At 59.2% G+C, this 56,419-nt stretch carries 56 protein-coding genes and 1 tRNA gene (2 of these 57 cut by a window edge); 40 read left to right on the top strand and 17 right to left on the bottom strand.

All coding sequences use genetic code 11. The annotated features are described in order from the left end of the window. Window positions 1–357 carry the 5' portion of a glycine cleavage system protein R gene (locus GBC55_RS04565; RefSeq protein WP_162439468.1) on the bottom strand. The gene continues 204 nt to the left of window position 1, outside the view, so the window shows 357 of its 561 coding nt (coding positions 1–357); its start codon is at window positions 355–357; its stop codon lies beyond the left edge, outside the window. Window positions 358–685: 328 nt separating this feature from the next. Between GBC55_RS04565 and dapA the strand changes: the two genes are divergently transcribed. From dapA to GBC55_RS04530, 7 genes are all read left to right on the top strand, one after another. Then, entirely contained in the window at window positions 686–1,564 is an 879-nt protein-coding gene (gene dapA, locus GBC55_RS04560; RefSeq protein WP_162439469.1) for a 4-hydroxy-tetrahydrodipicolinate synthase, read from the top strand. Window positions 1,565–1,581: 17 nt separating this feature from the next. Continuing rightward, window positions 1,582–2,697, top strand: coding sequence for an outer membrane protein assembly factor BamC (bamC, locus tag GBC55_RS04555; RefSeq protein WP_162439470.1), 1,116 nt, complete (start codon window positions 1,582–1,584; stop codon window positions 2,695–2,697). A gap of 4 nt (window positions 2,698–2,701) precedes the next feature. Further along, window positions 2,702–3,460, top strand: a complete 759-nt coding sequence (locus GBC55_RS04550; RefSeq protein ID WP_008153089.1) for an MBL fold metallo-hydrolase — start codon at window positions 2,702–2,704, stop codon at window positions 3,458–3,460. Between the two features lie 28 nt (window positions 3,461–3,488). Further along, on the top strand, window positions 3,489–4,202 hold the full coding sequence (purC, locus tag GBC55_RS04545) for a phosphoribosylaminoimidazolesuccinocarboxamide synthase (protein WP_092271820.1): 714 nt from the start codon (window positions 3,489–3,491) through the stop codon (window positions 4,200–4,202). A gap of 83 nt (window positions 4,203–4,285) precedes the next feature. Beyond that, window positions 4,286–4,375: transfer RNA gene (locus tag GBC55_RS04540), tRNA-Ser, on the top strand. 183 nt (window positions 4,376–4,558) lie between these two features. Further along, a complete protein-coding gene (locus GBC55_RS04535) occupies window positions 4,559–5,176 on the top strand; it encodes a hypothetical protein (protein ID WP_162439471.1) in 618 nt (205 codons plus the stop codon). Window positions 5,177–5,386: 210 nt separating this feature from the next. Continuing rightward, window positions 5,387–5,578 (top strand): DUF1508 domain-containing protein, encoded by a 192-nt coding sequence (locus tag GBC55_RS04530; protein WP_162439472.1) that lies wholly within the window; start codon window positions 5,387–5,389, stop codon window positions 5,576–5,578. Window positions 5,579–5,631: 53 nt separating this feature from the next. Here the strand turns inward: GBC55_RS04530 and GBC55_RS04525 are convergent, their stop codons facing one another. The 6 genes from GBC55_RS04525 to GBC55_RS04500 all read right to left on the bottom strand — a co-directional run bounded on the left by GBC55_RS04525 (window position 5,632) and on the right by GBC55_RS04500 (window position 10,889). Further along, window positions 5,632–5,838, bottom strand: coding sequence for a hypothetical protein (locus tag GBC55_RS04525; protein WP_162439473.1), 207 nt, complete (start codon window positions 5,836–5,838; stop codon window positions 5,632–5,634). Window positions 5,839–6,187: 349 nt separating this feature from the next. Beyond that, on the bottom strand, window positions 6,188–6,565 hold the full coding sequence (locus GBC55_RS04520) for a hypothetical protein (RefSeq protein WP_162439474.1): 378 nt from the start codon (window positions 6,563–6,565) through the stop codon (window positions 6,188–6,190). Then, window positions 6,562–7,536: a hypothetical protein gene (locus GBC55_RS04515; protein ID WP_162439475.1), complete on the bottom strand. Its 975-nt coding sequence runs from the start codon at window positions 7,534–7,536 to the stop codon at window positions 6,562–6,564. The genes GBC55_RS04520 and GBC55_RS04515 overlap by 4 nt, the downstream gene beginning before the upstream one ends. An 11-nt stretch (window positions 7,537–7,547) precedes the next feature. Beyond that, window positions 7,548–8,036 (bottom strand): type VI secretion system tube protein Hcp, encoded by a 489-nt coding sequence (locus GBC55_RS04510; RefSeq protein WP_162439476.1) that lies wholly within the window; start codon window positions 8,034–8,036, stop codon window positions 7,548–7,550. A 203-nt stretch (window positions 8,037–8,239) separates the two neighbouring features. Then, the gene (locus tag GBC55_RS04505) at window positions 8,240–8,839 is read right to left on the bottom strand and encodes a cupin domain-containing protein (protein WP_162439485.1); all 600 of its coding nucleotides are present in this window, start codon (window positions 8,837–8,839) and stop codon (window positions 8,240–8,242) included. Window positions 8,840–8,927: 88 nt separating this feature from the next. Further along, window positions 8,928–10,889, bottom strand: a complete 1,962-nt coding sequence (locus GBC55_RS04500) for an FAD-dependent oxidoreductase (protein ID WP_162439477.1) — start codon at window positions 10,887–10,889, stop codon at window positions 8,928–8,930. A 226-nt stretch (window positions 10,890–11,115) separates the two neighbouring features. Here GBC55_RS04500 and GBC55_RS04495 point away from each other — a divergent pair, with 226 nt between their 5' ends. The 24 genes from GBC55_RS04495 to GBC55_RS04380 all read left to right on the top strand — a co-directional run bounded on the left by GBC55_RS04495 (window position 11,116) and on the right by GBC55_RS04380 (window position 39,654). Next, complete coding sequence (locus tag GBC55_RS04495) at window positions 11,116–11,856, top strand: OprD family outer membrane porin (RefSeq protein WP_281508177.1); 741 nt, start codon at window positions 11,116–11,118, stop codon at window positions 11,854–11,856. 117 nt (window positions 11,857–11,973) lie between these two features. Continuing rightward, window positions 11,974–12,759: an amidohydrolase family protein gene (locus tag GBC55_RS04490; protein WP_247266858.1), complete on the top strand. Its 786-nt coding sequence runs from the start codon at window positions 11,974–11,976 to the stop codon at window positions 12,757–12,759. Between the two features lie 103 nt (window positions 12,760–12,862). Then, window positions 12,863–13,510: a TetR family transcriptional regulator C-terminal domain-containing protein gene (locus tag GBC55_RS04485; protein WP_162439479.1), complete on the top strand. Its 648-nt coding sequence runs from the start codon at window positions 12,863–12,865 to the stop codon at window positions 13,508–13,510. A gap of 92 nt (window positions 13,511–13,602) precedes the next feature. Next, entirely contained in the window at window positions 13,603–14,319 is a 717-nt protein-coding gene (locus GBC55_RS04480; protein WP_162439480.1) for a response regulator, read from the top strand. 5 nt (window positions 14,320–14,324) lie between these two features. Continuing rightward, window positions 14,325–15,098, top strand: coding sequence for a transporter substrate-binding domain-containing protein (locus GBC55_RS04475; protein WP_162439481.1), 774 nt, complete (start codon window positions 14,325–14,327; stop codon window positions 15,096–15,098). Further along, window positions 15,095–17,362: an ATP-binding protein gene (locus GBC55_RS04470; RefSeq protein ID WP_162439482.1), complete on the top strand. Its 2,268-nt coding sequence runs from the start codon at window positions 15,095–15,097 to the stop codon at window positions 17,360–17,362. Before GBC55_RS04475 ends, GBC55_RS04470 begins: the two co-directional genes overlap by 4 nt. Before the next feature lie 208 nt (window positions 17,363–17,570). Further along, window positions 17,571–18,983: an amino acid permease gene (locus GBC55_RS04465; protein ID WP_162439483.1), complete on the top strand. Its 1,413-nt coding sequence runs from the start codon at window positions 17,571–17,573 to the stop codon at window positions 18,981–18,983. Window positions 18,984–19,314: 331 nt separating this feature from the next. Further along, window positions 19,315–20,106 carry an enoyl-CoA hydratase-related protein gene (locus GBC55_RS04460; RefSeq protein WP_247266857.1) on the top strand — a complete coding sequence of 264 codons (792 nt, stop codon included), beginning with the start codon at window positions 19,315–19,317 and terminating at the stop codon, window positions 20,104–20,106. A gap of 52 nt (window positions 20,107–20,158) precedes the next feature. Next, window positions 20,159–21,319: an acyl-CoA dehydrogenase family protein gene (locus GBC55_RS04455; RefSeq protein WP_162441122.1), complete on the top strand. Its 1,161-nt coding sequence runs from the start codon at window positions 20,159–20,161 to the stop codon at window positions 21,317–21,319. Between the two features lie 18 nt (window positions 21,320–21,337). Beyond that, window positions 21,338–23,437, top strand: coding sequence for an acetate--CoA ligase family protein (locus GBC55_RS04450; RefSeq protein ID WP_162441121.1), 2,100 nt, complete (start codon window positions 21,338–21,340; stop codon window positions 23,435–23,437). 10 nt (window positions 23,438–23,447) lie between these two features. Next, window positions 23,448–25,055, top strand: coding sequence for a 5-guanidino-2-oxopentanoate decarboxylase (locus GBC55_RS04445; RefSeq protein ID WP_162441123.1), 1,608 nt, complete (start codon window positions 23,448–23,450; stop codon window positions 25,053–25,055). 36 nt (window positions 25,056–25,091) lie between these two features. Continuing rightward, complete coding sequence (locus GBC55_RS04440) at window positions 25,092–26,282, top strand: pyridoxal phosphate-dependent aminotransferase (protein WP_162441120.1); 1,191 nt, start codon at window positions 25,092–25,094, stop codon at window positions 26,280–26,282. After that, a complete protein-coding gene (locus GBC55_RS04435) occupies window positions 26,275–27,690 on the top strand; it encodes an aldehyde dehydrogenase family protein (RefSeq protein WP_247266856.1) in 1,416 nt (471 codons plus the stop codon). The genes GBC55_RS04440 and GBC55_RS04435 overlap by 8 nt, the downstream gene beginning before the upstream one ends. Window positions 27,691–27,797: 107 nt before the next feature. After that, window positions 27,798–29,411 (top strand): ABC transporter substrate-binding protein, encoded by a 1,614-nt coding sequence (locus GBC55_RS04430; RefSeq protein WP_162436950.1) that lies wholly within the window; start codon window positions 27,798–27,800, stop codon window positions 29,409–29,411. A gap of 241 nt (window positions 29,412–29,652) precedes the next feature. Further along, complete coding sequence (locus tag GBC55_RS04425; RefSeq protein WP_162436949.1) at window positions 29,653–30,612, top strand: ABC transporter permease; 960 nt, start codon at window positions 29,653–29,655, stop codon at window positions 30,610–30,612. Between the two features lie 3 nt (window positions 30,613–30,615). Further along, window positions 30,616–31,443 carry an ABC transporter permease gene (locus tag GBC55_RS04420; protein WP_162436948.1) on the top strand — a complete coding sequence of 276 codons (828 nt, stop codon included), beginning with the start codon at window positions 30,616–30,618 and terminating at the stop codon, window positions 31,441–31,443. Window positions 31,444–31,445: 2 nt separating this feature from the next. Then, window positions 31,446–33,116, top strand: coding sequence for an ABC transporter ATP-binding protein (locus GBC55_RS04415; protein WP_162436947.1), 1,671 nt, complete (start codon window positions 31,446–31,448; stop codon window positions 33,114–33,116). A 9-nt stretch (window positions 33,117–33,125) separates the two neighbouring features. Further along, entirely contained in the window at window positions 33,126–33,830 is a 705-nt protein-coding gene (locus tag GBC55_RS04410; RefSeq protein ID WP_162436946.1) for an NAD(P)H-dependent oxidoreductase, read from the top strand. Window positions 33,831–34,044: 214 nt separating this feature from the next. Then, entirely contained in the window at window positions 34,045–35,025 is a 981-nt protein-coding gene (locus tag GBC55_RS04405; RefSeq protein WP_162436954.1) for a glycosyltransferase family 2 protein, read from the top strand. 2 nt (window positions 35,026–35,027) lie between these two features. After that, window positions 35,028–35,738 carry a methyltransferase domain-containing protein gene (locus GBC55_RS04400; protein ID WP_162436945.1) on the top strand — a complete coding sequence of 237 codons (711 nt, stop codon included), beginning with the start codon at window positions 35,028–35,030 and terminating at the stop codon, window positions 35,736–35,738. After that, a complete protein-coding gene (locus GBC55_RS04395) occupies window positions 35,735–36,121 on the top strand; it encodes a GtrA family protein (protein WP_162436944.1) in 387 nt (128 codons plus the stop codon). Before GBC55_RS04400 ends, GBC55_RS04395 begins: the two co-directional genes overlap by 4 nt. Further along, entirely contained in the window at window positions 36,118–38,232 is a 2,115-nt protein-coding gene (locus GBC55_RS04390; RefSeq protein WP_162436943.1) for a DUF6311 domain-containing protein, read from the top strand. Before GBC55_RS04395 ends, GBC55_RS04390 begins: the two co-directional genes overlap by 4 nt. A gap of 72 nt (window positions 38,233–38,304) precedes the next feature. Continuing rightward, on the top strand, window positions 38,305–39,231 hold the full coding sequence (locus tag GBC55_RS04385; protein WP_162436942.1) for a LysR substrate-binding domain-containing protein: 927 nt from the start codon (window positions 38,305–38,307) through the stop codon (window positions 39,229–39,231). 57 nt (window positions 39,232–39,288) lie between these two features. Then, complete coding sequence (locus GBC55_RS04380; protein WP_162436941.1) at window positions 39,289–39,654, top strand: 5-carboxymethyl-2-hydroxymuconate Delta-isomerase; 366 nt, start codon at window positions 39,289–39,291, stop codon at window positions 39,652–39,654. Here the strand turns inward: GBC55_RS04380 and GBC55_RS04375 are convergent. From GBC55_RS04375 to GBC55_RS04365, 3 genes are all read right to left on the bottom strand, one after another. Continuing rightward, on the bottom strand, window positions 39,651–40,583 hold the full coding sequence (locus tag GBC55_RS04375; RefSeq protein WP_162436940.1) for a LysR family transcriptional regulator: 933 nt from the start codon (window positions 40,581–40,583) through the stop codon (window positions 39,651–39,653). The two genes, GBC55_RS04380 and GBC55_RS04375, sit on opposite strands and share 4 nt — an antisense overlap. Window positions 40,584–40,656: 73 nt before the next feature. Continuing rightward, complete coding sequence (locus GBC55_RS04370) at window positions 40,657–41,577, bottom strand: DMT family transporter (RefSeq protein ID WP_162436939.1); 921 nt, start codon at window positions 41,575–41,577, stop codon at window positions 40,657–40,659. Window positions 41,578–41,592: 15 nt separating this feature from the next. Continuing rightward, entirely contained in the window at window positions 41,593–42,777 is a 1,185-nt protein-coding gene (locus GBC55_RS04365) for a cyanate transporter (RefSeq protein WP_162436938.1), read from the bottom strand. A 684-nt stretch (window positions 42,778–43,461) separates the two neighbouring features. Between GBC55_RS04365 and GBC55_RS04360 the strand changes: the two genes are divergently transcribed. The 6 genes from GBC55_RS04360 to GBC55_RS04335 all read left to right on the top strand — a co-directional run bounded on the left by GBC55_RS04360 (window position 43,462) and on the right by GBC55_RS04335 (window position 50,019). Continuing rightward, window positions 43,462–44,844: a glutamine synthetase family protein gene (locus tag GBC55_RS04360; RefSeq protein WP_162436937.1), complete on the top strand. Its 1,383-nt coding sequence runs from the start codon at window positions 43,462–43,464 to the stop codon at window positions 44,842–44,844. Between the two features lie 178 nt (window positions 44,845–45,022). After that, a complete protein-coding gene (locus tag GBC55_RS04355; protein WP_162436936.1) occupies window positions 45,023–46,672 on the top strand; it encodes a phosphoethanolamine--lipid A transferase in 1,650 nt (549 codons plus the stop codon). Window positions 46,673–46,742: 70 nt separating this feature from the next. Next, window positions 46,743–47,405, top strand: coding sequence for a class I SAM-dependent methyltransferase (locus GBC55_RS04350; protein ID WP_162436935.1), 663 nt, complete (start codon window positions 46,743–46,745; stop codon window positions 47,403–47,405). A 123-nt stretch (window positions 47,406–47,528) separates the two neighbouring features. Beyond that, entirely contained in the window at window positions 47,529–48,662 is a 1,134-nt protein-coding gene (gene rnd, locus GBC55_RS04345; protein WP_162436934.1) for a ribonuclease D, read from the top strand. Beyond that, window positions 48,659–48,952, top strand: coding sequence for a YcgL domain-containing protein (locus GBC55_RS04340; protein ID WP_007898694.1), 294 nt, complete (start codon window positions 48,659–48,661; stop codon window positions 48,950–48,952). The genes rnd and GBC55_RS04340 overlap by 4 nt, the downstream gene beginning before the upstream one ends. A 134-nt stretch (window positions 48,953–49,086) precedes the next feature. Further along, complete coding sequence (locus GBC55_RS04335; protein WP_162436933.1) at window positions 49,087–50,019, top strand: D-2-hydroxyacid dehydrogenase; 933 nt, start codon at window positions 49,087–49,089, stop codon at window positions 50,017–50,019. A gap of 134 nt (window positions 50,020–50,153) precedes the next feature. Here GBC55_RS04335 and GBC55_RS04330 read toward each other — a convergent pair whose 3' ends face one another. Then, window positions 50,154–50,747 carry a nitroreductase family protein gene (locus GBC55_RS04330; protein ID WP_162436932.1) on the bottom strand — a complete coding sequence of 198 codons (594 nt, stop codon included), beginning with the start codon at window positions 50,745–50,747 and terminating at the stop codon, window positions 50,154–50,156. A gap of 281 nt (window positions 50,748–51,028) precedes the next feature. Here GBC55_RS04330 and GBC55_RS04325 point away from each other — a divergent pair, with 281 nt between their 5' ends. Both GBC55_RS04325 and GBC55_RS04320 read left to right on the top strand, forming a co-directional pair. Beyond that, window positions 51,029–51,478, top strand: coding sequence for a YcgN family cysteine cluster protein (locus GBC55_RS04325; protein ID WP_162436931.1), 450 nt, complete (start codon window positions 51,029–51,031; stop codon window positions 51,476–51,478). Window positions 51,479–51,619: 141 nt separating this feature from the next. Continuing rightward, a complete protein-coding gene (locus tag GBC55_RS04320) occupies window positions 51,620–52,849 on the top strand; it encodes a hypothetical protein (protein WP_162436930.1) in 1,230 nt (409 codons plus the stop codon). Between the two features lie 113 nt (window positions 52,850–52,962). On the opposite strand, the gene GBC55_RS04315 is transcribed toward GBC55_RS04320, so the two are convergent. The 4 genes from GBC55_RS04315 to GBC55_RS04300 form a co-directional block, all read right to left on the bottom strand. Beyond that, window positions 52,963–53,340 (bottom strand): DUF2892 domain-containing protein, encoded by a 378-nt coding sequence (locus tag GBC55_RS04315; protein ID WP_162436929.1) that lies wholly within the window; start codon window positions 53,338–53,340, stop codon window positions 52,963–52,965. 92 nt (window positions 53,341–53,432) lie between these two features. Continuing rightward, a complete protein-coding gene (locus GBC55_RS04310; RefSeq protein ID WP_007911337.1) occupies window positions 53,433–53,903 on the bottom strand; it encodes an RNA methyltransferase in 471 nt (156 codons plus the stop codon). A gap of 221 nt (window positions 53,904–54,124) precedes the next feature. Further along, entirely contained in the window at window positions 54,125–54,499 is a 375-nt protein-coding gene (locus GBC55_RS04305; RefSeq protein ID WP_162436928.1) for a YajD family HNH nuclease, read from the bottom strand. Between the two features lie 49 nt (window positions 54,500–54,548). Further along, on the bottom strand, window positions 54,549–55,235 hold the full coding sequence (locus tag GBC55_RS04300) for a hypothetical protein (protein WP_162436927.1): 687 nt from the start codon (window positions 55,233–55,235) through the stop codon (window positions 54,549–54,551). A gap of 93 nt (window positions 55,236–55,328) precedes the next feature. Here GBC55_RS04300 and GBC55_RS04295 point away from each other — a divergent pair, with 93 nt between their 5' ends. Then, window positions 55,329–55,619, top strand: a complete 291-nt coding sequence (locus GBC55_RS04295) for a hypothetical protein (RefSeq protein WP_162436926.1) — start codon at window positions 55,329–55,331, stop codon at window positions 55,617–55,619. Here the strand turns inward: GBC55_RS04295 and GBC55_RS04290 are convergent. Together GBC55_RS04290 and GBC55_RS04285 are read right to left on the bottom strand one after the other, a co-directional pair. After that, entirely contained in the window at window positions 55,616–56,089 is a 474-nt protein-coding gene (locus GBC55_RS04290; protein ID WP_162436925.1) for a cyclic nucleotide-binding domain-containing protein, read from the bottom strand. The genes GBC55_RS04295 and GBC55_RS04290 overlap by 4 nt on opposite strands. A 249-nt stretch (window positions 56,090–56,338) precedes the next feature. Continuing rightward, a protein-coding gene (locus GBC55_RS04285) for a S9 family peptidase (protein WP_162436924.1) crosses the window boundary here: on the bottom strand, window positions 56,339–56,419 show its end. The gene runs 1,974 nt beyond the window's last position; the window shows 81 of its 2,055 coding nt (coding positions 1,975–2,055); the start codon falls outside the window, past its right edge; it ends in the stop codon at window positions 56,339–56,341.

The raw sequence follows: 56,419 nt of genomic DNA, 5'->3' as shown, positions 1-56,419 counted from the left end.
CATGAAGAACTGGCACAGCTCGTTGATGATGTCCGAGCGATAGGCCGAGCTGACATAAGCGACGTACGGCAGGGCCTGGGGACGATTCTCCAGGGCCGCACTGCGCACCACGTTGACGGTGAAAGCGTGCTTCTTGGCCAGGCTCGGCAGGCTGCCTTCCAGGCGCGCCAGGGCGTCCCAGCTGCCGGAAATCTCGAGGACCAACGCGCTGCATTCGCCATGACGCGTCAGGCGAGAGGTGACCACGGCGCAGCGATTTTCATGGCTGGCGCGGCACAGGACGTTAGTCAGCTCCATAGGGTTGGCGCCGAGGGCACTGATGACAAGGAATTGTTCGCGAACTGTGGGGGTGGACATGCAGCATTCCTAAAGCGATGAGCGGTCGATACTTCGAAGGGCTCTTGTTACCGGAAACGGGCCTGCGGATGCGAATTCAGAAAACCCGAGTGGCAGGTTGCAACGTGCTCCAGTGTGGCAAGAGCGAAGGGTGGCAACGCTGGATCGGGGCTTGTGATGCCGAAAAAGGAGGCTGAAACACGGCGTACGAGCTTATCAGTACCGATCAAAGTCTGAAGGGTAGCGAAAAGCAGCGCCAAGGGGAATGGCAGCAGCGCAGTACTTCGCTTGTACAAGCATCTTGGCGCCAGTACCATTACCGCTCTCTTTTTCCGGCAGGAGCGGTTGCATGATTGCGGGCAGTATGGTGGCACTGGTCACACCCATGGATGCACAGGGTCGTCTCGACTGGGACAGCCTGAGCAAACTGGTGGACTTTCACCTGCAAAACGGCACCCACGCCATCGTGGCGGTCGGTACTACAGGTGAATCGGCCACCCTCGACGTGAACGAGCACATCGAAGTGATTCGCTTCGTGGTGAAGCAGGTTGCGGGGCGCATCCCGGTGATCGCCGGCACAGGTGCCAACTCCACGCGCGAAGCCATCGAGCTGACCAGCAATGCGAAGTCTGCCGGTGCCGATGCTTGCCTGCTGGTGACGCCGTATTACAACAAGCCGACTCAGGAAGGCCTGTACCAGCACTTCAAAGCCATCGCCGAAGCCGTCGACATTCCGCAGATCCTGTACAACGTGCCAGGCCGCACGGCATGCGACATGCTGACCGAGACGGTGATCCGCCTGTCGACCGTGAAAAACATCATCGGTATCAAGGAAGCCACCGGCGACCTGAAGCGTGCCAAAGCCATCATCGACGGCGTGAGCGACGACTTCCTGGTGATTTCGGGTGACGATCCTACGGCTGTCGAGCTGATCCTGCTGGGCGGCAAGGGCAATATTTCCGTTACCGCCAACGTTGCCCCGCGTGACATGGCCGACCTGTGCAACGCCGCCTTGAAAGGCGATGCCGTCACGGCTCGTGCGATTCACGAAAAGCTGATGCCGCTCAATAAAACCCTGTTTATCGAATCCAACCCTATTCCCGTGAAATGGGCACTGCATGAAATGGGCTTGATGCCGGACGGTATCCGTCTGCCGCTCACCTGGCTCAGCACTGCCTGTCACGAACCGCTGCGGCAGGCCATGCGCCAGTCCGGCGTCCTGGTTTAATTGAGGAAGCACTACGCATGAAGCGATTGGCCGGACTTTCCGCACTTGCCTTGATCATCTCCAGCACCAGTGGCTGCGGATGGGTCTGGGGCCCGGAAGGTTATTTCCGTGACCGTGGTAGCGATTACCTCGAAGCGCAACAGACTGCACCGATGCAATTGCCGCCGGATGTCACCACCGCCAAACGTCTGGATCCGCTCTTGCCGATCCCGCGCAACGTGGCAGATGACACCGTCAAAGGTGAATACATCGTTCCTCGTCCGCAACCGCTGACGGCATCGGCTGATGCCAGCGCCTACTCGCTGCAGAAGAGCGGTGATACGCGCTGGATCGTTGCCCAGAACCCACCGGCCGAAGCTTGGCCAGTGGCGGTGCAATTCTTCCAGGACAACGGTTTCCGTCTGGACGAACAGCGCCCGCAAACCGGTGAATTCACCACCACCTGGCAGCACTCCGACGAACTGTCCGCCGCCATGGCCAAGCGCCTGAGCGCCGCCGGTGTCAGCACTGACAGCGAAACCCGCGTGCGGGTGCGCATCGAGCCAGGCGTGCAGCGCAACACCAGTGAAATCTACGTGGTGAGTGCCGAACGTCCTGCTGGCAGCACCGCAGACGTAGACTTCCCTAACCGTTCGGTCAACACCGGGCTGGACGCTGCTCTGGTAGATGACATGCTCGCGAGCATGAGCCGCATTTCCGAGAAGGGCGGCTCCGTCTCCATGCTGGCCTCCCGTGATTTCGATACCCCTAACCGCGTCAGCCTGAGCGAAGACGGTAGCGGCAACCCGGTACTGAACGTGGGTCCTGACCTGGATCGCGCCTGGTCGAGCGTCGGCCGTGCGCTGGAACAGGGCGAATGGCGCGTTGAAGACATCAACCGCAGCCTGGGCCTGTACTACATCAACTTGTCTGAAAAGGCCGAGAAGAAGGACGACAAGCCTGGCTTCTTCAGCAGCCTGTTTGGCAGTGCGCCGAGCAAGGAAGAAGTTGAAGCCCGTGCCGAGCGTTATCAGGTTCGCCTGAGCAAGGTTGGCGAGAACGTCCAGGTCACCGTCGAGAAGAACATCAACACCGTCGCGCCTGCAGAAGTTGCGCGCAAAGTGTTGAGCGTTATTCAGGACAACTTGGGCTGATCACATGCGCTTTGCCGTTCTCGGCAGCGGTAGCCAAGGGAACGGCACGCTGATCGCCAGCGCTGACACGTATGTGCTGGTGGATTGTGGTTTCTCTCTTCGGGAAACCGAAAAACGCCTGTTGCGCCTGGGTGTAAACCCGGCGCAACTGAGCGCGATACTCGTAACCCACGAACATGCCGACCACGTGCATGGCGTGGGTTTACTGTCTCGGCGTTACAATCTGCCTGTCTACCTCAGTCGCGGCACCCTGCGCGGGATGCGCAAACCGATTGAACCTGCGGGCCTTCTGGCTGGCGGCGAGCAACTGCAGATCGGCGCTCTGAGCATCGGCGTCATTGCCGTGGCCCACGATGCACAGGAGCCGACGCAGTACGTCTTCAGCGATGGTGAGCGGCGCTTCGGCCTGTTGACCGACCTGGGCTCGTACTGCAACAAAGTGCTGGACGGCTATCGGGACCTCGATGCGTTGATGATCGAGTCCAACCATTGCCGTGACATGCTGGCTCGCGGTCACTACCCGTACTTTCTCAAGCAGCGGGTAGGCGGGGAGTTGGGACATTTGAACAACCACCAGGCGGCATTCCTGGTGTCCGAGTTGGGCTGGCAAGGCCTGCAACACCTGGTCCTGGCCCATCTGAGCAGCAAGAACAACCTGCCGCAGCTGGCCCGGCAATGTTTTGTCGACACCCTCGGGTGCGATCCGGACTGGCTGCAACTGGCCGATCAAGATTCAGGGCTCGACTGGCGACATATCGCCTAGCCCACCTACTTAGCAAGCGGAGCCCATCATGGAAAAACGTGAAGAACTCTACCGCGGCAAAGCCAAATCGGTTTTCAAGACCGACGACGCTGACCGCTTGATCCTGCTGTTTCGCAACGACACCTCGGCGTTCGATGGCAAGCGCATCGAACAGCTCGACCGCAAAGGCATGGTGAACAACAAGTTCAACGCCTTCATCATGCAGAAACTCGAAGCCGCCGGCGTGCCGACCCAATTCGACAAACTGCTGGGCGATAACGAATGCCTGGTGAAAAAGCTCGACATGATCCCGGTCGAGTGCGTCGTGCGTAACTACGCCGCTGGCAGCCTGGTCAAGCGCCTGGGCGTCGAAGAAGGCATGAAGCTCAACCCTTACACCTTCGAACTGTTTCTGAAGGACGACGCCAAGGGCGACCCGTTCATCAACGAATCCCACGTCGTGGCATTCGGTTGGGGCACCGCCGAGCAACTGGTTCGCATGAAAGAACTGTCGCTCAAGGTCAACGAAGTCCTGAACAAACTGTTCGACGACGCCGGCCTGCTGCTGGTCGACTTCAAACTCGAATTCGGCGTGTTCAGCGACGGCTCCATCGTCCTGGGCGACGAATTCAGCCCGGACGGCTGCCGCCTGTGGGACAAGGCCACCGGCAAGAAAATGGACAAGGACCGCTTCCGTCAGGGCCTCGGTGACGTCATCGAAGCCTACGAAGAAGTCGCCAACCGTCTGGGCGTACCGCTGTAATCGACGCAAGCATCTGATAGCACAGAAATATTTCGCTTAGGGGGTTCGCTTCCGGCAAAAGTGTTGTTATGATGCGCGCCGTTGGAGAGATGCCAGAGTGGCCGAATGGGACGGATTCGAAATCCGTTGTACCTTCACCGGTACCTAGGGTTCGAATCCCTATCTCTCCGCCATTACATAGAAAAAGCCCCGTAGCTGAAAAGTTACGGGGCTTTTTCGTTTTCCGAGGCTGCAGTTCTAATGCGCGCCTACAAATCAAGGATGATGCTAACGCACAGTGCCTGACGCAAAAAATCAGGCAAGCCCCATACTTGAACACTCACAAAGCTCGCGCAATTAACGGAGTAGTTGTCACGATGATTTTGGTTGTTGAAGGTATCAGCGCCAGCGGGAAAACCACTTGGTGCGCCAAGCATGGAGGGCAGCAGGTTGTTCCTGAAAACGGCCGTTTTGAAGATGTGCCGGATCGAAAAAGGGATCCCGTAGGAACTGCCACTTTTTGGGCCGAACGAAACGTGGAGCGCTGGCAAAAGGCGCTCGCCATGGAACACGTTTCTTCGTGGGCTTTGTGTGACAGCGACCCCCTCAAACTCCACTACATTTGGTGTCTTTGGCAGATCGGCGAGGCGAGCGAGCGCGACTGGCAATTTGAGTTGGATGCCACGAGGGAAACGTTCGCACAAGGGCGTATTGGCTTTGCTGACTGTTACATTGTTGGCAGCATCGATCCTCAGCTCGCGCGCGAGCGAGCCAAAGCCGACACCACACGCCGCCGGAGTGGATTCGAGTTACACGTGCGCCTCCAACAAACGCTGTTGACCTGGTACTCAGCGATGGATGCAGTACTTCCCGGCAGAGTGCAATTCGGTTTTCCTGCAGAAATGCCAGCTTTGAAGAACCTTGATGAACGGTACGCGGTGGCAGTCTTTGATCGAATGATCGCATCACTTCCACGACCCGCTGATATCTCCTGACCGTACGAAAAATCAGCGCGTTCCAAAGGAAAGATTCCTCTTCGCGCTTCCTGATTCAGCCACGCTCGTAGCCCTTGTTCTCCCAAGCAATCAATCCTGGTCTCAAGAAACATCCCCTGACACTGAAACCCGCTACCCGGAAAAATCTTCATCTACTCTGGTTTCGCAGATCACACATCTGTCTTCACCAGCAATCGCAAGGAGCGAGCAATGTATTTTGAGATTTACAGGCAAACCCGGGGCACCGAAAAAACTGGCATGGGTCAGTGGCGGTGGCGTTTGAGGGCGGGTAACCACGAAACGATTGCCAGCGGGGAGTCGTATATCAATAAGGCTGACTGCGTGCATGCCATCAACTTGATCATCGGGACTCACGGTCAGACCCCGGTGAAGGAAATCTAGAATCCACAGGGTGAAGCTGCTCGATCAGAGCAGCTTCACTTGGATCTTAAAGCTTACGGCTGCGAGTGACCCAGTTCCTTTTTGATCAGGTCGTAAACCTCTTTGTGGGTGGAGTTATTCAGGGTTTTTTTCTCGCACGCCGACGCGAGGAAAGTTTTGACCTGTTCTTTCGCATGAGGATAAAGCCCCGCCACGTAATCGGCCTCGTGGTTCTGAGTGCAGTTAAAGTACTTGTCGTCTTTCGCCTTGTCTCTAGCCATGATGAAACTCCTTTCGAGTTCAAATAGATGTTAATGCCAGGGCCGTTCAGCCCCAAACGTTTCTGAGCTTAGAGGCAAATATTAGTTATGTCCGGCTATCAGCAAAATCAGGAAGTGGATGTCAGACGAAACTAGCGTTCGCCATAGAGTTAAACAAAAAAAGCTCAGCAACTAAACAAGTTAATGAGCTTTCGTTCCCCGCGATCGTTGCGATTTCCGCGCCTCGTCACAGCTACACTCACTGGCTTCGCCGGGTTAAAACGGGGGTAGACTGGGCCTGGGTGCTGGCGAAAAATAGATCAGTCCCATTTTTGCGCTGGTAATTCACGGCTCCGTCCCTTTTAGTAGTTTATGTAAGGTTTTTTCCAATATACGGAAACGCAAAAAGAGCGATCGCAAATACTATGCCGACGATCCACGGCAGTAAAAGCTTGTTTCTGAGGTTGATCGGCATGTTCGATAACTCATTTGCGTCGATCATCCCGCGTCTCTCAAAAAATTTAGGTGCTAAAAACATCAGAGCTATCGGACCGTATCTGATGACTTTTCCAAAAATTCCAAAACTTTCAAAGCTTTTTCGATTGATCTCTACGAATATGCTTTTTTTTAAGTGGTTTTCTGCTAGTCCAGTTAATTTGTGCGCAGAGATGATGATCCAGATAACTGAAGAGATTTGTCCAGTCATTATAAATATACCGGCAATAACTAACGTTAAGCTGCTGCTCATTGGGAGTACTCATAGATAATATCGCCGATAAACTCTCCGCTTCTGCCGCCATATTCGCCTCCCGCCCAGCCTCCTAAACCTCCGCCAACCAATGCGCAGACGAAAATGCTACCTCCGAATGTGACGGGACTAAATGCAACGGCGCAACCAGAAATAGCCAATGCGCTTCCGACTGTGCCACCAAGCATTCCAAGACCAATACCTGTCGCCAACTTACCCCCCTCCGTATATTTGGCCTTTCGGCACTCTTGTTCTCGTCCGCTGGAGCAAGCTGCGTAGATTGAAGTTCCAGCCGCTGCGACGTTTAACCCAATCCCCAGGTATGTGCCATTTTTTATCAGGCTGGAAGCTTTCGCCACACCGCTGATGGTGTCCGCGTAACCCGCGATGATTCCCTTATGTAAAAAGCTCTTGGTCGAGATCCCAAGCATATTTTTGATCGGACCTTGGTTCCGCATCCCTGAACCATAGCCCCCAAAACTTTTCAGTTGGCTGTCGAGTTTGTCAAACAGCACCCTGCGCCTTGAGTAGAAATCATCTCGACTTTGTTTTGTGCGACTTCTCAGGTGATCTTTATGCGCTGCTTCAATATCGAGCAGGGTGCTCTGGATGCCCTCAAGGTGTTTGCTCCATGCACCACCTACCGTACCAATACCAAGTGAAGAGTAGCCGAGAATTTTAGTCAAAAATTGGTGGTTTTCAATTAAGAAGCCATCACTCTGCATTCCGTTTGTCATTAGTGCGATATGAGACTCAGAAGCTTTTCGCATATAAAAAGCTTCTTCAGTGGTACAAGACGGGGTCGAGTTATCCCCAATAATTACAATCTCACCCGGCAATACCACGGTATTGAAGATGTGCGCGTTCAGAATATCGAATTTCGCGCGTGTATATTTGTCAAGCTGTAGATTCGATTTCAAATACGAATAGGGTTGCACTCGTGGATTGATAAAGCTGTAAACCTCAGACATAAATTAACGCCTCAGGAATATTTTCTGTTATTGATTCGGTCCCAACCACCTGCGACGTTACCTCCCCCAGCGCCATCCGCTCGTTTTTGCTGAGTGTAAGTCGTTTTGATACGCCCATAGTTCAAGCTGATCGTTTCGGTTGGGACGCCATCGTTCGCAACTTGCGAGTAATTTGAAATAATCACTTCTTCAAGTGTGATCTCAAAATATTTTAATTTATCTCCGCCCGCCCTGTGTAGGGACAAAACTACTTCTTTAAGGTGCTCGCCTGCACAGCTGGCTTCGATCAGCTTGCAGCTGGATTTGTCCAGAAGCTTGGTAATGGTTAAATCGGTGACGGTCGTTCTACCTGAGGAAGCCCCTCCCGCAGAGCTTGCGGTAGCCGAAGTGCTCTGATGGGTGCCAAAGCTGTAACCTGTAGTTTCTATCCAGTCCTTATGCTGCTCATCCAGAGCTTCACCGGGAATCCCCTCTATCTTCAGGTACGCGTCAAATGCCATTTCCTTTTGTCCTTGTCGTGATAATTATTTAACAGTGAATCATTAGGATCTCGTGGGCTATCGCAGATCTTAAGTGTTAAATAAACTCCCGCCAGTAGTTCGGAAAAATCAGGAAGTGACTGTAGGAAAAAACTTCGTTCCCCCATCTAAAAAAAGCCCCGAAACTAACAAAGCTTCGAGGCCTCTCCATTGCATCCACCGCTTCAAAACGTAGGCGGCGTAATCACCCAAATCACCACCGCATCCACCTCCCCAGGATTGCCGTACCGATGGGGCTCCTGACTGGAAAAACTGAAACTATCTCCCTCACTTAACTGAAAATGCCGTTCCCCCACCCACAACTCAAAAATCCCCGACAGCAAATACCCAGCTTCTTCACCTTCATGGCTGTAACTTTGCTGGCTGTAAGTGCCGGGCGGAAAACGTGAGTGCAGCATCTCCAATTGCCGGTTCGGTTGCGGCGTCAGTAACTGATCAACAATCCCGTCTTCGTAATGCACGCTCATTCGCGTGTTCTTGCGCACCACGACGCCGTTGTCCTCGGGTGCGGTGTTGGCCTCGCTGGCGAAGAACCACTGGATGGTCACGCCCAGGCTGCGGGCAATGTTGAACAGGGCAGGGATGGAGGGGTACGCCAGATTGCGTTCAAGCTGGCTGATGTACCCCGCCGTCAGTTCGCTCATCTGCGCCAGTTCGGCCAGGGTCATGCCCCGGCGTTTGCGCAGGCCGCGAATGCGCGTACCCAGGAACTGCGGCTCTGCCGGGGAGCTGTCCTGTGTGGGCGCGCTGCGGGCAGGCGGCATCTTGCTGCTGTTGCTCATGGCGTGCTCCGAACCGGGGTGAGGCTCGCGCGCGAGCCTGCGTGTAAAAGCCCCGGAGTATAAAACAGGCTCAAAGCTCCCAGGCGACTTTCAAACCTTCGTAAATCGCCTCTTCGGCGGTGCGCGGTGCAAGGCAGTCGCCGATGCGCCGAATCTCCGCCAGGCCTTGCAGTTCTGCGCCGAGGGTATCGACGGGTTGATGTCCCTGGCAGAGCACCAGTGTGTCGACGGTTTCGAACAGCATCGGCTCGCCGCTGGCGGTGTGCTGCAGGTAAACGGTGTTGTCGTCGCAACCATACAGTCGGGCGTACGGCGTGATCGGAATGCCCAGTTTGTGCAGTTCTCCTGCCAGTTGATCGCGCACATACAGCGGCAGGTTTTCCCCGCAGTGAGTGCCGTTCACCGCGAGTTGCACCTGATGCCCTGCGCGCACCAATCGTTCGGCAATGCCGGGGCCGATCCAGTCGCAACGCCAATCGACCACCACCACCGAACGCCCGATCTGCACCTCATCGCGCAGCACTTGCCAGGCGTCCACCACCTGCAACTCGCCGCCGCGTTCGAAGGCCGGCCAATACGGCTCGGCGCCTGTCGCGACGATCACCATGTCGGGCCGTTCGCGCTCCACCAATGCCCGGTCGACACGGGTGTTGCGCACGACGCGCACGCCGGCCAATTCCATCTCCCGTTGCAGGTTGGTGCTGGCGCCGCCGAATTCACTGCGCCGGGGTAGAAGCTGCGCGAGCAGAACCTGGCCACCCAGCTGCGAACTGGCCTCGTAGAGGGTGACGTCGTGCCCACGCTGAGCGGCGACGGCAGCGGCTTTCATCCCGGCAGGTCCGCCGCCGGCAATCATGATGCGTTTACGCTGTCCCGTAGGTTGCCGCTGGCCAAAGATCAGCTCGCGCCCGGTCTCCGGGGCTTGAATGCAGGAGATCGGCAGACCTTTATGGAAGTGGCCGATGCACGCCTGATTGCAGGCGATGCACGCCCGTACATCCTCGACATGTCCAGTGTCGGTCTTGTTGGGCATTTGCGGGTCGCAGATGAGTGCGCGGGTCATGCCGCAGACGTCGGCCTGACCGCGCGCCAGGATCAACTCGGCTTCCTGAGGTTGATTGATGCGTCCGGTGACGAACAGCGGGATCGACAGGCCGGCCTTGAACGTCCCCGCCTCCTTGGCCAGGTACGCGGCTTCGATGGCCATGGGCGGCACGATGTGCACCGCACCACCCAGCGACGCCGAGGTTCCCGCGACGATGTGCACGTAATCCAGCAGCGGTTGCAGCGACTGTACGGCGGCCAGGGATTCGTCCTCGGTGAGCCCTTCGGGATCACGCTCATCGGCGGAGATACGCAGGCCGATGATGAACTGTTCGTCGGTGCTGGCGCGCACCGACGCAATCACTTCACGCAGGAAACGCAGGCGCTGTTCCAGCTCGCCGTTGTAGTCGTCGGTGCGACGGTTGACCCGCGGGTTGATGAATTGCGCCGGCAGATAACCATGGCTGGCGACCACTTCCACGCCATCGATCCCGGCCTGATACAGACGTTTTGCCGCTGCACCGTAACCGGCAACGATCTCGTCGATCATCACTTGATCCAGCGCCCGCGGCATCACCCGAAACCGCTCGTTGGGCACTGCTGAAGCGGAGTAGGCCACCGCCAGCAGGCCATCACTGGACTCCATGATTTCACGCCCCGGATGGAACACCTGCGACAGCACCACCGTGCCGTGTTCATGACAGGTTTGTGCCAGTTTGCGGTAACCCTCGATGCAGGCGTCATCGGTGGCCATCAGCACGTGGGAGGTGTAACGGGCGCTGTCATGCACACCGGCCACCTGCAGCACGATCAGCCCGGCACCGCCTTCAGCTCGTGCTTTGTGGTACGCGATCAATTGATCATTCACCAGGTTGTCGGTGGGCATCGAGGTGTCGTGGCCGCTCGACATGATGCGGTTTTTCAGGCGTTTTCCACGCAACTGCAACGGTTCGAAAAGGTGCGCAAAGGCGCTGGACGAGGTCGGCATGGTGCAGGTACTCCAGGCAGGCTGAAGCCGAAAGGCCGTTTTCGGCGATTATTATTTTTCTATAAGAATTTACCGTAAGTAAAAAATCAACAGATTTCTTTACTGATGGTCTTCTGGCAGATCAACGAACAGAAATGTCTGAGAGTGATGTAATAACGCTGTTACATGGCGTTACTTGACTTACACAGGACGATCAAGCTGACGGTGACGATGAAAAAACCGAGTCATCGACACTCAATTCGTCGGTAAAAATGAAAGTGTCGAACACGGTTTTGAAGTATGGCGACCTGCGCCCCATAACCCGGTGTTCGCAACGCCCGACCTGCGACTGATGCCCATGACCACCCGGGGCATACAGTTGTTAAGTGATGATATCGACAAGGTCAACATCGATATTGGGCATTTTTACTCTACGCGAGGCTACACCAGCACTAACCACGACGGTGGTTTCATGGCCGGTTACGCCGCAGTGGAAGCTGGCGATGTGGACTACGCCGGCTTGACTTACACGCCAGTGGAGGAAGGCAGCGTCGGCTTCTACGCCTCCCGCGCGCAAGACCTGTGGCGTCAGTACTACGTCAACGGCAACTACAGCCTGGCGTTGGATGCCGAACAATCCCTGAGCTTCGACTTCAACCTGTATCGCTCTCTGGACGAGGGCCAGGCCCGTGCCGGGGATATCAACGTCACTGCCTGGTCGTTAGCCAATGCCTATGCCAACGGTCCACACACCTTCACGCTGTCCTATCAAAAAATACACGGGAGTCAGCCGTTTGATCATTTGATGGCTTCGGACGGCACCTGCATGGACTCTATTTATTTGGCTAACTCTTCGCAGTACGGGGACTTCAACGGCCCCGGAGAACAATCAGTCGGATTGGCGTATGAATATGATTTTGGCTCAACGGGCGTCTTGCATACGACGTTGTCTTTCAAATACATCTACGGGTTCGATGTCGATAATTAAAAAGTTGATCCTGATGGTTTATATGCCTACTTCGCTCATTCGGATAAGCAAATAGAGCGAGATGTTGACCTTAAAACAGTTGTTGAAAGCGGTCCGTTGAAGGATCTGTCGGTTCGAGTGCGGTATGCCGAACACGCTTTTACCGGAGATAGCGTCAGACAACTAAGAATCACCAATGACGCAAAACTCAAGACCCGCTACCTGTTCCAGCATGGTGTCGACACCATCAAGATGGTCGGGACGGGCGCAGTACTGGCCGAAGGAACCGAACCCGGTCAGATGGAAATGACCGAAGACGAGATGCGTGCGGTGGTGCAGGAAGCCAAGGTTCATAAAAGCTATGCCACTGTTCACGCCCATGGCGCCGACGGCATCAAAGCTGCCATTCGTGCAGGGGTGAAGTCCGTGGAGCATGCTTCGTTACTCGACGACGAAGGCGTCAAGTTGGCCAAGGACAACGGGACCTATCTGGTCATGGACATCTACAACGGTGACTACATCGATAAAGTGGGGCGCGAGGAAGAGTGGCCGGAAGATTACCTGCGCAAAAACACTGAAACCACTGAAGTCCAGCGCGAAGGTTTCCGCAAAGCGGTGAAGGCCGGGGTTAAAATCGCCTACGGCACGGATGCGGGCATTTACCCGCATGGCAAAAATGCCCGACAGTTTGCCTACATGGTGAAGTACGGCATGACCCCCATGCAGGCGATCCAATCCGCTACCTTGGTTGCCGCCGACTTGCTGAATTGGCAGCAGGACGTAGGCGCCGTGAGTGCCGGTCGATTTGCCGACATGATCGCCGTCGATGGCGATCCGATCGCCGACATCTCAATCCTCGAGAAAACACCGGTGGTCATGAAGGGCGGCGCCATTGTTCCTTCCGATATATTCCCCGAGATGTAAACGGGATCTACATCTGGAGTCGGCGAGGGTAGTTGCTGTACAGTCGTTCAGTTCGTGAACGGCTCGCTCAGGGCTCAACTCTCGCCTCCAGGAACGTCCTCCAATGACACAGGAAGTCCGATTCTCCAGAATGGCGCCAGAACTGCGCAAAACCAATCTCATCGAGGCAACGCTCGTTTGCCTCAAGCGCCATGGCTTTCAGGGCGCCTCCATCCGCAAGATTTCCGCCGAGGCCGGTGTCTCCGTCGGCCTCATCAGTCATCACTATTCCGGCAAAGACGAACTGGTCGCAGAAGCCTATCTGGCGGTGACCGGCCGTGTGATGGGCTTGTTACGCGCCGCGATGGAGCAGGCAGCACCCAATGCCCGCGAGCGTTTTTCGGCCTTCTTCCGGGGCTCGTTTTCCGCTGAGCTGCTGGACCCGCAACTGCTAGACGCCTGGCTGGCGTTCTGGGGCGCGGTGAAAACGGCGGAAGCGATCAACCTTGCGCACGAACATTCCTACGGTGAGTACCGCGGCATCCTGCGCAAGGTGCTGAATGAGCTGGCACAGGAGGAGGGCTGGGAAAACTTTGATTCCGACCTGGCGGCCATCAGCCTCAGTGCATTGCTCGACGGCTTGTGGCTGGAATCCGGATTGAACCCCGGCACCTTCACCCCGGAACAGGGCATCCAGATTTGTGAAGCCTGGGTCGATGGATTGCAAGCCGGCGGTCGACAGAGATTTTGCGTCCAGACGACGGGCTGTTGATCGATCGTTCAGCAGTGGATACTCTCTGGCGCCAGTGCAGGAAAAAACTCTAATAAGAAACACGCCTTCGGGCATAAGCAGGACACCTAGCGATGACTCCTCGGGTATTGATCGTCGATGACGATCCGCTGATTCGCGAACTGCTGCAGGCCTACCTGTCCCAGGAAGGTTATGAAGTGCATTGCGCCGCCACCGCGGAACTGGCCGAAACCTTTCTGGCGAGCCATTCCGTCGATCTGGTGATGCTCGATATCCGCTTGCCGGGCAAGGACGGCCTGACCTTGACCCGAGAACTGCGGGTCCGCTCGGAGGTCGGGATCATTCTGATCACCGGCCGCAACGATGAAATCGATCGTATCGTCGGCCTCGAGTGCGGCGCCGATGATTACGTGATCAAACCCCTCAATCCACGCGAACTGGTCTCCCGGGCGAAGAACCTCATCCGCCGGGTTCGCCATGCCCATACACCGCAACCGGTTGCGAGTATTTCCCGGCCCGTCAAACAGTTCGCGGCCTGGGCGCTGGACACCGATCGTCGGCGGTTGATCGACCAGAGTGGCTGCGAAACCCTGCTGACCCACGGCGAGTACCAGCTGCTCAGCGTATTCCTGCGCAACAGCGGCCATACCCTGAGTCGCGATCAGTTGATGGACCAGATCCGCAACCGTGAATGGGTGCCTAACGACCGTTCCATCGACGTGCTGGTCGGGCGCTTGCGTCGCAAGTTGCACGACGATCCGGCCGAGCCGCAATTGATCATTACCATCCATGGTGCCGGCTATCTGTTCACCGCCAGCGCGGCGGCCTGAGCACGATGCGGCAGTGGCTCGTTTGTATTTTGATGCTGTTGGCCACGGGTGTGATGGCTGCGGAAAAGGTCCGCTACTGCGACTATCCGGTCTACCCACCCATCTCCTGGAGCGACGGCAAACACATGCGTGGCCTGGCCCCCAGTGTGGTGAATGAACTGTTTGCGCGATTGGGCTATGAAGTCGAAATGGTCGAGTTGGACAACTGGAATCGCTGCGTTCTGGACGCCGCCGAGGGTCGGGTAGATGTGGTACTGGCTTACCGGACCGCGGAGCGTGAACACGGTCTGGTGTTCTCGACGGTGCCGGTGTTGCGCGAAGAGGTGGCCGTGTTCATCAACCGTCAGCACCCGGTAAAAATCGATCGTCTCGAAGACCTGGCCAATTACCGGGGCGGCTTTTTGTTCGGCGAAAGTTACGGCGAAGTGTTCGACCGCTTCGTCGCCGAACATCAGAACTTTGAAAGGGTATCGGACAGCCGTCAGAACTTCGGAAAACTGATGCGTGGACGCATCGATTTCATCGTCTCGGAACGGCGCACAGGACAAATGCAAGTCGATACGCTGGCGGGTGCACAGGACATCGTCGCCTTGCGCAATTCTTTTGGCGTGGACTCTCTGCGCGTGGCCGTCTCTCGGCGTTCGTCCCTGGCCAGGCGGATGCCGGAGATCAATGAACAGTTGCAGCACATGATTGACTCGGGACAGGTCGACCGCCTGCTGGCTGAAAGTGAAGCCATTTACCGCGACCTCCTGAAACCGCCCACGAGTTCACCATGATTCATGCGCGCCCGGTCGGGCTGCTGCGTCGGCTCCTGTTGTTCATTCTGTTCTTCAGTCTGTGCTTCACGGTGCTGGCGAGCAGCGTGCAGTTGTACTTCGAATACCAACGCGAAATGCGCGACATCGACTCGCGCATGGAGCTGATTCGCGCCGGCTATCTCGCGAGTCTGGAACGCAGTCTCTGGGACTTGAACCAGGACCAGCTCAATGTGCAACTCCGCGGCCTGGTGGACTTCTCAGACGTGGCGCGTGTTCGTTTGATCAGCCCCGATTTCAATCTGCTGCAAGGTAATCCCGACCCGGCAGGGGCATTGCGCATCGAGCGTTTTGAACTGGACTATCAACCGCCGTCAGGACCGTTGCGGCATCTGGGTCAATTGGAAGTCAGCACCGATCTCGGCGCGGTGCATGAACGTCTATACACCACGGGATTGACCAGCCTGTTGTGGATGAGTGTGTTCCTGTGCGGGTTGGCGGTCGTGCTCTCGGCGTTGTTTTACCGTTTGGTCACGCGTCATCTGCAAGTGATGGCCGACTTTGCCCGACGCATCGCTGCGGGCGACTGGCACGAGCCGCTGCACCTGGACAAAAAATCGCACCCTGACGAAGACGAAATCGACACCGTGGCCTACGCGCTGGACGACATGCGTCGAGCGATACTCAGCGACATTGCCCGGCGCGAAACCGATCGATTGGCCCTGCAGACCAACCGCGATGAACTGCAGCGCAGGGTCGAGCGCCGCACCGCCAGCCTGATGCGCGCCAAGGACGAAGCGGAAGCGGCCAACCTCGCCAAGTCGCGTTTCCTCGCGACCATGAGCCACGAACTGCGCACACCGCTCAACGGCATTCTTGGCATGGCCGAATTGCTGCGCGACGCCCGTCTGGATGAGCGCGACGGCAAACGTCTGGATGCGTTGTACAAGGCTGGCGAAGGGTTGCTGTCGATCCTCAACGAGGTGCTGTATTTCGCCCGGCTGGAAGAGGGTGAAAGCCATCCCGAGCCGGTCAATTTTTCCCTGCGACAATTGCTCGATGAAGTGTTGACGCTGCTTGAGCCACGGGCATCGAGCAACGACACGATGCTGCAATGCCGGGTCGATCCACAGGTGGCGGACCGACATCTTGGGGCCGAGCAATTCTTGCGTCAGGTGCTCAGTAACTTGCTGGCGAATGCGATCAAGTTCACCGAAGGCGGCGAGGTCACGGTGGAGGTCATCCTGCTGCCTGCCGTTTCTGATCACGCTGCTCAGTGGCTACGCGTGAGCGTGACCGACAACGGCATTGGCATCGCGCCGGCGATGCAGGAAAAGATCTTCGAACGCTTCACCCAGGCCAGTGAAGAAGTCGCGCAACGCTTCGGCGGCACCGGGCTCGGGTTGGCGATCAGCAAGCACCTGGTGGAGCAGTTGGGCGGGCGGATCGGCGTTGACAGCGAAGTCGGGCGGGGCAGCTGTTTCTGGTTTGAACTGGCGTTGCAACCGACCGCTGCGATGGCCAGTGTGAAGTTGAGCAGCGTCCCGGGCCGCGCGCTGAACATTCTGGTGGTCGAGGACGTGGCGCTGAACCGCGAAGTGGTCAACGGATTGTTGCAGCGAGACGGGCATCAGGTCTGGTTCGCCGAAGAAGCCCGGCAGGCACTGACGCTATGCACCGCGCAGAGGTTCGATTTGATCCTGCTCGACGTGCATTTGCCTGGCATCAGTGGCGTCGAGTTGTGCAAACAGCTGCGCAGTGAAGACGGGCCCAATCGTCACAGCCGAATCTTCGCCCTGACCGCCAGCGTGCAGCCGGCCCTGGTGCGCGGCTACCTGGATGCCGGCATGGACGCCATCCTCGCCAAACCGCTGAAGCTCGACAATCTGCGTCAGGCATTGTCCGGTCAATTGCCGTTGCCGTTGCCGGTGCCGCAACGTGATGACGACGCGATGGATTGGCCGCTGCTGGACACGCATCGCACCTTGCTCGGGGAACAGAAACTCCTGGGCTTGCTGGAGGTGTTGCGCGACTCGATCAAGCAGCACAGCGAAGCACTGACGGAAGCCATTGATGCCGGCGATTGCACCGAAGTCGCGCATCTGGCGCACCGGTTAGCCGGCAGCAGCGATTCGCTTGGATTCCGCGCATTGGCCAACGTACTGCGAGCGCTGGAGGAGGCCGCGATAATCAATGACGAAGGGGCGTTGCGAGTGCTGGCACCGCAGGTTCATGAGCAACTGCGGCACTCCCGCCAGACCTTGGGCGATCTGTTACACGCCTGACGTACAAGTTTGTTACGACTTTTTACATCTTTGATCCTTGCGTACAACTCCAGCTTACATGGTCTTCCAATAATCGATGGCAACCGCCGCAAGCGGTCTTCGAAGCTTATTGGAGATAATAATAATGAAACGCCGTAATGCTGACTCTTCCCCGCGCCGTGACGTCCTGTCATTCGCCATGCACCTCGTCAAATACTGAGGTGCCGATATGAGCAAACCTATCGAACGCGAAGGCATTCATCTCACCCGAGCCCTGAAAAGCCGGCATATTTTCATGTTGTCGCTGGGCGGCGTGATCGGCACCGGATTGTTCATGGGGTCTGGCGTCATCATCAATCAAAGCGGTCCGGTGGGCGCGATTCTGGCTTACCTGGTCGCCGGTTTCCTGATGTACCTGGTGATGGTTTGCCTGGGCGAGCTGTCCGTGCAAATGCCGGTGTCGGGCTCCTTCCAGACCCACGCCACCAAATTCATCGGACCGGCCACAGGCTTCATGATCGGCTGGGTGTACTGGATGAGCTGGGCCACCACCGTGGGCCTGGAATTCACCGCCGCTGGCATGTTGATGCAGCGCTGGTTTCCGGACATCCCGATCTGGTACTGGTCAGCATTGTTCGTGGCAGTGTTGTTCGGCCTGAACGCGCTGGCGACCCGTGCCTTCGGTGAGGCGGAGTACTGGTTCTCTGGCATCAAGGTTGCGGCGATTCTCGGGTTCATCGTGGTCGGTATCCTGGTGATCTTCGGCGCTATTCCGTTGACCAGCGGCGCACCGGCGCCTCTGTTGACGAACCTGGTGGGTGACTCGCTGTTCCCCCACGGCCTTTCAGCGGTGTTCGCGGTGATGATGACCGTGGTCTACGCGTTCCAGGGCTGCGAAATCATGGGCGTGGCGGCTGGCGAAACCGATCAGCCGGAAAAAAGCATTCCCCGCGCGGTCCGCAATGTCGTGTTTCGTGTGTTGATTTTCTATGTGCTGGCCATCGTGGTGCTCTCGGCCATTGTGCCGTGGGAGCAGGCGGGGCTGATGGAAAGCCCGTTCGTTCAGGTGTTCGACATGGTCGGCATTCCGTACGCCGCTGACTTGATGAACTTCGTGATCCTTACCGCGATTCTGTCGGTCGGTAACTCGGGTCTGTATGCCTCGACGCGCATTTTGTGGGCCATGTCGAAAACCGGCATGGCGCCAAGAGGCCTGTCGACGTTGAGCAAACGTGGCGTGCCATTGCGGGCGCTGAGCATCACCCTGTGCTTCGCGCTCGTGTCACTGATGACCAGCTTCATCGCGGCGGACACGTTGTTCATGGTGTTGATGGCGGTCAGTGGCATGTCGGGCACCGTGACCTGGATCGTTATCGCGCTGGCGCAGTACAAGTTCCGCAAAGCCTTCCTGCGTGATGGCGGCAAACTCAGCGACCTGAAATACCGTGCGCCGTTGTTCCCGCTGATTCCGCTGACGTGCATTGCACTGTGCTGCTCGCTGTTTGTGTTCCTGGCACTGGATGAGACGCAACGTCCTTCGCTGTATTGGGGCTTTGGTTTCATCATGGTCTGCTACAGCGCTTACTTCCTGATCTACCGTAAACGCCAGGGCGTGCTAGCGCCGAGCTTGCCGTCCGTGTAATTGCGCAAGGGCAAACTGAAAAACGCGACGGGTGACCGTCGCGTTTTTTTATGCCCGCCAATCGCCCCCGGCGCTCCAGGGGGTATTGGGGTATCGGGATGAATTGTGGAGTTCGGAAAAGCCCTCGGTGTACCCAGTTGTTCAAAGTTGTAACAAACCCATCCCTGTCTTCGCGTTAAGAAACAAAAAAGCCTTAAAAAACAGAAAGATAAGTGGTTTTCGCGTCTGTTACAGCCATTCATCCCCCCAATTGCCGCCTTACTGAACACTCGTTTAGTATGGCCCCAAGTCGCATCACCTCATTCCAATCAAAATAATTCGAGGACTCGCAATGACTACTCAACCTTCTCTGCTCAGCCAGGTCGAAGCAGGCGTTGCCTGGATCACCCTCAATCGCACCGCTCAGCGCAACGCGCTGGACATCCCGACCCTGAAGAACCTCCACGCCCTGCTCGACGAATTCAACACCGACCCTGCCGTGCGTGTCGTCGTATTGACCGGCAGTGGCCGCAGTTTCTGTGCCGGTGCCGACCTCGCTGAATGGGCCGAAGCCGAGGCCCGTGGCGCGCTCGAAAGCTACGGCTGGACCGAAACCGCCCACGCCCTGATGAGCCGCCTGTACAGCCTGGAAAAACCCACCATCGCCGCAATCAATGGCACTGCTGTGGGCGCCGGCATGGACCTGACGCTGTGCTGCGACCTGCGCATCGCTGCGCAATCGGCACGCTTCAAGGCCGGCTACACCAGCATGGCGTATTCCCCGGACGCCGGTGCCAGCTGGCACCTGCCTCGCTTGATTGGCACCGAACAAGCCAAGCGCCTGCTGTTTCTTGATGAGTTGTGGGGGGCCGACCGTGCCCTGGCGACCGGACTGGTCGGTGAAGTGTGCGCCGATGAGCAACTGCTCGACGTCGCTGGCGAGCTGGCAACCCGCCTGGCCAACGGCCCGACCTTCGCCTTCGTCCAGACCAAAAAACTCATGCGCGAAGGCGCCCAGCGCAGCCTGCCGGAACAACTGCAAGCCGAGCTCGCCGCCGGCCTGCTCTGCGGTCGCAGCGAGGACGGCGCCGAGGCCTTGCGCGCTTCCGTGGAAAAACGCCCGGCCCGGTTTGTCGGTCGATAAAACCGCTTCTGCCTTGCACCTCTAACCCGCATACGAACAACAGGTAGCACCCATGAATTTCCAACTGACCCAAGAACAAGAAATGTTGGTGGACGCAGTACGCAGCTTCGTCGCCAAGGAACTGCTGCCTCACGAAGATGCGGTTGATCGTGCCGACGAAGTCTCCCCGGAATTGGCGGCCGAGATCCGCGGCAAGGCCATCGCCGCCGGATTCTATGCCTTCAACATGCCGGAAGAAGTCGGCGGTGGTGGTCTCGATTACCTGTCCCAGGCGCTGATCGAGCGGGAGCTGTCCAAGGTGTCATGGGCGTTGCACGTGTTCGTCGCACGTCCTTCAAAAATCCTCATGGCGTGTACCGGCAGCCAGATTGACGAGTACCTCTTGCCGAGCATTCAAGGCGAGAAAATCGACTGCTTCGCGCTCACCGAACCGGGTGCCGGTTCCGATGCCAATGCGATCAAAACCCGTGCCGTGCGCGACGGTGATGACTTCGTTTTGAACGGCAGCAAGCATTTCATCAGCCACGCTGGCCACGCCGATTTCGCCATCGTTTTCGCGGTCACCGACACCTACGAACACAATGGCAAAAAACGCAACGCCGTGACCTCGTTCCTGGTGGATCGCGACACGCCGGGGATGACCATTCGCCGTGGCCCCAAGTGCGTGAGCAACCGCGGTTACCACACCTTCGAAATGTTCTTCGACGACTGCCGCGTACCCGCGAGCAAAGTCCTGGGTGAAGTCGGCAAGGGCTGGGAGGTGGCCAATGCCTGGCTGACGGCAGGGCGCGTGATGGTCGCCGCCAACTGCGTCGGCCAGGCCCAACGGGCACTCGACGTGTCGCTGCAATGGGCGGCGGACCGCAAGCAGTTCGGGCAGCCGATCGGTACCTACCAGGGCATCTCGTTCAAGCTCGCGGACATGGCCACGCAGATTCGTGCGGCTGAGCTTCTGACCCTGCACACCGCCTGGAAAATGGACCAGGGCACGATGACCGACGGCGAGGCCGGCATGGCCAAATTGTTCGCCAGTGAAGTGCTCGGCCGCGCGGCTGATGAGGCGGTGCAGATCTTCGGCGGCATGGGCCTGATGGATGAAGGACCGGTGGAACGCATCTGGCGTAACGCGCGGATCGAGCGGATCTGGGAAGGCACCTCGGAAATCCAGCGTCACATCATTTCCCGCGAGCTACTGCGGCCGCTGCTGCGCTGATCGGCCTGGAGAACAAGCATGTCGCAGACTATTCGTGAAAACCTCAAACGCCTGCTCGCGCCGCGCCACCTGGCGTTCGTCGGTGGCCGCAGCATGGCGCGCGCGCTCAAGCGTTGCGCCGAAGGTGGCTACCAGGGGCAAATGTGGCTGGTGAATCCGCAGCATGAAAGCCTCGAAGGTGTGCCCTGTGTGCCCGGCATTGACGCGCTGCCCTGTGGCCCGGACGCTGTGTTCATCGCCACCAATCGCGAGCTGACCCTGACCGCCGTGGCACAGCTGGCGGCAAGAGGCGCTGGCGGTGTGATCTGCTACGCCTCCGGGTTTGCCGAGACCGGAGCAGAAGGCCAGGCCCTGCAGCAACAGTTGCTCGAGACGGCTGGCGACATGGCCCTGCTCGGTCCCAATTGCTACGGCTTGCTCGACTACCTGCACAGCTCGGCGTTATGGCCGGTGGCCCACGGCGGCAAGCCGGTGGAGAAGGGTGTCGCCGTGCTGACCCAGAGCGGCAACTTTGCCTACAACCTGTCCATGAGCGACCGCTCGCTGCCGGTTGCGTACATGGCATCGGTCGGTAATCAGGCACAACTGGGCGTCGCTGAATTGATGGACGTGTTGCTCGACGAACCTCGGGTCACCGCCATCGGCCTGCACATGGAAGGGCTGAAAAACGTTCCGGGTTTTGCCCGGGCCGCGCACAAGGCGTTGGAAAAGGGTATTCCGATTATTGCCCTGAAAACCGGTGTGTCGCAGATCGGCGCCGAACTCGCCCTCAGTCACACCAGTTCGCTGTCCGGTTCCGATGCGCTGTACGACAGCCTTTTCGCGCGTCTTGGCGTGATCCGCGTCAGTGGTCCGGTGAGCTTTGTCGAAACGCTCAAGGCTGCTGCGTGCGGAAAATTGCCCTCGGGCAATAGCCTGATTGCACTGGCCTGTTCCGGTGGCGACGCCGGACTGATTGCCGACTATGCCGAACGCAACGACCTGACGTTGCCCAAGCTTGATGAAGCTCAGCGCGAAGAGCTTGCCCAAGTACTGCCGAGCTACGCCAACCTGGTCAATCCGCTGGATTTCACCACGGCGATCTGGGGTGACGGCGAAGCCCTGAACCGCATGCTAGACAGCGCCCTGCGCACCGAAGCCGATGCGGCCATGCTGGTGCTCGATTACCCGACGGAGTCCACCGGTGAACGCAAGGAATGCGACCTGCTGCTGGAGCTTTACTGCGCCGCGCTGGTCCGTCACGGCAAGACCGGTTTTGTCACCTCGGCCTTCCCTGAATTGCTGCCGGCCAGCGCGCGTGAATTGCTGCATGCCCGAGGCGTCGCTGCGCTGCAAGGTGTGGAAGACGGCTTGACCGCCTGGGGACTGATCGCCGGTTATCAGCGCAACCGTGAGGCGCTGCTCGCGCTGGGCGAATCGGCGCTCGTGCCACTGTGCCCCCAGGCACTGGAAGGCGAGGGCCGCCTGCTCAACGAGTGGGATTCCAAACAGGCGCTGCGTGCCTTCGGCCTGCCGACACCCGACGGTGTACTGAGCACACCGGCGAAGGCACTGACCGACGCCAACGCATTGGGTTACCCGCTGGTGCTCAAAGCCGTCAGCGCGCAACTGCCGCACAAAACCGAAGCCGGTGCCGTCGCGCTCAATTTGAAGGATGGCGCAGCCCTGACCGACGCGTTGGAAAAGATGCGCGCGAGCATCGCCGATTACGCGCCGCAGGTGCCCTTCGATCAGGTGTTGCTGGAACCCATGGCGTCAGCGCCACTGGCTGAATTGATTGTCGGCATCAAGCGCGAAAACGACTTCGGCCTGGCGCTCGTGATCGGCGCTGGCGGCATTCTGGTGGAGCTGCTCAAGGACAGTCGCAGCCTGCTGCTGCCGACCACCGATGGCGCTATCCGCGCTGCGTTGCTGAGCCTGCGCAGTGCCGCATTGCTGCAGGGTTTTCGCGGTCGTGAAGCGGCTGACCTGGAGGCGCTGGTCGCGGCCATTCGCGCGGTGGCCGATTACGCCTGCGAGAACGCCGATCAATTGCTGGAACTCGATGTGAACCCATTGTTGGTCGGTGCCCATGGCACGACTGCGGTCGACGCGTTGATTCGCCTTGGCCACGAGTGAGGATATGAACATGCAAACCACGACATTGACCGGCGGCCAGGCCCTGGTCCGTCTGCTGGCCAACTACGGCGTCGACACCGTGTTCGGCATTCCCGGCGTGCACACGCTGGAACTGTATCGCGGCCTGCCGGGCAGCGGCATTCGCCACGTCCTGACCCGCCATGAACAAGGCGCCAGTTTCATGGCCGATGGGTATGCCCGCGTCAGTGGCAAACCGGGGGTGTGCTTCATCATCACCGGGCCGGGCGTGACCAACGCTGCGACCGGTATCGGCCAGGCGTACGCCGACTCGATTCCGATGCTGGTGATCTCCAGCGTCAACCACACGGCCAGCCTCGGAAAAGGCTGGGGATGCCTGCACGAAACCCAGGATCAGCGCGCCATGACCGCGCCGATCACGGCGTTCTCGGCGGTCGCTTTAAGCGCCGAAGACCTGCCCGAACTGATCGCCCGCGCCTACGCCGTATTCGACAGCGAACGCCCGCGCCCGGTGCACATCTCGGTGCCGCTGGACGTGCTGTCAGCGCAAGTGACCCGCGACTGGAGTAACGACGTCGTGCGCCGTCCGGGTCGTGGTCCGGCTTCGACCCGCGCATTGGACGAGGCCGTCGCCACGCTGCAAAACGCTAAACGGCCGATGATCATTGCCGGTGGCGGCGCACTCAATGCGGCGCAGGAACTGCAGACACTGAGCACCCAATTGGCCGCGCCATTGTTCACCAGCGTTGCGGGCAAAGGCCTGCTGCCGCCGGATGCGCCGCTGAATGCCGGCTCGTCCCTGTGCGTGGAACCCGGCTGGAACCTGATCGCCGAAGCCGATGTGGTGTTGGCAGTCGGTACTGAAATGGCCGATACCGATTTCTGGCGCGAGCGCCTGCCGCTCAACGCCCAACTGCTGCGCGTGGACATCGACCCGCGCAAGTTCAACGACTTCTACCCTTGCGCGGTGGCGCTGCAAGGCGATGCGCAGCAGACCCTCGCGGGCTTGCTTGAGCGCCTGCCATCCGCCCCCCGTGATGCCACGGCGGCGATTGGCGCGGTCACCCAACTGCGTGAAGCCGTCAAAAACGGCCACGGTCCGCTGCAGTCGATTCACCAGGCCATTCTCGAGCGCATCGCCGCCGAGTTGCCGGTCAATGCCTTCATCAGCACCGACATGACCCAGCTGGCCTACACCGGCAATTACGCCTTCGACAGCCTGGCGCCGCGCAGCTGGTTGCACCCGACCGGCTACGGCACCTTGGGTTATGGCCTGCCAGCCGGTATCGGCGCCAAGTTCGGTGCGCCAACGCGACCTGGCCTGGTGCTGGTCGGCGACGGCGGTTTCCTTTACACCGCGCAGGAACTGGCGACGGCGGTGGAGGAACTGGACAGCCCGCTGGTGGTGCTGCTGTGGAACAACGACGCACTTGGGCAGATTCGCGACGACATGCTGGGCCTGGACATCGAGCCGATTGGCGTGCTGCCACGCAACCCGGACTTTGCCGCCCTGGGCCGCGCGTTCGGTTGCACCGTGACCCAGCCGCAAAGCCTGGCCGAACTGCAAACCGATTTGCGCCATGGCTTCAAGCGTAACGGCGTCACGCTGATCGAACTCAAGCATGCCTGTGCGCATTGATTCCCATTTTTCGGCGCTTTTCAAAAGGAGCAGGCCATGCGCTTTTCCGATCTGACACAACGAATCTCCGGTGACGGTGCTGCCGCGTGGGACATTCATTACCGCGCCCTGGCGCTGCAGGAGCAGGGCGAAGACATCCTGCTGCTGTCGGTCGGCGATCCGGATTTCGACACCCCGGTGCCGATCGTTCAAGCCGCCATCGACAGCTTGTTGAACGGCAACACTCACTACGCCGATGTCCGTGGCAAACGTGCCCTGCGTGAAAGCATCGCCCGGCGTCATCAGCAGCGCAGCGGTCAGGCCGTTTCTGCCGATGAAGTCACGGTGTTGGCCGGTGCCCAATGTGCGCTGTTTTGCGTCGCCCAGTGCGTGCTCAACCCCGGGGATGAAGTGATCGTCGCCGAGCCGATGTACGTGACCTACGAAGCGGTGTTCGGGGCGTGCGGGGCGGTGGTGATTCCGGTGCCGGTGCGTCCGGAAAACGGCTTTCGGGTGTTGCCAGAAGACGTCGCGGCGCGCATCACTCCGCGCACTCGCGCCCTGGCGCTGAACAGCCCGCACAACCCGTCGGGTGCCAGCCTCCCGCGAAGCACGTGGCAGGCACTGGCCGAACTGTGCATCGCCCACGACCTGTGGCTGATTTCCGATGAGGTCTACAGCGAGTTGCTGTTCGAGGGTGAGCACGTCAGTCCGGCCAGTTTGCCGGGCATGGCTGAACGCACCGCGACGCTCAACAGCCTGTCGAAATCCCACGCCATGACCGGTTGGCGCGTGGGTTGGGTGGTCGCGCCGCCAGCGCTGTCCACGCACCTGGAAAACCTCGCGCTGTGCATGTTGTACGGCTCACCCGACTTCATCCAGGACGCCGCTATCGTGGCGCTGGACAGCCAGCTTCCAGAACTCGACGCCATGCGTGAAGCCTATCGCCAACGCCGCGACCTGGTCTGCGAGAGCCTCGCCGATTGCCCGGGCCTGCGTGCCTTGAAGCCCGATGGCGGGATGTTCGTGATGGTCGACATTCGTGATACCGGGCTCAGCGCCCAGGCCTTCGCCAATCGCCTGCTCGACCGGCACGGCGTCTCGGTGCTGGCCGGTGAAGCGTTCGGCCCGAGCGCGGCCGGGCATATTCGCTTGGGCCTGGTGGTGAACGCGCAAGCCTTGAGTGATGCCTGCCAGCGCATCGCCCGTTGTGCCAGTGAACTTATGGAGACGCCGATTTATGCATGACTACACAACGCTGTTTATCGATGGCCGCTGGCAGACACCGTCGGGGCAAGGTATCGCCGAGGTCATCAACCCGGCCACCGAAGCCGTCGCAGGGTCGGTGCCGCTGGGCGATGAGCGCGATGTCGACAACGCGGTGGCCGCCGCCCGTCGCGCCTTTGCTTCATGGTCGCGCACGCCTTCGAGCGTGCGTGCCGGCTACATTCGCGCCCTCGCCGAACAGTTGCGCGAGCGAGCTGACGAGATGGCCTCGGTGATCACCGCCGAGCTGGGGATGCCGGTGCAATGGTGCCGTTCGGTTCAGGTCGACGGGCCGATCGAAGGGCTTGAGCAATACATCGAACTCGCCGGCCTGATGGACGACGTTCGCGAGGTCGGCAACTCGTTGGTGATTCGCGAAGCGGTGGGCGTGTGCGCGTTCATCAACCCGTGGAATTACCCGCTGCACCAGTTGATCGGCAAACTCGCCCCGGCACTCGCCGCCGGTTGCACCATGGTGGTCAAACCCAGTCAGGAAACCCCGTTGCACGCGTTCTTGCTGGCGCAGATGATTGAAGCGATCGGCTTGCCGGCGGGCGTGTTCAACCTGGTCAGCGGGCCCGGTTCGAAGGTCGGTGAAGCCCTGGCCAAACACCCGGACGTGGACATGGTGTCGTTCACCGGCTCCACCGGCGCGGGCGTAAGGGTGGCGCAAGCCGCGGCACCTTCGGTCAAGCGCGTGTGCCTGGAACTGGGGGGCAAGTCGGCGCTGCTGATTGCCGAGGACGCCGACCTGGCGGCCGCCGTGCGCTACGGCGTGCAGGACGTGATGATCAACTCCGGGCAGACCTGCACCGCGTTGACCCGCATGTTGCTGCCGGCCAGTCGCTACGCCGAAGCCGTGGAACTGGCGATTGCCGAAACCCAAAGCCTGCGCATGGGTGATCCGCTGGACCCGCAAAGTTTCCTCGGACCGATGTGTTCGGCGGCCCAACGGCGCACGGTGCTCGACTACATCCAGACCGGTCTGCAGGAGGGCGCGCGATTGGTGTGCGGTGGCGAAGCGGCGCAGGAATTCGAGCGCGGTTTCTATGTCAGCCCGACAGTGTTTGCGGATGTCGACAACCGCATGCGCATCGCCCAGGAAGAAATCTTCGGCCCGGTGCTGTGCTTGATTCCCTACGACGACGAAGCTCAGGCAATCCAGATCGCCAACGATTCACCGTTCGGCCTGTCCAGCGGGGTCTGGGCCGGCAGTCATGAACGGGCCTTGAATCTGGGGCGGCAATTGCGCGCGGGGCAGTGCTTTCTCAATGGCGCGGCGTTCAATTATCAAGCGCCGTTCGGCGGCTACAAACAATCGGGCAATGGCCGTGAATGGGGGGAGGAGGGGCTCAACGAATTCGTCGAAGTGAAGGCGATTCAGGTGTGAGTCCTGATGAGGTAAACGATTGACGCACCGGGCCATGGCCCGGTGCTTTGCGTGGTTTCGAACCGATATTTCATTACTTTTGGCAGCGTTTGATCAGGGGCAATGCAATGAGCGATAACAACAACAAAATTACTCAAGCGAACCAGACTTTCAGTTTTCCTCGCAGAGCATTTCTTGTAGGGAGCTTGAGGTACAGCGCCACGGCAGCAGCGGTCGCCGGGGCGTTTTCCATGGGCTTGCCGATGGGTGCCTTCGCCGAGGAAGCAACGCCAAAACCAGGCGGCGTCTTGCGCCTTGGCCTGGCCGGTGGCAGCACCACCGACTCCCGGGACCCCGGCACCTGGGTCGATACCTTCACCTTCGTCGGCTTCTCCGCGATCTATAACACCCTCACCGAAATCGCCGTGGACGGCACGGCAATCCCCGAACTGGCCGAGAGCTGGACCTCGACACCGGACGCACGCATCTGGACCTTCAAGTTGCGTCCGGGCGTGACCTTCCACAACGGCAAAACCCTGACGGCCGAGGACGTCGTTGCCTCGATCCAGCATCACCTCGGTGAAAAATCCACGTCCGCCGCCAAGACCGTGTTGGGCGACGTCGCCAAGGTCAGCGCCCAAGGCGCCGACAGCGTGGTATTCGAACTGCATTCAGGCAACGCCGACTTCTCGTACGTGGTCGCCGATTACCATCTGGTGATCATGCCGAGCAAAGACGGTGTGCCGGATTGGCAGGCCGGTATCGGAACCGGTGGCTATCGCCTCAAGGACTTCGAACCGGGTGTTCGCATGGGCCTGGAGCGCAGCCCCGACTACTGGAAACCCGGCCGCGCGCATTTCGCCAGTGCCGAGCTGCTTGCGATTGCCGACGGCGCCGCACGCATCAATGCGCTGGTGACCGGGCAGGTCGATGTGATCAACAAGGTCGACTTGAAAACCGTGGCATTGCTCAAGCGCAATCCCAATCTGGTGATCGAAGAAACCAAAGGCGCCCAGCACTACACCTTCCCAATGTTGTGCGATGCCCAGCAGTTCAAGGACAACAATATTCGCATGGCCATGAAACACGCCGTCAACCGCGAAACGCTGCTGGCGTCGGTGTTGTATGGCTATGGCCTGGTAGGTAACGATCACCCGATCCAGCCCGGCAGCCGTTTCATCAACACGGCGCTGGAACAGCGGACTTACGACCCGGACAAGTCGCGTTTCTACTTGCGCCAGGCCGGTGTCGATTCTTTGAAAGTCCGCTTGCAAGCCTCCGACGCCGCCTACTCCGGCGCGGTGGATGCGTCGGTCCTGTTCAAGGAGCAGGCGCGCCAGGCGGGGATCGACATCGATGTGGTCCGCGAACCCGTCGATGGCTACTTCTCCAACGTCTGGATGAAACAGCCGTTCACCACCTCGTTCTGGTACAGCAGCCTGACGGCCGACCGCATGTTCAGCATCGGTTACGCCAAGGGTGCCGCCTGGAACGAAACGCACTGGGACAACCCGCGCTTCAACCAGTTGCTCAACGCTGCCCGGGGCGAATTGAACGACCCGCTGCGTCGCGAGATGTACAACGAAATGCAGTCGCTGTGCCGGGATGACGGCGGGGCGATCGTGCCGTTGTTCGCCAGTTCGGTGGCCGCGCGCTCCAACCGTGTCGCCCACGGCAGCCAGACCGCACCGTACGGCGAACTGGACGGCCTGCGCGTCATCGAGCGCTGGTGGCAGGCGTAAGGCTGTCGCTATTGCGGTCATTCCGAAGCTGCTACCGCATTTGGAATTGCCGCGATCTCTTGTAGCAGCTGGCGAAGCCTGCGTTCGGCTGCGAAGCAGTCGTGACATCAGGGCACGCGGTGTTTCAGGTCAATCGAGCAAGCAGGTTTTACGTCTGCTTCGCAGCCGGACGCAGGCTTCGCCAGCTGCTACAGGTTTGCGCAAGGCGTGATGCTTACTTGCTCCAACGAGGAACTGTGCAGTGAACAGTATTTTCAAGTTGCTATTACAACGTCTGGCACTCGGCCTGCTATCGCTGTTCGCGGTATCGGTCATCATTTTCCTGGCTGTCGGCATGCTCCCGGGTGACATCGCCCAGGCCATGCTTGGCCAGTCCGCCACGCCGGAAACCGTGGCGGCCTATCGCACTCAACTGGGGCTGGACCTCCCACCGCTGACCCGCTTCGGGCACTGGATCTGGAACGTAGTGCAAGGTGACCTCGGCGTCTCCCTGGCCAATCAACGGCCCATCGCCGATCTCGTCGCTTCGCGCCTGGGCAACACCTTCAGCCTGGCCCTGTTGGCCGCGCTGGTGTCAGTGCCGCTGGCCCTGTTGCTGGGCATGCTCGCAGCGCTCTATCGCAACAGCTGGTTCGATCGCATGCTCAACACCTCGGCCCTGAGCGCGGTGTCGTTTCCCGAGTTCTTTGTCGCCTACGTCCTGATCCTGGTGTTCGCGGTGAAGCTCAACTGGTTCCCGAGCATCTCCAACCTCGCGCCCGACGCCTCACTGGGCACGATACTGGAGCGCTCGGTATTGCCGGTCGCCACCCTGAGCCTGGTGGTGATTGCGCAGATGATGCGCATGACGCGCGCCTCGTTGATCAACCTGTTGGCCAGCCCCTACATCGAGATGGCGCGGCTCAAAGGCATTAGCCAGTCACGCATCATCTTCCGTCACGCTTTACCCAACGCCCTGGCGCCCATCGTCAACGTTGTAGCGCTGAACCTCGCGTACCTGGTGGTGGGCGTGGTGGTGGTCGAAGTGGTGTTCGTCTATCCGGGCCTCGGCCAATTACTGGTGGACTCGGTGGCCAAGCGCGACATCCCGGTGGTTCAGGCGTGCAGCCTGATTTTCGCCGCGACCTACATTCTGCTAAACACCTCCGCCGATGTGCTGTCCATCGCCAGCAACCCACGCCTGATGCATCCGAAGGGGTAGTACATGAGCCTGCTCAAACAGATATTCCGGGCGCCTGTGAGCGCCAAGTTCGGCCTGCTGGTCATCGTCCTGTACATCCTCGTCGCGCTGTTCGCCCCGGTACTGGCGCCCTATGGCGAAACCCAGGTGGTGGGCGAAGGTTTTGCGCCCTGGAGCAGCCAGTTCCTGCTGGGCACCGACAACCTCGGTCGCGACATGTTGAGCCGCCTGCTCTACGGTGCGCGCAACACCCTGGGCATCGCCTTCCTGACCACGACGCTGGCGTTCCTGCTCGGCGGCTTGAGCGGGTTGATCGCAGCGATCAAGGGCGGTTGGGTGGATCAGGGATTGTCGCGGGTGGTGGACATCCTGATGGCGATTCCTCAGTTGATCTTCGCCTTGCTGATCCTCAGCGTGGTCGGCACTACCGCCACGTCGCTGGTGCTGGTGATCGCCCTGCTGGACGCCACTCGGGTGTTCCGCCTGTCACGGGCGGTGGCGATGAACGTGGTGGTGCAGGACTTCGTCGAAGCCGCGCGTTTGCGGGGTGAAGGTCTGTGGTGGCTGGTGACGCGCGAAGTGTTGCCCAATGCCGCCGCCCCCTTGATTGCCGAATTCGGCCTGCGATTCTGCTTTGTGTTTTTGTTCATCAGTGCGCTGTCCTTTCTCGGCCTGGGTATTCAACCGCCGACCGCCGATTGGGGCAGCATGGTGCGCGACAACGCGGTGCTGATCACCTTCGGCGACATCAGTCCATTGCTGCCAGCCCTGGCGGTGGCGTTGATCACGGTCAGCGTGAACTTCGTCGTCGACTGGATGCTGCATAAATCCAGCGGCCTCAAGGAGTGCTGAACATGACCACGCTCAACAATGAAAAGCCGCTGCTGGAAATACGAGATCTGCACATCGAAGGTCATTACGAAGATGCGTGGCATCCGCTGATCAAAGGCATCGACCTGACCCTGCAACGAGGTGAAGTGCTGGGGCTGATCGGCGAGTCGGGTGCCGGCAAGTCGACCCTCGGTCTGGCCTCCATGGGCTACACCCGGGACGGTTGCAGGATCACCGGCGGCTCGGTGCATTTCGATGGCATCAACCTGCTGCAAGCCAAACCTGAAGCCCTGCGCAAATTGCGTGGCTTGCGCATCGCTTACGTGGCGCAAAGCGCGGCGGCGTCGTTCAACCCGGCCCATCGACTCATCGACCAGCACGTCGAAACGGCAGTCAAGAACGGCGGCATGAGCCGGGCACAGGCCATGGCGGAAGCGGTGGAGCTGTATCGGGTACTGCGTTTGCCCAACCCCGAACAGATCGGCCAGCGGTATCCGCACCAGGTCTCCGGCGGGCAGTTGCAGCGGGTGATGACGGCTATGGCGATGGCGTGCCATCCGGACCTGATCATCTTCGACGAGCCGACCACTGCCCTCGACGTCACCACGCAGATTGAAGTGCTGGCGGCCATTCGCGATGCCGTGGCGACCTTCGGCAGCGCGGCGATCTACATCAGCCACGACCTGGCGGTAGTAGCGCAAATGGCCGACCGCATCATGGTCCTGCGTCACGGCAAGCTGGTCGAAGAAGCCGAAACGCGCACCATGCTCGCCGATCCTCAAGAGGACTACACCAAATCGCTGTGGGCAGTGCGCAGTTTCCACACCGAACCCAAGCCATGCCCGCAGCAGGAAAAACCGCTGCTGGAATTGCGCAAGAGCTGCGCCAGTTACGGCCATCAACCGGTGCTGCACGATGTCTCGTTGAGCCTGTATCGCGGCCAGACCCTGGCGGTCATCGGCGAGTCCGGCAGCGGCAAGAGTTCCACCGCACGGCTGATCACCGGCCTGCTGGCGCCGACTTCAGGCCAGGTGCTGTACGACGGCGAAGTGCTGCCGGCGGACTTTCGTCAGCGCAGCAAAGAGCAACTGCGCCGCATCCAGATGATCTACCAGATCCCCGATACGGCGTTGAATCCGCGTCAGCGCATCGTCGACATCATCGGCCGACCATTGACGTTTTACCTGGGCCTCAAAGGCAAGGCGATGCGCGCGCGGGTGGCCGAGTTGCTGGAAATGATCGAACTCGATCCGGCGACCTTCATGGAGCGCCAACCCCGGGAGTTGTCCGGCGGGCAGAAGCAACGGGTGTGCATCGCCCGCGCATTGGCGGCCGATCCGCAGCTGATCATCTGCGACGAAGTGACATCGGCGCTGGATCAACTGGTGGCCGAAGGCGTGCTCAAACTGCTCAACCGTATTCAACAGCAATTGGGCGTCTCCTACTTGTTTATCACCCATGACGTCGCCACCGTGCGGGCGATCGCCGATGAGGTGCTGGTGATGCAGCGGGGCAGGGTGGTCGACCACGGTTCACGCAACGCGATTTTCACGCCGCCACACAAGGATTACACCGGGCTGCTGTTTTCTTCCGAACCGCAAATGGACCCCGACTGGCTTGACCGGTTACTGGCCTCGCGGGCGGAGCTCGCTAACCCCACACTCTCTTCCAACACCAAGCTTGAAAGCGTTTAAGGAACTGCCATGAAAGTACTGATCGTTCACGCTCATCCGGAGCCGAACTCCTTCACCGCCGCCCTGCGTGACCAGGCTGTCGCCACCCTCCAAGCCCAAGGGCATGAGGTCAAGGTCAGTGACCTGTACGCGATGAACTGGAACCCGGTAGCCAGCGCCGGGGACTTTTCCTCGCGGGAAAACCCGGACTACCTGGTCTATGCCTTGGAGCAACGTCTGGGCGTCAAGAGCCAGTCGTTGGCGACGGACATCCAGCAGGAACTCGACAAGCTGCTGTGGGCTGACCTGCTGATCCTCAACTTCCCGATTTTCTGGTTCTCGACCCCGGCGATTCTCAAGGGCTGGATCGATCGCGTGCTGGTGTCCGGCGTTTGCTACGGCGGCAAGCGCTTCTACGATCAGGGCGGCTTGAGCGGCAAGAAAGCGCTGGTGACCGTTACCTTGGGCGGACGCGAGCATATGTTCGGCGACGGCGCGATTCACGGTCCGCTGGAAGACATGCTGCGCCCGATCCTGCGCGGCACGCTGGCGTACGTCGGCTTCGACGTCCTGCAGCCGTTCGTGGCCTGGCACGTGCCGTACATCAGCGACGCTGCTCGCAAGGAGTTTTTGCAGGACTACGCACAGCGTCTGGAGCACTTGAGCGATGAGCAACCGCTGACATTCCCGCGTCTGTCGCAGTTCGATGAGGCGCTGTACCCGCTGCCTGTTTGAGTTGAGCACGCCCAGGCTGTCCAGTCCGCATGGACAGCCTGGGCGTTGATTCTGCCCGGTCAAGAGACGCTCTTCGGGTTACCGAACCCCCGGTAAATGGCCAATACCCCTGCTGTTTCGCCCTTGCGTCACACTTTGTGCTCCTGCTTAATACGGGTCGGCTCCTGAAGGTCGAGACCCCGTCGACGGCCTTCGATTGAATAACAATCACAAAATGGGCAATCACTTGACCTATCAGCATGGAACGCAACTGGGCGAGCATCTGGAGCTGTCGCTTGTCATCCCGGTTTTCAATGAAGCCGCCACCGTCGATTTGTTCATTGCGCGGATCACTGACGTCTTCAAGGCGGAGGCGCTGGTGAGCCTGGAAATGGTGTTCGTCAATGACGGCAGCACCGACACCACCCTGGAACTGCTCTTGCAGCGCCAGAGCACGGACCCACGCATACGCATCGTCGACCTGAGCCGTAACTTCGGCAAGGAAGCGGCGTTGACGGCCGGTCTGGAGGCCGTCACCGGCCAGGTCGTTGTGCCCATCGACGTCGACCTGCAGGATCCTCCCGAAGTCATTCTCGAGATGATCGCCCGTTGGCGCGAAGGTTACGAAGTCGTGCTGGGCCATCGTGTGAGCCGTCGCAACGACTCCTGGGCCAAGCAGACGTCGGCCAACTGGTTCTACCGACTGCACAATAAAATCTCCGATCAGCCGCTTCCGGAAAACGTCGGTGATTTCCGGCTGATGGACCGTTGTGTGGTCGAGGCCTTGCAGACGTTGCCCGAATCCCGACGCTTCATGAAAGGCCTGTTTGCCTGGGTCGGGTTTCGCACCACCCATGTCGACTACGAGCGACCGGAACGAGTGGCGGGTGAGAGCAAATTCAACGGATGGCGCTTGTGGAACTTCGCCCTGGAAGGCATCACCAGTTTCAGCACCGACCCGCTCAAGGTCTGGACCTACCTGGGGGTGTGCGTGTCGCTGGTGTCGTTCTCGTTTGCCATTTTCATTGTGCTTCGCACGTTGTTCACCGGCGTCGATGTACCGGGCTACGCCTCGCTGATGGTGGCCGTCACCTTTCTCGGCGGCTTGCAATTGATCGGTATAGGCGTGCTGGGTGAGTACTTGGGCAGAACCTACATTGAATCTAAACGCCGCCCTGTTTATCTGGTGCGCCGCGTCTATGACGCCAAGGACTGACCATGGATCTCAAGGAAACCGACATCCTCGGTTCAAGCATCGACCAGCACTGGTATTACTGTTCAAAAGCCCGAGCGACCCGCCAATGGTTGGGCAGCACGCCGGTCAGGAAAATTCTCGATGTGGGCGCCGGCTCCGGGTTTTTTACTCATCATTTGTTGACGCATACAGCGGCCATCGAAGCCTGGTGCGTGGACATCAGCTATGACACCGACTCAGACGCTATTACTGCCGGTAAACCGGTGCACTATCGCCGCTCGATTGACGCCGTCGATGCTGATCTGGTGCTGCTGATGGACGTTTTGGAGCACGTCGACGACGACGTCGGACTGCTCAAGGCCTATGTCGAGAAAGTCCCGTCGGGCAGTCGTTTTCTGATGACCGTGCCGGCGTTCCAGTTTCTGTGGAGCGGGCACGATGATTTTCTCGAACATAAACGCCGCTACACCCTGACCCAGTTCGAGACGGTGGCCAGGGATGCCGGGTTGACCGTGAAGCAGGGCGCGTACTACTTCGGGTTGGTGTTTCCGCTGGCGGCGACGCTACGGTTGCTGTCCAAAGGCGCGCAACCTTCGCCGCCTCGCTCTCAGCTCAGTCAGCACCATCCGCTGATCAATGGTGTGTTGAAGTCTCTGTGCTCGCTCGAACTGCCATTTATGAAGAGCAACCGTCTGGCGGGGTTGACGGTGTTCGTTCTGGCGCAAAAGCCGTGACAGCAGCCGAAAAATCCGCATTGATCCAGCGCGGTCTGCGCTTTGCCGTCACCGGATTGTTTGTGACCGCACTGCACGCACTGGTTGCCGTGCTGTTCATCAACTATGTGCTGGCACAGCCGCCGCTAGCCAACGGCGTGGCGTTTGCCGTGGCGACTGTGGTGTCGTACCTGATCAACACCTCCTGGAGCTTTTCCGCCCGACTGCATGGCCGTTCATTGCTGCGCTTCATGACAGTCTCTGGAGCAGGATTCCTGCTGGCGATGTCGGTGGCTTGGGCCGCGCAGATGGCCGGGTTCAATTATTTGCTGGGGATCGGTGCAGTGGCGCTGACCATTCCGGCATTCACTTTTGTCATGCACAACTTCTGGACGTATCGATGAAGGATTCCGCTAAACGCTTGGCGACCACCCTATTGCCACTGTTGATAGGGGTCTTGGCCTTCTTCATTGTGATTGGCCCCAGAGCTTTGAATCCTCAAAACATTGCCTGGCTTGGAAACGGCGATCCCGCTACTCATTACTTGGGATGGTTGTTTTTCAGTCAGTCGCCCTGGTCCTTTCCCATAGGCCTCAATCCGACCTATGGGCTGGAATTGGGGAATGGCATCATTTTTTCTGATTCCAATCCGTTGCTGGCTTTTCTGTTCAAACCCTTCGCGTCGCTGTTGCCGGAGCCATTCCATTATTTCGGCATCTGGTTCATGGCCTGTTTCGTCTTGCAGGCTTGGTTCGCATGGAAACTGGTGGGGTTGATTTCTCCGCACTCAGGCTTGCGCGCTGTCAGCACAGCGTTGTTTCTCTTTGCGCCTCCGATGATCATGCGCTTACCGTTCCATTTGTCCCTGGGCGGGCATTTTCTGGTGCTGGCGTCGCTCTATCTGGCACTGCATCCGCAGCTGCGTCATCGCCGTTTAGCCTGGGGGGCATTGCTGGCCTCGTGTGCCTTGATCCATGCGTACTTCCTGGCGATGGTCGCACTGATCTGGATTGCGGATCTGATAGCTGGATATCTCAAGAAAAAACTGACGTTACCAGCAGCAGTGACGGAGTTTTTCCTGCTGTTTGCGCTGGTCAGCATTTGCTGCTGGCAGGCAGGCTATTTTTCGGTTGGCAGCGAAGGGGCAATTTCCGAAGGTTTCGGAATGTATGCGTTGAACCTGCTTTCATTGATCGACCCAGGGCAGTGGTCGTATCTGCTGAAGGACCTGCCCGGTGTTCAAGGTTTCGGTGATGGAGAGGCGTTTGCTTTTCTGGGGCTCGGGATATTGACGCTGGGCATCTGTGCGCTGGTTGGTCTGCTGCAGGGTCATGCCGGTTTTCTTCAGCGATTGGGGCGGTGGCCAGTTTTGCTGCTGGCGTTGGCGGGGTTGAGCCTGTTCTCGATTTCCAATCACGTCGCCCTGGGGGCGCTGGACTTTACCTTTCCATTACCGCCGGAACTCATCGCTGTCGCCAATATTTTCCGAGCCTCGGGACGAATGTTCTGGCCGGTCTACTACGCGATTATCTTCGCCATTATTTTTCTGGTGATCAGAGCCAATACACCGCGTACGGCCTTCATCTTACTGTCACTGGCGTTGCTGATTCAGGTTCTGGACACCCATGCAGGTTGGGTAAACGTTCGCAAACAGCTGATGGTCAAGCCTGCTTCGACCTGGGTATCGCCAATGGTCGATCCCTTCTGGAAAAGTGCCGCGGACCATTACCAGAAAATTCGCTGGATTGTTCCGCAGAACCTCTCCCCACACTGGATGGCAGTGACGGCATTTGCCGGCGCCCATGGTCTGGCAACGAACGCTGTTTATCTGGGCCGGATGGATACTGCCAATTGGAAGAAAACCGAGCAGGAGACGGCTCGTGCAATGGCGACGGGAAAGTATGACGCTGACTCGCTGTACCTGCTCGATGATCGCGCGCTACTCCAGGCGGCGATAAACGTTGACACCTCAAAGGACCTCTTAACCAGGATTGACGGTTTCACAGTCCTGGCTCCGGGGTGGAAGCAATGCAATGCCTGCCTGAAAGAGACTCCTCAAATAAACCCGGTCGAGTTGCTTCCAATCCTTGAGCCTGAACAAAAAACGTCATTCGCGTGGGGCAGTGAAGGAAGAGTGTTTCTGTCCAGGGGCTGGTATGACTCCGAAACCTGGGGTGCCTGGTCCGAAGGAAGCGAATCTGAAGTGATGTTCCGGGTAACAAAGCCCGTGACGTCCTTGCGTCTGGAGACGACAGCATTCCTGCCTCCCGGGCATTCCAGTCAGCGTGTGGTCATCAGCGTGAATGGCATGCCGGCCTTGACGACCCAGCTTACGCAGTCCGATAACAACATTATCGATGTGCCCCTTCCACCCGAAGTACAAGAACGGGTGTCAAAACAGGGATTCTTGAAAATGAATCTGCAGTTTGCCGATGTGGCCAGCCCTGAACAGTTCGGATTGGGGGCGGATGCGCGCGAATTGGCGATCGGGCTGAAGACCTTGACGATCTATTGATGGTGGGTCCACGTAGACGCCCTTGGCGCGCCTTTCTACACTGCCGGAATGATCTGGGGACGGGGGCAATGGATGAATCGCAATGAGCTACGCAAGGCCGACATCAATCTGATGGTGGTGTTCGAGACATTGATGCTCGAGCGCAACGTCACCCGGGTCGCCGAGAAGCTGTTTCTCGGCCAGCCGACCATCAGTTCGGCACTCAACCGTCTGCGGGCAATGTTCAACGACCCGTTGTTCATCCGCGTCGGTCATCGCATGGAGCCCACGGCGCGTGCGGAAGAGTTGATCAAGTACCTCTCGCCAGCCCTGGATTCGCTGTCGATCGCCCTGAGCCTGACCCACGATTTCGACCCGGCCATCAGCACCATGACCTTCCGCATCGGCTTGTCCGATGATGTCGAGTTCGGCCTGTTGCCACCGCTGTTGCGAGCCTTGCGCCAGGAAGCACCGAAGGTGGTGTTCGTGGTTCAGCATGTCGATTACTGGCGCATTCCCGACTTGCTGGCGTCCGGCGACATCACCGTCGGTATCAGCCAGACCCGCGGCCTCCCGGCCAATGCCAAGCGCAAATTGTTGCGGCACATCCAGCCCAGCATATTGCGCGCCGATGCCTCCGACAAACCGCTGACCCTCGATGAATATTGCTCACGCCCTCATGTGCTGGTGTCCCACACCGCCAACGTCAGTGGCTACGCCGATGAATGGCTGGCAGAGATCGGGCGTACCCGCCAGGTTGTGCTGTCCGTGCCGCAATACAGCGCGCTGCCGGCCTTACTGGCCGGCACCGACCTGATCGCGAGTTTGCCGGACTACACCGCCGAAGCCATGGCGGCATCCGGACTCTTGTTCAAAGAGCCGTTCCCGTTCAAGACACCCACCCTGGACCTGTCGATGGTATGGCTCAGCCACGTCGACACCGACCCCGCCGAACGCTGGCTGCGCAAGCGCCTGGAAACCTTCATGAGCGATCGGGACCTGATACCTACCCCGCCTTGAGTCGGACAACTCTGTGATATACGTAGGACCTTTCCGCCACCCTTCAGGAGCACCGTCATGCCCCACCTGCACATGGAATACACCGCCAACCTGCCCGGCCTGAACGCCGATGTGGCCCTGATCCGGCTCAACAACACGTTGGTGGGTTCCGGTCAGTTTGCATCTGAATTCGACATCAAAAGCCGCGCGGTAAAGGTCGAGACGTTCAAGGTGGGCACGGCAATGGGGGAGCGAGCGTTCGTGCACGTGAAGCTCGCGCTGCTCAGCGGACGTTCGCCGCAGATCAAGCTGCAATTGTCCGAGAGCCTGCTGGCGGTGGTGCAGGATCTGTGTGAATGGCCGGCGGGGGTGGAAGTGCAGGTGTGTGTGGAGATTCTGGATATTGATCGGGAGTCGTATACCAAGACGGCGATTACCCTCTAAGCCTGTTGTTCAGCGCATGCCCAAACGATTTGCTCGCGTAACCAGCGATTGGCGTTGTCCTGATCCACGCGCTGACACCATTGCATATCAAGGCTGAACCCCGGTAACCCTGGCGGGGCTTCGCAGACAGCAAATCCCGATTCACTCGCCAGCACCTGCTGTATACGCCGGGGCAACGTCACCACAAAGTCCGTCCCGGTGATCATCTTCAAGGCCGCGCCATAGCTGTTTGCCCGCGCAACAATCTGCCGTTTCTGCCCTTGTTGCGCCAACCAGCCATCGACCATGTTGGTAGTGGATGTCCACGGCGTCGGGAACACATGCCGGCGTTCGACGAATTCGTCCAGGCTCAAACGCGTTCCATTGCGTGCCAAGCGGCTATCAAAGACACACACCAGATCATCTTCCAGCAAGGTCTCGGATCTGAAGTCGCCGTGGCTGCGATGAAAGTCCGGGCCGAAGCACGTCACCAGGTCGAGGCTGCCGTTACGCAGGGCTTCAACCGGAATGTCGCTGTCGAATTTGTGCATGTTGACCATCACCGGCCAATCTGCGGAAGCAAAACGCTTCAACAGCCGAGGCAGGATCAACTGCTCGAAGTATTCCGGTGCGCAGAGGTTGAACGTGACGGGTTGCGATGTCGGGTCGAAGGTGGCGTCGCCGGCGTGGCACAGGTTGATGTGTTCCAGGATCTTCAGCACGTGCGGGTACATGCGGTCGGCTTTGCAGGTGGGGTGCATGCCCGTGCGGGTGTTGATGAACAACTCGTCGTCGAAACTGGCCCGCAGTTTTTTCAGGCAGTAACTCACGGTCGACTGGCTGACGCAGAGGGTTTCGGACACGCCGGTGACGTGGTTCTGCTCATACAGGGCGACGAACACCATGAGGTCCTGCATGTCGAGTTTTCTAAGCGCGTTACTGTTGAGCATCCGTTGCCTCTCGCTGCGCGTCCTGCACTGGCGGGCGCATGACTGTGCGAAAGATCCTAACGGAACGAAGGAGTCAGGTGAACGCTTTGTCCGAATTCAGCTGTGATCGGCGGCTGGACAGCAACAACGCCAACATGCCAGCGGCTACCAGCACTGCACCGACGATTTCCTGGGGCAGCGGCGACTGACGCAGCCACAACCAATGGAAGAGCGTGATGAACAGTGTGCTCAGGTAAATGTAGGAAATGACCGAGGAGGGCGCGATGACGCCGATGGCCCGGTGCAACAGCCAGAAGGTGGCGAGGGTGGCGAACAGCGCCAGGTAAATGAGCCAGTAAAGGTCGTTGAAGGTCAGCAATGTCGCCGTACGCCAGCCACCGCTGAATCCGCACAATGCCAACAAAAACACGGCGCCGAACAGCATGTTCCAGAAGGTCATGGCCACCGGCCCGCGCCCTTTCAGATTGTTGGCTTTGAGCCGCTGACTCAGGGGTGAGTAAAGCGCCATCGCCAGGCAACCCACGCCATACACCAGCATCGCGTAGAGCGACGGCCATTCGCCGGGACCGGCCCCCTTGAGCACCAGCAACACCGCGCCGCCGGCCGATATCAGCATCGGCAGTACTTGGCGTTTCTGGCGCTCGTCGGGCATCAGTACGGCTTCAAACAGCAAGGTCAACAGAGGCACCAGGGTGTACATCGTTCCGGTGTTCACCGCCGAGGTGTAGCGCAGCGCTTCGAACAGCGAACCGAAATACACCGCCAGCAACAAGCCGAGCGCGGCGTGGCTGATCAGTCCTCGGACGGTCATGACGGTGTCGCCCTTGAACAGCAACAGCGGCAGGAACACCACGGCGCAGAGCAGCAGGCGCAGGGCGGTGAGCAGGATCGGGTCGATGGCCTGACTGACCTGCGCCGCCGCCGAAAACGAGCCCGCGATCAGCAGCGCCCAGAGCAGCATGCCGAGGTGGGCGCTGGCGAAAGGATGTTTCATGCAGGTGCTCCCCGGTCAGTGAATGTGGCGGGCGTAATGCCGCGGATCGAAACGCAGGACCATCAGGATCATCAACGCCATGACCCCGGTCAGCGACCACCAGGCCCATTCGAAACTGCCGAGCTGATCGCGGATCAGTCCGGCGATCAGCGGTGACAGGCCGGCGATCAGGTAGCCGATGCCTTGTACGAACGCGGTCAAGCCACCAGCGCGCTGGGGGCTGTCCAGGTGATCCATCGATACGATCAGGCTCATCGGGAACAGTCCGCCGATACCCAGCCCCAGCAGGCAGGGCCACAACAGGCTCAGGTGTTGCGGGCTGAGGATGAGTCCACAGAAACCGGCCATGATCAGCACCAGCAACACCACCAGCACCAGACGTCGGTCACGACTGCGGTTGGCAATGGCGGGCGTCACCAGGCCGGATATCACTTCCATGGCGGTGAGGAATCCCAGCAGCAATCCGGCGTTTTGTTCGCTCCAGCCTTTTTCCACGTAATACGGCGCCAGCCAGGCCAGCACACAGGTGTAGGAAGCCGTGCCCAGGCCGAAAAAGATGGCGAGTAACCAGGCGCGGGAATTGCCGAAAAAGGGGGCATTGCTGGAGGGTTTCGATTCTAGCGGAGGACTCTGCGCGGGCTGTGCAATCCAGAACAGCAATGCCACCAGCGCCAGTACGGCCCAGATCGCCAGGCCCATGCGCCAGCTGCCAGTGCGCGCCATCACCAAGGGTGCAAAGGAGGCGGCGATGGCGGCGCCGCCCATGACCGAGGTGACGTAGAGGCCCATGCACAGGGCAACGTTATCGCGGAAACGGGATTTGATCAGCGCCGGCATCAGCGCCTGGATCAAGGCGATACCGACGCCTGCAATCACGGCACTGAGGATCAGTTGCGCCGCAGAATCGAGGAACAGGCGTGACGCGGTGGCCAGGCCGATGATCAATAACGACAGCACCACCGTGCGCTGCTCGCCCAGTCGCTGGCTGACTTTGATGCCGAAGAACATGGCCAGCCCCATCGCCATCACCGGCAGCATGGTGAGTAATGACGCCAGGCTGAAACTCAAGTCGATGTCGCCGCGAATGGCTGACAGCAGAGGACCGACGGCGGCCATGGAAGGGCGCAGATTAAGGGCGACGAGGACAATGCCCAACATCAGCAAGGCAGCGGGGCGGGTGATTGCGCGAACGTGTTCCATCAATCGGACCTTGAATGAAAAGAAACGATTAGGCGCGCGAGGGCCGAAACGCCGCAAATCAGAAAGTCCGCACCACTATTTAAAAACTAAATACCCCGCGTGAAAACATCACCGCCCATGAAAACACCACCGTCTATGAGAACACCACCGCCCATGAAAACAACACCGTACCTGTAGCAGCTGCCGAGCCTGCGAGGCTGCGTCCGGCTGCGAAGCAGTCGCAACCCAGGTGACGCGATCCACCTGAATGACGCATCGTCTGATTTCACGACTGCTTCGCAGCCGGACGCAGCCTCGCAGGCTCGGCAGCTGCTACACAAAGCCACGACGCCCCAAAGCCAAAACGTCATAACGCCATAACGCAGGCTCGGCAGCGGCTACAGGGCGCAGTGGCTTTTGATTGTTTAGCCAATCCGCACCCAAAGTTCTTCAAATGCCGATTGAACGACGCAACCACCCGTGTGACGCTGCTGGTCATCTGTTCTCTGCGGTCTCTTCTATGGACGGTTGCGCCGTCACACTTCCATCCGATCTAGCCTTCTGGGCGCTGTGGCACTGCCGTCACGCGCGCCCGCCGGACTCCTGCGTTTGCCGTTGATTTTTCCTACAGGTCTTGAGCTTTTCCTCGAGATCTACCGGGCCTAGCCTGCGCGCTCGCCTGAAACGCAAACAAAGAGAATGTCCATGAGCAGTGCCACGACTCCCTTCGCCACGAAACAAGAAGCCCTGACCTTTCTGGAGCAAAACCCGGATATCGAGATGTTCGAGCTGTTCATCGTCGACAACAACGGCGTCCCGCGGGGCAAGTTGCTCCATCGCGATGAACTGCTGGCGGTGTACGACAGCGGGCGGCCGTTGCCGAGCACCATTCTGGGACTGACCATTAATGGCGATGACGTTGAAAACTCTGGCCTGGTGTGGGACGTGGGCGACATCGATTGTCGGGCATACCCGGTCAGTGGCAGTTTGACGCGCATGCCGTGGCGTTTGATCCCGACGGCGGCGGTGCAGGTCAGCATGCACCCGACAGAGGGGATGCCGGCGACCATTGCCGATCCACGGCATTTACTGGCGAAGGTCATCGAAGACCTGCAGGCCGACGGTTACTACCCGGTCATGGCGGCGGAACTCGAGTTCTATTTGCTGGATCAGCAGCGCGACAGCAACGGTCGTCCGCAACCTGCGCGAGACGTCGATGGTGGTCGCCCGCGCAGCACTCAGGTGTATGGCCTGCGTGAACTGGAGCAGATCGAGCCGTTCCTGGCCGACCTCTACAGTGCCTGCAAACTCCAGGGCATTCCCGCCCGCACGGCGATCTCCGAGTACGCGCCGGGGCAAGTGGAAATCACCCTCGAACACCGCACGGATGCCTTGCAGGCGATGGACGAAGCGGTGCGTTACAAACGACTGGTCAAGGGTGTCGCGCACAAGCACGGGATGACCGCGTGCTTCATGGCCAAACCCTTCGATGACCTTGCTGGCACTGGCATGCACATGCACGTCAGTCTGGCGGACAAGGACGGGAACAACCTGTTCGCCAGCGAAGCCCCCGACGGCACGCCGCTGCTTAAACACGCGGTCGGCGGAATGCTCAGTACCTTGCTCGACTCGCTGCTGTTGTTTTGCCCGAACGCCAACTCTTACCGCCGCTTCCAGACCAACAGCTATGCGCCGCTGGCGGCCACCTGGGGCGTGGACAACCGCACCGTCAGTTTGCGCGTGCCCGGCGGACCAGCGTTCTCACGCCACATCGAGCACCGCATCTGTGGCGCCGACGCCAACCCTTACCTGGCCGCTGCAGCGATTCTGGCCGGTATTCATCGTGGCATTCGTGAACAACTCGACCCTGGTGCGCCGGTGGAGGGCAACGGTTACGCCCAGGCGACGGAACTGCTGCCGACCGATTGGCTGACCACCTTGCGGGCACTCGAAGGTTCGACGTGGGCCCGTGAAGCCTTCGGCGGCGAGTTCCTCGGTGTTTACCTGGCGGTGAAACGTGCCGAGTATCGGCAGTTCATGGGCGAGGTAGGGGAGCAGGATTGGCGTTGGTACTTGCACCAGGCCTGAACAGAAGCTGAACAATTCTCAAATAAGTTAAAAGTTTTGGCCTAGTGCCATCAGCCAACTAATTGTTGGCTTCTTTTTCACAAAAAATTGATGGTTAGCTGCCTAAAGTTGGTGCTGTCGCGATAAATGAAATTTTCACATTTACCGCAGGCACTTCTTTCAGGAACAGCCAACCATCATGTTGAAGTTAAAAGCCGTTCGCCCCGAGTGGGTGACTCTGATTGCCAGCGCGTTTTTGTTAACGGCTTGCAATGTCGTGCTCTGGCAGCACCTGTTCGACATCACCAGCTCAGACGGTAAGGGCATCGTCATGCGCGTGGCGTTCGGGGTGATGATCCTGGCGGCTTTCAACATCGTATTGACCCTGCTGGCCTTTAGGCCGGTATTGAAGCCCGTGTTGACGCTGATTTTTATGTGCAGTGCCGGCGTGGCTTATTTCATGAACCAATATGGCGTACTGATGGACATCGGTATGCTGCGTAACTTTGCACAAACCAACGCCACGGAAGTGCGTGACTTACTGTCAATAAAGTTGCTGGTTTATATATTCTTACTCGGTGTTTTACCGTCCTGGTTGTTATGGAAAGTTCCGGTTGATTACCGTCGTTGGCACCGTGAGTTAGTCAGCAAAGTGCTGGTCAGCGTTGCGTCGATTGCCGTCATCGGCGGTATCGCTCTGATTAACTACCAAGGCCTGTCCTCGCTGTTTCGCAATCACCATGAATTGCGCCTGATGGTCGTACCGAGTAACTACATTGGTGCGTCAGTGGGCTTTCTGCGCGAGCAAGTCGTGTCGGCTCGGCAACCCTTCGTCAAGATCGGCGAAGACGCCCAGCGCAATCCGGCCTGGGAAACCCACGGGCGCAAATCCCTCACCGTGCTGGTGGTGGGTGAAAGTGCTCGGGCGGAAAACTTCGGCATCCTGGGTTACGACCGCGATACCACACCAAAACTGGATAAAGAGCCAGGTCTGATTGCTTTCACCGATGTGCATTCCTGCGGTACGGAAACAGCCGTTTCGGTGCCCTGCATGTTTTCCAATATGGGTCGCAAGGGCTACAACGCCGGCAAGGCGAAAAACGAGGAAGGCCTGCTGGACGTGCTCAAACGGGCGGGCCTTGACGTGATCTGGCGTGACAATCAATCCGGCTGCAAGGGTACGTGCGACCGCGTCACCCTTGACGATGTGAGCAAACTGAAAGACCCGGTGCTGTGCGCCAATAGCGAGTGTCGCGACGAGATTCTGCTGCAGGGTCTGCAGCATTTCATCGACAACCTGGACAAGGACACCGTGCTGGTCCTTCACCAGATGGGCAGTCACGGTCCGGAATACTTCAAGCGCTATCCGAAAGAGTACGAACGCTTCACACCGGTTTGTGAAAGCAATGCGCTGAACAATTGCAGTCGCGAAAGTATCGTGAACGGGTACGACAACACGCTGGTCTATACCGACCATGTGCTGTCGTCACTGATTGATGTGCTGCGTAGCAACCAGGACAAAGTGGACACCGCCATGCTCTACCTGTCGGACCACGGAGAATCCCTGGGCGAGTACAACCTGTTCCTTCACGGCACGCCTTACATGCTGGCGCCGGAACAACAGAAGCGCGTGGCCATGCTGGCCTGGTTCTCCGACAGTTATCAAAAGTCGTTCTCGGTAGATACCCATTGCCTGCAACTGAGTCGGGAAAAGCCCTTGAGCCAGGACAACCTGTTTCATTCGATGCTCGGGTTACTGGAGGTCAGCAGTAAGGTCTACAACCAGGACCTGGATATGTTCGCCGGTTGCCGCGGCGCCGTGATCGATGGCGTGCTGGCCAAAGAGTAAGTGCTCGACCTTTTTTCACGCGACGGCCGCTAATCGGCGGCCGGTACTTATTTCCCGAAGAGTCATGCACATGTCCGCGTTGCCACCCTCTGCTGTCGAGCTTGAGTTCGCCCGGCGCTACGACGAGGAACATGCCCGCGTCTGCCGACAGGCGCAACCGCGTGGTCTGGCGGAGCGTTTGACGTTCTGGCGCTCGGAGCAACTGGTGCGTCACGCGTTGAAAGTGGCGGGCGAACCGGGGTTGATCCTGGATGTGGCCTGCGGTGCGGGGCGGTTCTGGCCAGTGTTGGCCGAACATGCCAACCGGGTGATTCTTGCCTGCGATCCGTCCCAGGACATGCTCAATCACGCCCAGACCCATCATCCGCACGACGTGCTCAAACGGATCAAGACGTTTCAGAGTTCTGCGTTTTCGATCGGCTTGTCAGCGAACGCGGTCGACAGCATTTTTTGCATGCAACTTTTTCAGCACATCGACGGTGCCGAGTATCGGTTGGCCATGCTCAAGGAGTTTCATCGGGTCGGTCGCGATACGGTCATTGTCGCGGTGCGGGTCGAAGCCCTATTCAAGGGGCTGCGGTCCCGCTCGCAGGTCTCACCCGCACAAGGATCGGTCAGTCGGGCCGAGGTAGAAGCCCAGTTCAAGGAAGCCGGTTTGCGCATCCTCAGTCATCAGGACTATCTGCCCGGTTGCATGGGGATGCGGGTCTACGTCCTTCGTAAGGCTAGTTAACGCCCGCCTGTCAGACATTTCTTGCTGCCAGGTGCGTCTTTTCGCTAAAGCTCTTGTTCAGTGGATGCGCGGAAATCGCCGGTCGCGATATATACTGCGCGCCATTCTTCAAGGGAGAGCCGTGTGGCCATCGATATTCACTGGATTCGCGACAACGATAGCCTCGGTCAGTTTTGCGCCGAGTGGCAGAAACTGCCATTCGTTGCCCTCGACACCGAATTCATGCGGGTCGACACCTTTTATCCGATTGCAGGCCTGCTGCAGATCGGTGATGGCGTACGCGCTTACCTGATTGACCCGCTGACCATCGACAACTGGCAGCCGCTGGCCGCGTTGCTGGAAAACCCGGCCGTGGTCAAAGTCGTTCACGCGTGCAGTGAAGACCTCGAAGTGTTGCTGCGCCTGACCGGCAGTCTGCCGGCTCCGCTGTTCGACACCCAGCTGGCCGCCGCGTACCTGAACCTCGGGTTCTCCATGGGCTATTCGCGGTTGGTGCAGGAAGTGCTCGGCATCGACCTGCCCAAGGGCGAAACCCGTTCCGACTGGCTGCAACGCCCGCTTTCCGACACACAGATCAGCTACGCCGCCGAAGATGCCCTGCACTTGGCGGAAGTTTTCGTACGCATGCGTCCGAAGCTGTCTGACGACAAGTACAACTGGGTGCTGGAAGACGGCGCTGAACTGGTCGCCAACCTGCGTCGCGAGGTGGACCCGTACGAGCTCTATCGCGAAGCGAAGCTGGCCTGGAAGCTGTCCCGCGCCCAACTCGCGGTATTGCGTGAACTGTGCGCCTGGCGTGAGCGCGAAGCCCGCGCCCGCGATCTGCCGCGCAACCGTATCGTCCGCGAGCATTCCCTGTGGCCATTGGCGCGTACCCAGCCGGATAGCCTCGGTGCCCTGGGGAAAATCGAAGACATGCACCCGCGTACCGTGCGTCAGGATGGCGAGTTTCTGCTTGATCTGATCAAGCGCTCTGGCAGTGTGTCGCCTGATCAATGGCCGCCCGCCGTGCCTGAGCCGTTGCCGGTGGATGCTGCTGCGCTGATCAAGCAGCTGCGCGCGATCGGTCAGGCTGAAGCCGAGCGCCTGAACATCGCGCCGGAATTGATGCTGCGCAAGAAAACCCTGGAAGCGCTGCTCAAGAGCGGCTACCCCAATGGTCCTTACCAATTGCCTGATTCGCTGCGTGGCTGGCGCCGCGAATTGATGGGCCAAGCGCTGCTCGACAGCCTGGCCACCCCCGGAGAACAGCCTTGAAACGTATTTGCTCCATCTACCGAAGCCTGAAGAAAAACGAGATGTACCTCTATGTGCTCAAAAGCGATGCCCTGGAGCGTGTCCCGGAATCGCTGATGGCCGCCTTCGGCAAACCCCATCATGCGTTCGACCTGGTGCTGACCCCCGAGCGCAAATTGTCGCGCGAGGACATCACCGTGGTCCTGGAGAATCTCGAGAAGCAGGGTTACCACCTGCAGATGCCGCCGGCCGAAGACGAGTACATCGAACACCTGCCGGAAGAGTTGCTGCGACGCAACGATCCGATGTGATCGGCTGGGGCGCTTCACATCACCTGTGACGCGCCCTCTCTTGAAAGACTGGAACTGAATTCTTGCCGATGGCCGCGATGACGGAGCACGACTCCGCCGACGGTCGTCTGCGCTGCTTTTGAAAGGTTTGAACCATGCGCGTTCTGATTGCTGAACACGACCACCCCGTGTATGCCCAACTGTTGCGTCAGGCTGCGCCTGAGCTGGAAGTATTGACCAGCGGCGATTCTGCCGAACTGGCCAGCCTGGCGGCGGATTGCCCGATCTGGCTCGGACAGCCGGATCTGCTGGCCACCCTGTTGCGTCAGGGGCATGAACCTCAATGGCTGCAATCGACCTGGGCGGGCATCACGCCGTTGCTGGCCGACGGTTTGCCACGCCACTATCGCCTGACTCGCGCGGTAGGGATTTTTGGTCAGGTCATGGCCGAATACGTCCTCACCTACATGCTCGGCCACGAGCGTGAAGTGCTGCCCCGGCTGGTCAGCCAGGTCGAGCGCAAGTGGGATAACCGCCAGGGCCAGAGCCTGGCAGGTCGCAAGGTATTGATCGTCGGTACGGGCGACATCGGCCAGACGGTGGCGCAATTTCTGCAGCCGTTTGGTGTGGAGCTCTACGGCATCGCCAGCGAGGCTCGCGAGCAGGTCCCGTTCAAGCACGTGGGCGTGCTGGCGGACTTGCCGCGCCTGGTCGGTGAAGTGGATTACGTGATCAACCTGCTGCCAAACACCCCAAATACCCACGACCTGTACGACGCTGCGCTGTTCAAGCTGTTCAAGCCGACCGGTTTGTTCATCAACGTTGGACGCGGCGTGGCGGTGGTCGATGCAGACTTGGTGGAAGCCTTGAAAGAAGGGCATCTGGCCGGCGCCGTGATCGATGTCTGCCGTCAGGAACCGCTGCCGCAACGTCATCCGTTCTGGACGGCGTGGGGGTTGTTGCTGACCGGGCACAGCTCGGCACCGACTTCGCCTTCGATGATGGTGAATCTGTTTGTCGAAAACCTGCGGGCGTACCAGGCGGGCGAAGCGTTGCGCGGGGAAGTGGATTTCAATCGCGGGTATTGAAGCAGCCCTTGCTTGAATCTGGTGCAAAATCTTTGTAGGAGCGAGCTTGCTCGCGATGGAGTGTCAGACACCTTGGCGTTGACTGACACACCATCGCGAGCAAGCTCGCTCCTACAGTAGATCTTCGGTGTGGATTACAAACTGAAATCACCCTCGGCAACCAGCTCGCTCAACGGACGACGCGGGCTCGGTACTTCACGCGCTTGCAGGTAGTCCGCCAGGGTCGACTTGTCCCCCAGTTTACCCACCGCCACCGCCGCATGCAGCGAATATCCCTCGGGAATGTTCAGCTCCTTGCGGGTCAGTTCCTGATCAAAACCGGCCATGCCGTGGGTGTGCCAGCCGCTGATGCTCGCTTGCAGCGCCAGATGGCCCCAGGCCGAACCCGTGTCGAAGGTGTGCCACAAGGCTGGCGTTTCTTCGGTAGCCCCTGGTGCGGTAAAGGTGGTTTTCGAGATGACAATCACCAGTGCCGACGCATGTTGCGCCCAACCCCGGTTGAATTCGTTCAGCAGACCCAGGTAACGCTCCCAGTTTGGCGTGTCGCGACGGGCGTACAGAAACCGCCACGGCTGAGAGTTGTAAGCCGACGGCGCCCAGCGAGCGGCTTCGAAGAAGCTCAGCAGGGTTTCTTCAGGAATGGCTTCGCAGGTAAAGGCACGGGGCGACCAGCGATCAGTGAACTGTGGGTGGATGACGTAATCGGCAACGCGAGGGTTGTTACTCATGCAGAGATTCCTTGCTACGTGTGAGTCAGAAAATCGAATGAAAACCGGCGGGCGCAGTTGGGCTGGGCGATGAGGTTTTTCGTGAGCCTGGCACTTCATCTGAATGCAACGCGGTCGGGCGTTAATGGCACGCAGATCTGGCTCGATGTGATTGGCAAAACTACTGGGCGGCGTCCTGGCTGACAAGTCCCGATCTACCGGCAGTCGCCAATGCTTGGCCCGAGGGGCTGCGCGCACTAGACTGGCGGCCTTTTCACCACCTGATGTCGATGCTCGAACCCATGGCCACCCCTGTCGAACCGTTCTGGAAACACAAAACCCTCGATCAACTCGATCAGCAGGAATGGGAATCGCTGTGCGACGGTTGTGGCCTGTGCTGCCTGCAAAAGCTCGAAGACGAAGACGACAACAGCGTTTATTACACCCGAATCGCCTGCAAACTGCTGGATCTGAAAACCTGCCAGTGCAGCGATTACCCCAATCGCCGTGAGTCGGTGCCGGACTGCATCCAGCTCACACCGGGCAAGGCCGACGAGTTCAAATGGCTACCGCCCACTTGCGGTTATCGCCTGGTCAGTGAAGGTAAGGACTTGCCATTCTGGCATCACCTGGTGAGCGGTGATCGCGATGCGGTGCACCACGAACGAATTTCACAATCGGGACGCATGCTCGCTGAAGGCAGCGTGGCCGAGGATGATTGGGAAGACCATCTGATTTTTCGCGCGGGTTAATGTTCATTGCTATTGACTGGGTGGTGAGGGGGCTGGCGCTCGCGTGCGTAGCACCCACACAGTGGGCAGTGGTCAGAAGGATTTGGGGCCGCTACGCAGCCCGGCGCGAGCAAGCTCGCTCGCCACAAAAGGGGACGGTGTATGGCTGTGGGATTGCGGCTGGCGTTGGCGGTTGGGCTACTGGCCCTGAGTTCGTCCGTGTGGGCGGCAAAGAAGGTCGATCTGGATTATCACGTACGCCTGTTGCCGCAAAGCGATCAGGCGGAGGTGCGGTTGACCCTGGCCCAAGGCTCGGCGGTTCGCAGTCTGGATTTCGATCTCGGTGATGGCAGCCATTACAGCGATTTCAAGGCCGACGGCCAGTGGCAGCTCAGCCCAGGCAAGCACACGCGTGGCGTCTGGCGCCCCATTGCGGAAAAGGCCAGCCTGACCTACCGCGTGCGCATCAGCCACGGGCGCAAGAGCGGCAGCTTCGACACACGCATGACGCCGACCTGGGCACTGATGCGCGGCGATGATCTGGTTCCCGCCGCGAAGCTCGATCAGCAGGACGGTATCGAACTGGTTTCGCGCCTTGAATTCGAATTGCCCAACGGCTGGAAAAGCGTAGAGACCTCCTGGCCGAGGATCGGCAAAAACAAATTCCGCATCGATAACGTCTCCCGCCTGTTTGACCGACCCACGGGCTGGATGCTCGCCGGCCACCTCGGCACGCGCCGCACACGCCTGGGGGAAACCGAAGTGACGGTTGCTTCGCCTCAGGGGCAGGGCATGCGGCGCATGGATGTACTGACGTTACTGACGTTTGTCTGGCCGCAGGTACAGGCTGTATTTCCCCGTCATCCCAGCAAACTGCTGATCGTCGGTGCCAACGACCCGATGTGGCGCGGCAGCCTTGCCGCGCGGGAGTCAATCTACCTGAACACGCGTCTGCCACTGGTCAGCGAAAATGGCTCGAGTGCGCTGGTGCGCGAATTGGCTCAGGTGTTCGGGCGCATCAACGACAAGCAGCGCAGCGACTGGATCAGCGAGGGGTTTGCCGAGTATTACGCCATCGAACTGGTGCGGCGCGCCGGGGGCATGAGTGATGAGCGGTATGCGAGCTTGCAGAAGAGATTGGCCAGGGATAGCGAGAAAGTCTCGACCTTGCGGGGGGAGCAGGTCAATTCGGCACAGGTTGGCAAAGCGGTGTTGTTGCTGAGTGAGCTGGATCAGGAGATCCGAATCAAGACGCGTAACAAGCGGTCGCTGGATGATGTGCTGCGCGGGGCGATGCGTCTGGAGAGTGTCGACACCAGGGAATTCGTGCAACTTGCCGAAAGCGTCATCGGCGAACCTTCCAAAGTCCTCGATAGCGAGTTGCTTCAGTAAGTTCGCCATCGCTAGCAGGCTAGCTCCCACGGGGGCCTTTGTGTATGACACCGATCTACTGTGGGAGCGGGCTTGCTCGCGAAGAGGTCATGCACCTCAACACATCTGTCGGATCAAACCCCGGTTTTAGGGGATTTCAACGAATCATTCCCGGTCACCGTTGCGGTGTTGGTCGCTGCCTCGGCATTCGCCTTCAAACGGCTCAACTCTTCCCCGGCCCGCTCAATCTTCGCCCGCACGTTGTTCATGTCCTGACGGCTTTTTTCCAGCAGGCTCTTGGCCGAACTGTGCCCGGTAATGCCACGTGCCAGCGCCACGCCGCCAATCGCCACTTGAATCAAACCGAAAATACCGCCACGGCGCAGGCCTTTGCCCATCATCACGACACCGCCGGCGAGGGAACCGATGCGCTCCCAGCCATGGACGTTCTGGTCCGGGTAGGTCTGGAACGGGGTGGATTCGATGCGTTCTACGCGTTTGAGTTCGCTCATGATCTGTCTCCTGGCGGAAATGGCTGCTTCAAGAATAGATAATTAAGCTGACTGCCGAAGCGGCCGGCTTGTTCCATTGGATGTGCGGCGATTCAGCGGAATTTCGGCCCCGAGCGGGTATTCAGGCCCTTGGCCATGCGGTCGTAGAGCACGACGTTGACCGTGGCGGCGAGGTTCATGCAGCCGGTAGTCGGGATGTACACCACGTCTTCGCACCAGTCGCGAATCTCTTTATCCAGCGAGCCGTCTTCCGGGCCGAAGATGTACAGCGCACGGTCCGGGTGCGTGTACTCGGGCAGCGGACGGGCGCCTTCAACCAGTTCCACGGCGACCGGTACGCAATTGAGCGGCAGGATTTTCTTCAGGTCATCGATGCCGATCAGCGGGATGTCGTAGTGCACGCGCTTGGTGTCGGTCACGAAGTCGGCGGCGCGTTCATAACGTTTGCCGGTGTAGAACACTGAGGCCACGCCATAGCAGCCGGCGGCGCGCATGACCGAACCGACGTTTTCCGGTGATTTGGGGTTATACAAACCAATGCAGCTGTACCGTTTGTCTGCCACGAGCGGGGTGCCTTCGGGGAAAAAACGGCGATTATACGGGGATTGGGGGAGGGGTGTTTGGTTTGAGATTGGCGGTGTATGGAAGACCGTTATCGTCGGAACGCCTCCCGGAGCAGGCTCACTTCCACAGGTTCAACTATCGAGCACAGAGTTTGTGTACGACATCAATACGCGTAGGAGCGAGCCTGCTCACGATAGTGCCCGCCGAGGCACTGGAGATATTAATCTTCCTTCTTCATCAACCCGGCCAACGCCGCAAACGGGTTATGCGTCGCCTTGGCAATCTTCGGCGAACCCAACGACCCCTCGCTGAAATACTGCTGGTCGGTGTAGCGCGAGTGCTCGTTATCGTGGCAATACAGGCACAACAACTCCCAGTTCGACCCATCCTGCGGGTTGTTGTCATGGTTATGGTCGCGGTGATGCACGGTCAGTTCGCTCAGGCGCTTGCCGGAAAACTCACGGGCGCAGCGGCCGCACACGTGCGGGTACATCTTCAGAGCCTTGTCGCGGTAACCCATTTCCTTGTCGCGCTGGTTATCGGCAAGGATGCGGTCCAACTTCGACGTGTTGGTTGGAGGCGTTGACGAACTCATGGGTTCACCTTTGTAAAAAGACTAATGACGGTTATAGAGGGAGTTTAGCTCAGCCCTTGAGCTTCTCGGCAATCCAGATGGTATGGCGGGTACCTTTGTTTCCGTGGGCGAAGACCTGCACTTCCTCGGCCTTGAAACCGGCTTTTTTCAGTTTGTCGGAAAACTGCCGATCGGCGCTCGCCGACCAGACGGCCAGTACGCCTTTAGGGCGCAGTGCTTTGGCGCACGCGCTCAGTCCACCCGCGGAATACAGCCAGCTGTTGGCTTTTTGAGTCAGGCCTTCAGGGCCGTTGTCGACGTCGAGCATGATCGCGTCAAAGCCCTGGGGTTCGGCTTGCAGGACCTTGGCCACGTCTTCCATGCGGATGACGGTACGCGGGTCGAGCAGCGGGTTGCCGGCCTTTTCGCCGAGCGGTCCGCGGTTCCATTCAACGACGCCGGGCACCAGTTCGGCCACGACCACTTGCGCGGTTTTGCCCAGGTGCTTTAGGGCCGAGGCGAGGGTGAAGCCCATGCCCAGGCCACCGATCAATACCCGCGAGTCCGGCCGGCCGGCAACCTTGCGGCAAGGAATCTCCGCCAGGGCATCTTCAGAACCATGCATGCGGGTATTCATCAGCTGCCCGCCATCGCCGCCCTGGATCTTGATGACGAAATCCTCACCGTATTCGAACAGGCACAGGGCACCGCCATTTTCAGGAATCGGAGTGGTGTCGAGCAGTACGAAACGTTTCATGAGGCTCTCTTGAGAAGATTGGGTATTGGGGAGGGCAAACACGCGCAGTTGGGAGTAGCCTGCAAATAGACAACAAGGCTAACGGAGCCATTGATGAAGCGCACCATTCTAACGGTCATTGCCTTGGCCGCGCTCTCGATTCCTGCAGTGCAGGCCCAGGAACTGCAAGTCATTCCCACCAGTCCCGCGCCGATGTCCGGTTCACCCGGCACCGCGACACCGACACCGTACCCGCAGATTACCCCGACCAGTGTGCCGAGGGCCGGTCCTGGCAGTGGCAGCGCGCCCTTGTTGCCGCGGATTGAAATGCCCAATCCGCCCAAGGACCAGACCTTGCCGGGCCTTGAGCAGAACAACACCAGGATTAAATCCCCTGGCGGTTAAAATTGTTGGGACAGCAGTTGTCCATCCGCCATGCGCAGGCGTTTGGAAAGCGAAACGGCAAGGGCGCGGATGATCTTGGCGGCGATTTTTGGCGAATCGTTGAGCATCTTCTCCAGCGAATCCTTGCCCAGGTTGAGCAACTGGCAGTTGCTCGCCGCCACGCAACTGGCCGAGCGGCGTTCGCCATCCAGCACGGCCATTTCGCCGAACGCCCGGCCGCTGCGCAGGGTGGCCATGGTCACGGCTTGCCCGTCACTGTTGGTCTTCTGCACGGCCACCTGGCCGCTGTGGATGATGCACATGAAGCTGCCGGCATCGCCTTCGTGGAAAATCACTTCGCCCTCGGGGACGGTGCTGATGCTGAAGTAGCCGGACGCCGCCGCGAAGTCCGCTGGCAGCAAGTGATCGAAGAGGCCGCAATCCATCAGCCAATAGCGGATTTCGTTGTTCAACTGAGTGTTTTCTGACATGTCGTTGTGTCTTTATCGGGTTTTATTGCGGGTTCAGGCCTGGCCGACACCGATGATGCTGAATACCACAACCCTGTAGCAGCTGGCGAAGCCTGCGAACCTGTGGCGAGGGGATTTATCCCCGCTGGGTCGCGCAGCGGCCCCAAAATCTATACGACTGCTGCGCAGCCGAACGGGGATAAATCCCCTCGCCACAGGGACGCAGGCTGCGCCAGCTGCTACAGGGGTACGTCCGGCAGGGCCTGCTACTCAGGCAATCCCCAACACCTTGAAGACAAATGCGTATTCCAGCGCGACGTCACGCAGTCCCTGATAACGACCGCTCATCCC

It is taken from the genome of Pseudomonas sp. TNT3 (assembly GCF_010095445.2).
GTDB lineage: Bacteria > Pseudomonadota > Gammaproteobacteria > Pseudomonadales > Pseudomonadaceae > Aquipseudomonas.
The sequence above is the reverse complement of the archived record's forward strand: the minus strand, read 5'-3'. Positions and strand labels throughout refer to the sequence as shown.

What these genes read in the sequence shown, in the direction of transcription:
- GBC55_RS04290 (WP_162436925.1), bottom strand. Translation starts at nt 56,089, where the DNA reads ATGTCAGAAAACACTCAGTTGAACAACGAAATCCGCTATTGGCTGATG.
- GBC55_RS04460 (WP_247266857.1), top strand. Translation starts at nt 19,315, where the DNA reads ATGACTACTCAACCTTCTCTGCTCAGCCAGGTCGAAGCAGGCGTTGCC.
- GBC55_RS04445 (WP_162441123.1), top strand. Translation starts at nt 23,448, where the DNA reads ATGCAAACCACGACATTGACCGGCGGCCAGGCCCTGGTCCGTCTGCTG.
- GBC55_RS04380 (WP_162436941.1), top strand. Translation starts at nt 39,289, where the DNA reads ATGCCCCACCTGCACATGGAATACACCGCCAACCTGCCCGGCCTGAAC.
- GBC55_RS04305 (WP_162436928.1), bottom strand. Translation starts at nt 54,499, where the DNA reads ATGAGTTCGTCAACGCCTCCAACCAACACGTCGAAGTTGGACCGCATC.
- GBC55_RS04315 (WP_162436929.1), bottom strand. Translation starts at nt 53,340, where the DNA reads ATGAGCGAACTCAAACGCGTAGAACGCATCGAATCCACCCCGTTCCAG.
- GBC55_RS04325 (WP_162436931.1), top strand. Translation starts at nt 51,029, where the DNA reads ATGGCCACCCCTGTCGAACCGTTCTGGAAACACAAAACCCTCGATCAA.
- GBC55_RS04415 (WP_162436947.1), top strand. Translation starts at nt 31,446, where the DNA reads ATGACCACGCTCAACAATGAAAAGCCGCTGCTGGAAATACGAGATCTG.
- GBC55_RS04335 (WP_162436933.1), top strand. Translation starts at nt 49,087, where the DNA reads ATGCGCGTTCTGATTGCTGAACACGACCACCCCGTGTATGCCCAACTG.
- GBC55_RS04515 (WP_162439475.1), bottom strand. Translation starts at nt 7,536, where the DNA reads ATGTCTGAGGTTTACAGCTTTATCAATCCACGAGTGCAACCCTATTCG.
- GBC55_RS04500 (WP_162439477.1), bottom strand. Translation starts at nt 10,889, where the DNA reads ATGCCGACCTCGTCCAGCGCCTTTGCGCACCTTTTCGAACCGTTGCAG.
- GBC55_RS04535 (WP_162439471.1), top strand. Translation starts at nt 4,559, where the DNA reads ATGATTTTGGTTGTTGAAGGTATCAGCGCCAGCGGGAAAACCACTTGG.
- GBC55_RS04365 (WP_162436938.1), bottom strand. Translation starts at nt 42,777, where the DNA reads ATGGAACACGTTCGCGCAATCACCCGCCCCGCTGCCTTGCTGATGTTG.
- GBC55_RS04400 (WP_162436945.1), top strand. Translation starts at nt 35,028, where the DNA reads ATGGATCTCAAGGAAACCGACATCCTCGGTTCAAGCATCGACCAGCAC.
- GBC55_RS04510 (WP_162439476.1), bottom strand. Translation starts at nt 8,036, where the DNA reads ATGGCATTTGACGCGTACCTGAAGATAGAGGGGATTCCCGGTGAAGCT.
- GBC55_RS04475 (WP_162439481.1), top strand. Translation starts at nt 14,325, where the DNA reads ATGCGGCAGTGGCTCGTTTGTATTTTGATGCTGTTGGCCACGGGTGTG.
- GBC55_RS04370 (WP_162436939.1), bottom strand. Translation starts at nt 41,577, where the DNA reads ATGAAACATCCTTTCGCCAGCGCCCACCTCGGCATGCTGCTCTGGGCG.
- GBC55_RS04530 (WP_162439472.1), top strand. Translation starts at nt 5,387, where the DNA reads ATGTATTTTGAGATTTACAGGCAAACCCGGGGCACCGAAAAAACTGGC.
- GBC55_RS04465 (WP_162439483.1), top strand. Translation starts at nt 17,571, where the DNA reads ATGAGCAAACCTATCGAACGCGAAGGCATTCATCTCACCCGAGCCCTG.
- GBC55_RS04440 (WP_162441120.1), top strand. Translation starts at nt 25,092, where the DNA reads ATGCGCTTTTCCGATCTGACACAACGAATCTCCGGTGACGGTGCTGCC.
- GBC55_RS04405 (WP_162436954.1), top strand. Translation starts at nt 34,045, where the DNA reads ATGGGCAATCACTTGACCTATCAGCATGGAACGCAACTGGGCGAGCAT.
- purC (WP_092271820.1), top strand. Translation starts at nt 3,489, where the DNA reads ATGGAAAAACGTGAAGAACTCTACCGCGGCAAAGCCAAATCGGTTTTC.
- GBC55_RS04505 (WP_162439485.1), bottom strand. Translation starts at nt 8,839, where the DNA reads ATGCCGCCTGCCCGCAGCGCGCCCACACAGGACAGCTCCCCGGCAGAG.
- GBC55_RS04360 (WP_162436937.1), top strand. Translation starts at nt 43,462, where the DNA reads ATGAGCAGTGCCACGACTCCCTTCGCCACGAAACAAGAAGCCCTGACC.
- GBC55_RS04300 (WP_162436927.1), bottom strand. Translation starts at nt 55,235, where the DNA reads ATGAAACGTTTCGTACTGCTCGACACCACTCCGATTCCTGAAAATGGC.
- GBC55_RS04550 (WP_008153089.1), top strand. Translation starts at nt 2,702, where the DNA reads ATGCGCTTTGCCGTTCTCGGCAGCGGTAGCCAAGGGAACGGCACGCTG.
- GBC55_RS04520 (WP_162439474.1), bottom strand. Translation starts at nt 6,565, where the DNA reads ATGAGCAGCAGCTTAACGTTAGTTATTGCCGGTATATTTATAATGACT.
- GBC55_RS04485 (WP_162439479.1), top strand. Translation starts at nt 12,863, where the DNA reads ATGACACAGGAAGTCCGATTCTCCAGAATGGCGCCAGAACTGCGCAAA.
- GBC55_RS04385 (WP_162436942.1), top strand. Translation starts at nt 38,305, where the DNA reads ATGAATCGCAATGAGCTACGCAAGGCCGACATCAATCTGATGGTGGTG.
- GBC55_RS04470 (WP_162439482.1), top strand. Translation starts at nt 15,095, where the DNA reads ATGATTCATGCGCGCCCGGTCGGGCTGCTGCGTCGGCTCCTGTTGTTC.
- GBC55_RS04350 (WP_162436935.1), top strand. Translation starts at nt 46,743, where the DNA reads ATGTCCGCGTTGCCACCCTCTGCTGTCGAGCTTGAGTTCGCCCGGCGC.
- GBC55_RS04430 (WP_162436950.1), top strand. Translation starts at nt 27,798, where the DNA reads ATGAGCGATAACAACAACAAAATTACTCAAGCGAACCAGACTTTCAGT.
- dapA (WP_162439469.1), top strand. Translation starts at nt 686, where the DNA reads ATGATTGCGGGCAGTATGGTGGCACTGGTCACACCCATGGATGCACAG.
- GBC55_RS04455 (WP_162441122.1), top strand. Translation starts at nt 20,159, where the DNA reads ATGAATTTCCAACTGACCCAAGAACAAGAAATGTTGGTGGACGCAGTA.
- GBC55_RS04295 (WP_162436926.1), top strand. Translation starts at nt 55,329, where the DNA reads ATGAAGCGCACCATTCTAACGGTCATTGCCTTGGCCGCGCTCTCGATT.
- GBC55_RS04355 (WP_162436936.1), top strand. Translation starts at nt 45,023, where the DNA reads ATGTTGAAGTTAAAAGCCGTTCGCCCCGAGTGGGTGACTCTGATTGCC.
- GBC55_RS04375 (WP_162436940.1), bottom strand. Translation starts at nt 40,583, where the DNA reads ATGCTCAACAGTAACGCGCTTAGAAAACTCGACATGCAGGACCTCATG.
- GBC55_RS04320 (WP_162436930.1), top strand. Translation starts at nt 51,620, where the DNA reads ATGGCTGTGGGATTGCGGCTGGCGTTGGCGGTTGGGCTACTGGCCCTG.
- GBC55_RS04450 (WP_162441121.1), top strand. Translation starts at nt 21,338, where the DNA reads ATGTCGCAGACTATTCGTGAAAACCTCAAACGCCTGCTCGCGCCGCGC.
- GBC55_RS04420 (WP_162436948.1), top strand. Translation starts at nt 30,616, where the DNA reads ATGAGCCTGCTCAAACAGATATTCCGGGCGCCTGTGAGCGCCAAGTTC.
- GBC55_RS04330 (WP_162436932.1), bottom strand. Translation starts at nt 50,747, where the DNA reads ATGAGTAACAACCCTCGCGTTGCCGATTACGTCATCCACCCACAGTTC.
- GBC55_RS04410 (WP_162436946.1), top strand. Translation starts at nt 33,126, where the DNA reads ATGAAAGTACTGATCGTTCACGCTCATCCGGAGCCGAACTCCTTCACC.
- GBC55_RS04390 (WP_162436943.1), top strand. Translation starts at nt 36,118, where the DNA reads ATGAAGGATTCCGCTAAACGCTTGGCGACCACCCTATTGCCACTGTTG.
- GBC55_RS04435 (WP_247266856.1), top strand. Translation starts at nt 26,275, where the DNA reads ATGCATGACTACACAACGCTGTTTATCGATGGCCGCTGGCAGACACCG.
- GBC55_RS04525 (WP_162439473.1), bottom strand. Translation starts at nt 5,838, where the DNA reads ATGGCTAGAGACAAGGCGAAAGACGACAAGTACTTTAACTGCACTCAG.
- GBC55_RS04480 (WP_162439480.1), top strand. Translation starts at nt 13,603, where the DNA reads ATGACTCCTCGGGTATTGATCGTCGATGACGATCCGCTGATTCGCGAA.
- bamC (WP_162439470.1), top strand. Translation starts at nt 1,582, where the DNA reads ATGAAGCGATTGGCCGGACTTTCCGCACTTGCCTTGATCATCTCCAGC.